The organism is Nocardia amamiensis NBRC 102102, assembly GCF_001612745.1.
In the GTDB taxonomy this organism is placed as follows: Bacteria; Actinomycetota; Actinomycetes; order Mycobacteriales; family Mycobacteriaceae; genus Nocardia; species Nocardia amamiensis.
The window spans coordinates 1-42886 of the sequence record NZ_BDBA01000113.1; the positions used below are offsets into that span (position 1 = coordinate 1).

Annotated in this window: 38 protein-coding genes and 1 pseudogene; 25 read left to right on the forward strand and 14 right to left on the reverse strand. The window is 67.7% G+C overall.

The window, feature by feature from the left end; all coding sequences use genetic code 11:
* Positions 1–93: 93 nt before the first annotated feature.
* On the reverse strand, positions 94–591 hold the full coding sequence (locus NA4_RS43700; protein WP_067472402.1) for a GNAT family N-acetyltransferase: 498 nt from the start codon (positions 589–591) through the stop codon (positions 94–96).
* A 311-nt stretch (positions 592–902) separates the two neighbouring features.
* Here NA4_RS43700 and NA4_RS20895 point away from each other — a divergent pair, with 311 nt between their 5' ends.
* On the forward strand, positions 903–1511 hold the full coding sequence (locus tag NA4_RS20895) for an FHA domain-containing protein (RefSeq protein WP_245671515.1): 609 nt from the start codon (positions 903–905) through the stop codon (positions 1509–1511).
* Positions 1512–1553: 42 nt separating this feature from the next.
* On the opposite strand, the gene NA4_RS20900 is transcribed toward NA4_RS20895, so the two are convergent.
* The 3 genes from NA4_RS20900 to NA4_RS20910 all read right to left on the reverse strand — a co-directional run bounded on the left by NA4_RS20900 (position 1554) and on the right by NA4_RS20910 (position 4380).
* A complete protein-coding gene (locus NA4_RS20900; RefSeq protein WP_067472409.1) occupies positions 1554–2216 on the reverse strand; it encodes a chymotrypsin family serine protease in 663 nt (220 codons plus the stop codon).
* Between the two features lie 217 nt (positions 2217–2433).
* Positions 2434–2682, reverse strand: a complete 249-nt coding sequence (locus tag NA4_RS20905) for a hypothetical protein (protein WP_067472412.1) — start codon at positions 2680–2682, stop codon at positions 2434–2436.
* A gap of 234 nt (positions 2683–2916) precedes the next feature.
* Positions 2917–4380, reverse strand: a complete 1464-nt coding sequence (locus tag NA4_RS20910; protein ID WP_067472415.1) for an MFS transporter — start codon at positions 4378–4380, stop codon at positions 2917–2919.
* Between the two features lie 54 nt (positions 4381–4434).
* Here NA4_RS20910 and NA4_RS20915 point away from each other — a divergent pair, with 54 nt between their 5' ends.
* The 5 genes from NA4_RS20915 to NA4_RS20940 all read left to right on the forward strand — a co-directional run bounded on the left by NA4_RS20915 (position 4435) and on the right by NA4_RS20940 (position 8591).
* Positions 4435–5148, forward strand: coding sequence for a TetR/AcrR family transcriptional regulator (locus NA4_RS20915; protein ID WP_067472418.1), 714 nt, complete (start codon positions 4435–4437; stop codon positions 5146–5148).
* A 255-nt stretch (positions 5149–5403) separates the two neighbouring features.
* On the forward strand, positions 5404–5568 hold the full coding sequence (locus tag NA4_RS40565; RefSeq protein WP_157129181.1) for a hypothetical protein: 165 nt from the start codon (positions 5404–5406) through the stop codon (positions 5566–5568).
* Between the two features lie 410 nt (positions 5569–5978).
* Complete coding sequence (locus tag NA4_RS20930) at positions 5979–6344, forward strand: YidH family protein (protein WP_067472428.1); 366 nt, start codon at positions 5979–5981, stop codon at positions 6342–6344.
* On the forward strand, positions 6341–6643 hold the full coding sequence (locus NA4_RS20935) for a DUF202 domain-containing protein (RefSeq protein WP_067472431.1): 303 nt from the start codon (positions 6341–6343) through the stop codon (positions 6641–6643). The genes NA4_RS20930 and NA4_RS20935 overlap by 4 nt, the downstream gene beginning before the upstream one ends.
* 46 nt (positions 6644–6689) lie before the next feature.
* The gene (locus NA4_RS20940) at positions 6690–8591 is read left to right on the forward strand and encodes an alkyl/aryl-sulfatase (protein WP_067472434.1); all 1902 of its coding nucleotides are present in this window, start codon (positions 6690–6692) and stop codon (positions 8589–8591) included.
* 88 nt (positions 8592–8679) lie between these two features.
* Here NA4_RS20940 and NA4_RS20945 read toward each other — a convergent pair whose 3' ends face one another.
* From NA4_RS20945 to NA4_RS40570, 3 genes and pseudogenes are all read right to left on the reverse strand, one after another.
* On the reverse strand, positions 8680–9198 hold the full coding sequence (locus tag NA4_RS20945) for a DUF1990 domain-containing protein (RefSeq protein WP_067472437.1): 519 nt from the start codon (positions 9196–9198) through the stop codon (positions 8680–8682).
* A 278-nt stretch (positions 9199–9476) separates the two neighbouring features.
* Positions 9477–9929, reverse strand: a pseudogene (locus NA4_RS39275) (M23 family metallopeptidase); the annotation flags it as partial.
* Positions 9930–10003: 74 nt separating this feature from the next.
* Entirely contained in the window at positions 10004–10315 is a 312-nt protein-coding gene (locus NA4_RS40570; RefSeq protein WP_157129182.1) for a hypothetical protein, read from the reverse strand.
* Between the two features lie 379 nt (positions 10316–10694).
* Between NA4_RS40570 and rpsB the strand changes: the two genes are divergently transcribed.
* From rpsB to NA4_RS20975, 5 genes are all read left to right on the forward strand, one after another.
* Entirely contained in the window at positions 10695–11507 is an 813-nt protein-coding gene (gene rpsB / locus NA4_RS20955) for a 30S ribosomal protein S2 (RefSeq protein ID WP_067472443.1), read from the forward strand.
* Between the two features lie 172 nt (positions 11508–11679).
* Positions 11680–12504 (forward strand): translation elongation factor Ts, encoded by an 825-nt coding sequence (tsf, locus tag NA4_RS20960; protein ID WP_067472446.1) that lies wholly within the window; start codon positions 11680–11682, stop codon positions 12502–12504.
* A 191-nt stretch (positions 12505–12695) separates the two neighbouring features.
* Positions 12696–13424 (forward strand): UMP kinase, encoded by a 729-nt coding sequence (gene pyrH, locus NA4_RS20965; protein WP_039799499.1) that lies wholly within the window; start codon positions 12696–12698, stop codon positions 13422–13424.
* A 50-nt stretch (positions 13425–13474) separates the two neighbouring features.
* Entirely contained in the window at positions 13475–14032 is a 558-nt protein-coding gene (frr, locus tag NA4_RS20970; protein ID WP_067472498.1) for a ribosome recycling factor, read from the forward strand.
* 266 nt (positions 14033–14298) lie between these two features.
* The gene (locus tag NA4_RS20975; protein WP_067472501.1) at positions 14299–15204 is read left to right on the forward strand and encodes a phosphatidate cytidylyltransferase; all 906 of its coding nucleotides are present in this window, start codon (positions 14299–14301) and stop codon (positions 15202–15204) included.
* A gap of 4 nt (positions 15205–15208) precedes the next feature.
* Here NA4_RS20975 and NA4_RS20980 read toward each other — a convergent pair whose 3' ends face one another.
* The gene (locus tag NA4_RS20980) at positions 15209–15556 is read right to left on the reverse strand and encodes a LapA family protein (RefSeq protein WP_067472504.1); all 348 of its coding nucleotides are present in this window, start codon (positions 15554–15556) and stop codon (positions 15209–15211) included.
* A 110-nt stretch (positions 15557–15666) separates the two neighbouring features.
* Here NA4_RS20980 and rlmN point away from each other — a divergent pair, with 110 nt between their 5' ends.
* The 6 genes from rlmN (at position 15667) to NA4_RS21010 (ending at position 26637) form a co-directional block, all read left to right on the forward strand.
* Complete coding sequence (gene rlmN, locus NA4_RS20985; protein ID WP_067472449.1) at positions 15667–16776, forward strand: dual-specificity RNA methyltransferase RlmN; 1110 nt, start codon at positions 15667–15669, stop codon at positions 16774–16776.
* 144 nt (positions 16777–16920) lie between these two features.
* The gene (locus NA4_RS20990; protein WP_067472508.1) at positions 16921–18492 is read left to right on the forward strand and encodes a TIGR02677 family protein; all 1572 of its coding nucleotides are present in this window, start codon (positions 16921–16923) and stop codon (positions 18490–18492) included.
* The gene (locus tag NA4_RS20995) at positions 18489–19724 is read left to right on the forward strand and encodes a TIGR02678 family protein (RefSeq protein ID WP_067472452.1); all 1236 of its coding nucleotides are present in this window, start codon (positions 18489–18491) and stop codon (positions 19722–19724) included. Before NA4_RS20990 ends, NA4_RS20995 begins: the two co-directional genes overlap by 4 nt.
* Complete coding sequence (locus NA4_RS21000) at positions 19721–23833, forward strand: TIGR02680 family protein (RefSeq protein WP_067472455.1); 4113 nt, start codon at positions 19721–19723, stop codon at positions 23831–23833. Before NA4_RS20995 ends, NA4_RS21000 begins: the two co-directional genes overlap by 4 nt.
* On the forward strand, positions 23824–25059 hold the full coding sequence (locus NA4_RS21005; protein WP_218022330.1) for a TIGR02679 family protein: 1236 nt from the start codon (positions 23824–23826) through the stop codon (positions 25057–25059). The genes NA4_RS21000 and NA4_RS21005 overlap by 10 nt, the downstream gene beginning before the upstream one ends.
* A gap of 84 nt (positions 25060–25143) precedes the next feature.
* On the forward strand, positions 25144–26637 hold the full coding sequence (locus NA4_RS21010; RefSeq protein ID WP_067472461.1) for an AAA family ATPase: 1494 nt from the start codon (positions 25144–25146) through the stop codon (positions 26635–26637).
* A gap of 45 nt (positions 26638–26682) precedes the next feature.
* On the opposite strand, the gene NA4_RS21015 is transcribed toward NA4_RS21010, so the two are convergent.
* Positions 26683–27987, reverse strand: a complete 1305-nt coding sequence (locus NA4_RS21015; protein ID WP_067472465.1) for a tetratricopeptide repeat protein — start codon at positions 27985–27987, stop codon at positions 26683–26685.
* An 81-nt stretch (positions 27988–28068) separates the two neighbouring features.
* The gene (locus NA4_RS21020) at positions 28069–29691 is read right to left on the reverse strand and encodes a DUF4331 domain-containing protein (RefSeq protein WP_067472467.1); all 1623 of its coding nucleotides are present in this window, start codon (positions 29689–29691) and stop codon (positions 28069–28071) included.
* A 136-nt stretch (positions 29692–29827) separates the two neighbouring features.
* On the opposite strand from NA4_RS21020, the gene NA4_RS21025 reads away from it, so the two are divergent.
* Positions 29828–31372, forward strand: coding sequence for an HD domain-containing phosphohydrolase (locus NA4_RS21025; protein ID WP_067472471.1), 1545 nt, complete (start codon positions 29828–29830; stop codon positions 31370–31372).
* A gap of 64 nt (positions 31373–31436) precedes the next feature.
* Positions 31437–32036: a Uma2 family endonuclease gene (locus NA4_RS21030; protein WP_067472511.1), complete on the forward strand. Its 600-nt coding sequence runs from the start codon at positions 31437–31439 to the stop codon at positions 32034–32036.
* A gap of 196 nt (positions 32037–32232) precedes the next feature.
* Here the strand turns inward: NA4_RS21030 and NA4_RS21035 are convergent, their stop codons facing one another.
* Positions 32233–32646: a DUF5997 family protein gene (locus NA4_RS21035; RefSeq protein ID WP_067472474.1), complete on the reverse strand. Its 414-nt coding sequence runs from the start codon at positions 32644–32646 to the stop codon at positions 32233–32235.
* A 120-nt stretch (positions 32647–32766) separates the two neighbouring features.
* Here NA4_RS21035 and NA4_RS21040 point away from each other — a divergent pair, with 120 nt between their 5' ends.
* Positions 32767–33687, forward strand: coding sequence for a LysR family transcriptional regulator (locus NA4_RS21040; protein WP_067472477.1), 921 nt, complete (start codon positions 32767–32769; stop codon positions 33685–33687).
* Between the two features lie 42 nt (positions 33688–33729).
* Here the strand turns inward: NA4_RS21040 and NA4_RS21045 are convergent, their stop codons facing one another.
* Entirely contained in the window at positions 33730–33999 is a 270-nt protein-coding gene (locus NA4_RS21045; RefSeq protein ID WP_067472480.1) for a DUF2631 domain-containing protein, read from the reverse strand.
* A gap of 221 nt (positions 34000–34220) precedes the next feature.
* On the opposite strand from NA4_RS21045, the gene dxr reads away from it, so the two are divergent.
* The 5 genes from dxr to NA4_RS21070 all read left to right on the forward strand — a co-directional run bounded on the left by dxr (position 34221) and on the right by NA4_RS21070 (position 40827).
* Positions 34221–35360, forward strand: coding sequence for a 1-deoxy-D-xylulose-5-phosphate reductoisomerase (gene dxr / locus NA4_RS21050; protein WP_067472483.1), 1140 nt, complete (start codon positions 34221–34223; stop codon positions 35358–35360).
* 163 nt (positions 35361–35523) lie between these two features.
* Positions 35524–36723 carry a M50 family metallopeptidase gene (locus tag NA4_RS21055; RefSeq protein ID WP_067472486.1) on the forward strand — a complete coding sequence of 400 codons (1200 nt, stop codon included), beginning with the start codon at positions 35524–35526 and terminating at the stop codon, positions 36721–36723.
* A gap of 153 nt (positions 36724–36876) precedes the next feature.
* Positions 36877–38034, forward strand: a complete 1158-nt coding sequence (ispG, locus tag NA4_RS21060) for a flavodoxin-dependent (E)-4-hydroxy-3-methylbut-2-enyl-diphosphate synthase (protein ID WP_067472489.1) — start codon at positions 36877–36879, stop codon at positions 38032–38034.
* A gap of 71 nt (positions 38035–38105) precedes the next feature.
* Entirely contained in the window at positions 38106–38969 is an 864-nt protein-coding gene (locus tag NA4_RS21065; RefSeq protein ID WP_084497295.1) for a GNAT family N-acetyltransferase, read from the forward strand.
* 70 nt (positions 38970–39039) lie between these two features.
* Positions 39040–40827 carry a penicillin-binding transpeptidase domain-containing protein gene (locus NA4_RS21070; protein WP_067472492.1) on the forward strand — a complete coding sequence of 596 codons (1788 nt, stop codon included), beginning with the start codon at positions 39040–39042 and terminating at the stop codon, positions 40825–40827.
* Positions 40828–40980: 153 nt separating this feature from the next.
* Here NA4_RS21070 and NA4_RS21075 read toward each other — a convergent pair whose 3' ends face one another.
* Both NA4_RS21075 and NA4_RS21080 read right to left on the reverse strand, forming a co-directional pair.
* Positions 40981–41958, reverse strand: coding sequence for a hypothetical protein (locus NA4_RS21075; protein WP_157129183.1), 978 nt, complete (start codon positions 41956–41958; stop codon positions 40981–40983).
* A 429-nt stretch (positions 41959–42387) separates the two neighbouring features.
* A partial coding sequence (locus NA4_RS21080) for an IPT/TIG domain-containing protein (RefSeq protein ID WP_174552974.1) occupies positions 42388–42886 on the reverse strand: 499 nt, incomplete at its 5' end.

The following is a 42886-nucleotide window of genomic DNA, read 5'->3' on the forward strand; positions in this document are numbered from 1 at the left end:
TCTGAGCGTAGGTGAGTGATAGGTGGGTGCGTTCCATCTGCGCGCTGAGATGACGCGGGGACCGGCGGTCAGAGTGTCGTGGGGCGAGGGGTCTCATGGGCTGACGTAGTAGTGCATCCATGCCGCCTGTTCCTCCCCTGTATGCCAGTCGCCAGGTGCGCTACGTACGCGTCGCCAACCGCTGCGCTCGTACAACGCGATCGCCGCCGCACCGCGGGACTCCACGGTGAGCGCAGCACACTGTCCCCGGCTTGCCGCCATTCGCACGGACGCCGCCAGCAGTTGCGAACCGACTCCCGCCCGACGCGCGGACGGTATGACATACAGCCGGATGACCCACGCCACAGCGAGCGTGCCGACAGCTCTATGCACGGCCCAGGGAGGTTCGCCGCTTGTGCCGAGACCAACGTGTCCGACGACCCTCCCTGCCTGCTCGGCGACGCGAGCCGCGATCAGCTTCGACGGAGACAACCAAGCCATCGGGTCGGTCGGCCAGGTATCCGGGTACCGGTCGACCTCGTGTACTTGCCGGAGAGCCGCGGCGCAGCCGTGCAAATCGGCGGCGGTTCGTGGTCGGATGATCACGCTCATCCGACTGTGCTGGCCCGCCGATTGCTCGTTCGGCTAGGGCAATTTCCGACTGTCAGTCTGTTTTGGGGGCGTACACGCGGGGCGCAGTATTCGTTTCCCTGGTCCTGTCACAAGATCGCGTTGAAGTAGTTGAATTCGGATGTGATCGGGGTCCAGAGGGCGCACCCTGGAAGGTGCGAATCAGTACCCGCAATCCATGACGTGCTCGGAGTGGGAAACAGGCGATGACGTCTACGTCGAGCGGACCACAGGCCCTGCGTCGCGGACTGTACTCACTGCCAGGTCAGCCCGCGCGGGCGCGGCCGGGCGCGGTGTCGACGCTGTCCCAGCCGATGGGGCCGGGAACGTGGCGTGAGATTCCCCTGAATGGTGATACGCCTACCGTGACAATCGGGCGGTCGAGCGCGGCCGACATCACCGTGACAGCCGACGCCACCGTTTCCCGGCTGCACGCCATCATCGAACGCGTCTGCGATTGCTGGGTCGTCATCGACGACGGGCTGTCGAAAAACGGGACTTTCGTCAACGGCGAGCGCGTCGGCGGTCGCCGCAAACTCAGTTCCGGCGACCGGATTCGCATGGGCCGCTCACTGCTCATTTTCCGGGACGGCACCTCCTCGGCAGAGGAAATGACGATCGCACTTTCTGCGCAGCAGCCCTCCCGGAATTCGCTGACCGACGCCCAATATCTGGTGCTCGAGGCGCTGTGCCGCCCGTACGACGCGCGGAACGCGTATTCGTACCCCGCGTCGAACAGTCAGATCGCGCACGATTTGTGCCTGACTGTCTCAACGGTCAAGACGCACATGCGGGCGCTGTTCGACAAATTCCGCGTCCCGGCCTTGCCGCCGAATCAGAAGCGCTCGTTCTTGGTCGAACGTGCGATCGAAAGCGGCGTGATAGTCGAGCACGAGCGGTGATTATTCCGGCCGGGCTGCCGCGGAGCTCTGCGCAGCGCCCGGCTAGACCGGGTCGAACCCCGCTCCGGCGCCGCCGCGCGCGTTCGCGTCATTCATGATGGCGGTGATATTCGCGCCGACCTCCGGACCGAGGCACGGCACGCTCAGGTACCCGTTGACCATGCCGACGAGGGTCGTCCCCACCACGACCGGTGCGCCCGAATCACCCGGAACGACACACATCTGAGTCCAGGTGAGAGCGCCGCCGCCGAACACGTCGCCGTAGGTCAGCCCGCAGGTCCGCCCGGTGCCCCGGCCTTCCTTGCAGGCGATGTCCGGGAACTGCGCAGGGCCCCCGACTCCTGTGATCGTCGTGCCGCCCACCTGGTTCACGGGCACGACCTTGCCCGGATCGAACACGATCACGGCGTAGTCGAGTTCGCTATTGGTGTAGTCGAAGGTGCCGACGACGCCGGCGTCGCGGTTGGTGTCGGGCACGACCGTGGATCCCGCCGCTCCGCAGTGTGCCGCGGTGAACCCGACCAGCCGGCCTCCGGCGTCGCGCCCGATCGTGGTGAGAGTGCATACGTTCTGGTCCGCGACGATGATGCCGGAACCGCCGCCCAGCACGGCCGGTCCCTGGGCCTGTGCGGTAACTGACGACGCCCCGAATAGCGCGGCGGCCGCGGCGAGTGCCGCGGCAGCGCCAACGAGTTTCCTGAACATTGTCATCCGATAATTGAACCGCATTTGTCCGCGCGTCACGGATAAATGCCCATACGCATCCCCGGCCGGGCGCGTCGGTGGGACGAGTACACATTCGGCCCGCGACGTCGAGCCCGGCTGGGGCTGCTTTGCCACCAGACGAGACCTGCGCGTTACGCCACAGCCTCAGATGCGACGCGTGGCGCTCTCGTCCTCGGTGCCGTTCTATCGAGTGCGGTTAAACGGCGCACACGAACACGGCGACCGCGTTGATGACCGGCGGAAGGAGCAGCAATGGGGCACAGAATATGCCCAGAGGCCAGAACAGGCCCAAGGTAGCGGGCTCGACCTGGGCCGGAACCGCGGAATTATCCGCTACGGGCACAGGGGCCACGTCCGGGGCCGCGGAAGCAAATCCGGAACCGAGGGCGATGACCGGTGCGACCGCTACTGCCGCCGCCGTTGCGCGCATTTTGTTCGTGATCATGATGTCTCCTGCGACTGATTGATTCACTAGCCCTCGTCTGCTGAAGGCTGGCAGAATGCGAACACACCACCAACTTTGCTCGGAGGGCGCGCATGAGACCATCAGCCCCCGGGTCGGAATCATTCATACCGGGTGAATTCAGGACGCCGATATCGCGATCTGGCGCCGATGGCCGTTGGTCGGCGGCGCCCGCGATGGGGATCATCAACGACCATCGCGGCCCGCCGACACCGATCACGCGCTCGTCACCGCTGCCGGTTCCGGCTGCTCGGCCGATTCCGCCCGTCGGGCGCGCAGTAGGGCCGCGCCGAGCGCAGCGGCGGCGATGCTGAATCCAGCACTGATCCACGCTCCGGTCGACATGGCAGCGGTGAAGGCGTCCTTGGCCGGTTCTATGTAGCCGAGCCCGAACGCGGCGCCGATGGATTCGCGCGCCGCGTCGGGGGCGTCCCCGGGCATGTTCGAGGTGAATACCCCGGCCAGCACGCTGCCCAGGATCGCGATGCTGATCGCCAAGCCGACCTGCTGCAATGTGTCGTTCATCGCGGACCCGACGCCGGCGTGTTCGAGCGGGATGGCGCTCATGATGGCCGCATAGGCGGCCGGTCCGGCCAAACCGCCGCCGATGCCCATCACCAGCATGCTGACAAGGATCCCGAGGTAGCCGCTCGCTACGGCCAGGATGCCGAATGCCCCGCCCATGACGAGCAGACCGGAGACGATGAGCGTCTTATTGCTGAGCGTCTTTCCGAGGGTGGCGCCGAGCCCGTTGCAGACGGCCGCGGCCACGGCGTAGGGCAGCAGCGCCAGACCGGCTTTCATAGGTCCGTAGCCGAGCACGAATTGCAGGTATTGGGTGAGCATCAGCATGACCGCACCCATGCCGAAGACCATCAGCAGCAGCGTGAAGCAGGTGCCGGTGAAGTCCCGGCTGCGGAACACCGCCAACGGCAGCATCGGATGCGCCGACCGGCTCTCCCACACGACGAACGCGAGCGCCGTCACGGCGGCCAGCGCGATCATGCCGATGTTCCATTCCCGCTCGATGATCACGTAGACGGTCGCGCTGAGCGCCACGATGGATAACAGCACGCCGACGAGGTCGACAGGCCGCTGCTCTCCGGTGGTCTCCGGCATGAGCACCAAGGCCGCCACGATCGCCAAGACCGCCACCGGGATATTGAGCAGGAACACCGAACCCCACCAGTAGTCCTCGAGCAAAAAGCCGCCCAGTGTCGGTCCGGCGACGATGCCGACCATCGAGACCGTCGACCACGCCGCCATCGCCGTGCGGCGTTCGTCCTCGGCGAAGGTGGTCATCAGGATCGACAGGGTCGAAGGCATGAGCAGCGAGCCGCCGACGCCCATCGCGGCGCGGGCGGCGACGACCTGCCACGGTTCGGTGGCCAGTACGGCGGCCAGTGACGCCAGTCCGAACAGGGCCAGTCCGGTGATCAGTGCACGCCGCCTGCCGAATCGGTCGGACAGGCTGCCCGCGGTGAGCAGGAGGCCGGCGAAGACCAGCACGTACGCGTCCAGAATCCACTGGACGTCCGACGGTGTGGCGTTCAGTTCCCGAATCAGCGACGGGATCGCGAGATTGAGCACGGTGCTGTCGAGCATCAGCACCAGCAGGGACAGGCACAGGACTACCAGAACCCACCAGCGACGGGGGTCTCGTACAACGTTCGATTCCACTCGCACAGCGTACGATAAACTCGAACGGTGTGCGAGTGAATATAAGATCTAGGGGTGACCAAGCAGTTCACCTCGGTATGGACCCGGGAACCGCGCCAGCCCAAGACGTCCGGGCTCAGCCGCGATCAGATCATCACCGCGGCCGTCGAGATTCTCGACGCCGAGGGGCTGGAGTCGCTGAGCATGCGCAAGCTCGGTGCGAAGCTCGGCGCAGGCGCGACCAGCCTGTACTGGCATGTCGCGAACAAGGAGGAGTTGCTCGAGCTGGTGCTCGACCAGTTCTGGGGCATGGTGCAGACCCCGGAGCCAGAGCAGGCGTCCTGGCGTGAGCTGCTGACCACCTTCGCCTACAGCTTGCGCACGACGATCCGGGAGCATCCGTGGGTGGCGTCGCTGGTCGGGCAGTTGCCCAGCATCGGTCCGAATTCGCTCGAGGTGAGCGATCGGTTGCGGCGCGCGTTCGTCCGGGCGGGTTTCCAAGGCGTGGACATCTATCTGGCCGGAGGAACGGTGATGGGTTTCGTGCTCGGCCAAGTCATTCCGGAGATCGCCTGGGTGAAGGCATCGGGCGGGGCCGAGATGGACACCGACGGCATGCTGCGCGTGATGGAGGACCTCAGCGTCGGCTACCCCGACATGCTCGCGGATATGCGGGCTACCGCGCCGACGGATCCAGAGGTCGCGCGCGCCATGGCCTTCGATTTCGGCCTGCTCTGCGTGCTCGACGGCCTGGAGGCCCGTCTGCGCAACGCGGCGGGGCAATCGTAGCCGGAGTCGTTTCGGGCGGGCTCGGTCCGTATGACCACGCGGCGCACCGGGGCTGCGCCAACGCCCAGCAAGGCGTTGACGTCGACCACGAGGGCCGGACTCGCAGCGGTGCGCTGCACCCGAACCCGGAACGGACAGTTGATCGCGGATCTCACGATCCGCCCCGGGCTCATGACACCGGGCTGCCGCGCGACCGCGTCCTGCTTCGACACGTATTCGCACATCGGCGGGACCACTCGCTGCACGCGGTGACAGATGCGGCCTTCTGGTCTGCGAGCAGGTTTCGGCGGGGCGAACTCGACCCTGGGCCACCATCCGATCGCGGAAGAATTGCGGTCGATCGGTTCGCTGCGCCCTGCGCTGATGTCGTCGGAGGTCTCGCGCCTGGCCATGGCGTTCGAGGCCGCGATCGCGAGCTGACGTAGCCCGCGCATAACCAGCGGGTCACGGGCGTGCTGGAAGCTTGGATGGCATCTGGGCCTCCGACTAGTCTGACGTAGCGGATCGTTTGCCAACGCTACGAGCGATGGAGTGATGCCCGTGATCGCCGCCGACCAGCGCAGTGCTGTCGATGGACGCTGCGAACCGGGCCGGTCGCGTGCGGCGGTGCCGCGTGCGCGCGGCGATCTGGGTGCGTCGCCGGAAGGCCGCGATCGCCGGCGGATCGACAGAGCGTTGTGCGGCGTGCCGTCCGGCCGGCCGGACGTGCGCTCACCTGGTCGTAAACCGCTCGACGCCAGGCTATGCGGTCGCATCCGGCACCAGCGGCCGGGTACGGGAAGCGGCACGTGCGCCGATGCGCGGCAACCCGCGACCAGAGCCGAGGCGGCGTGACGCTGCCGAACCCCGATGCCGAATCGGAAGAGGGCGAAGAGGAACTCGACTACCGCTTCACGCTCGCGAACGAACGCACCTTCCTGGCCTGGATGCGCACCTCCTTGGGTTTGCTGGCCGGTGGTGTCGCGGTGCACACGCTGGTGCAGTCGTTCCGGATGGCCGGGCTCCGGCGCGCGATCGCGTTGAGCTGCCTGGTGCTGGCGGCGGTGGTCGCGGTCGGCGCGTACACGCACTGGCGGCGCGTCGGTGTGGCCATGCGGCAGGGTGGGCCGTTGCCGGACACGGTGCTGGTGCCGATCCTGTCCGCCGGTATCGCGATCGTCTCCGTGTTGGCAGGCCTGGCGGTGCTGCTGCGATGAACGCACCGCATTTGGCCGCCGAACGTACCGCACTGGCGTGGCGGCGCACCGCGGTGGCGTCGATGGTGGTCGGCACGCTGTTTCTGCACTACGCCCTGGGCAGTGGATGGCGTCCGTCCGCGATCGCGCCCATCGCCGCCGCGCTCGCGATGGTAGCGCTGGCCGGGGCCTGCTATGTACGCAATCGCAGCTTGCGCAGAGGCCGGTACGCACACGGTCATCCCGTTGTCGTCGCGTCGGCGGTTGCGGTCGCCGTCGTCGCGGTCGCTGCAGCCGGTTTTCTCGATCCACCGCCGTGAAAGGCAGGCAGACAGCATGGTTGGTCGACACGTGAGGAGGACGACAATGAGCACAGCGAGTGAGCCGAGCCGCTTCATCGTCGCGGAGCACCAACGTGCCGCCGCCGCGCTGCCATCGGCCGACACCGCCGATCTGGCCGACGCGGAACGCGGGTTCATCGCCGCGCTCGAGCCCGGCGTGGTGACCGCCGAAGACGGAACCGTCGTGTGGGACAACGACTCCTACGCCTTCCTGCGCGAACCCTGCCCGGCGTCGGTGCATCCCAGCCTCTGGCGGCAGTCCGGGCTGGTGGTGAAGCAGGGCTTGTTCGAGGTCACGGAGGGCACTTACCAGATCCGCGGGCTGGACATCTCCAATATGACCCTGGTCGAAGGCAAAACCGGTGTCCTGGTGATCGATCCGCTGATCTCCGCGGAGACCGCGGCGGCCGGTCTCGCGCTCTACCGGGCACACCGCGGCGACCGTCCGGTGACCGGCCTGATCTACACCCATTCGCACGTTGACCATTTCGGCGGCGCGCTCGGTGTCACGACCGCCGACGATGCCGCCGAAGGCCGCTGTCCGGTGCTGGCGCCCGCGGGCTTCGTGGAACACGCTGTGGCCGAGAACATTTACGCGGGCACGGCGATGGCGCGTCGCGCGGGATACATGTACGGCGCTGTGCTGCCGCGCGGCCCGCTCGGCGCGGTCGGGGCGGGCCTCGGCCAGACCACCTCGGTCGGCACAGTCACATCGATAACTCCGACAGTCGTCATCACCACGACCGGACAGGAGGAGACGGTCGACGGGATACGAATAGTCTTCCAGCTCACGCCCGGCACCGAAGCGCCCGCGGAGATGAACTTCTACTTCCCCGACCGTCGCGCACTGTGCATGGCGGAGAACGCGACTCACACCATGCACAACGTGCTCACGCTGCGCGGCGCGCTGGTGCGCGACGCGCATGTCTGGGCGAAGTACCTGACCGAGGCGATCAATCTTTTCGCCCGCCGGTCCGACGTGGTCTTCGCGTCGCACAACTGGCCGACCTGGGGCACGTCGCGGCTTGTCGAGTTCCTTGCGCTGCAACGCGATCTGTACGGGTACCTGCACGACCAGACGGTGCGGCTGCTGAACCAGGGGTACGTCGGCGCGGAGATCGCCGAAATGTTGACGCTGCCACCGGCCGTCGAACAGGCGTGGCACACGCGCGGGTATTACGGATCGGTCAGTCACAACGTCAAGGCCATCTATCAGCGCTACATGGGCTGGTTCGACGGCAACCCCGCGCATCTCTGGGAGCATCCGCCGGTCGAATCCGCGCGGCGGCACGTCGAATTCATGGGCGGCGCGGACGAAGTGCTGCGCAAGGCGAGGGTCTCCTACGACGCCGGGGACTACCGATGGGTGGCGCAGGTGCTCAACTACGTCATCTTCGCCGAGCCGGACCACGACGCTGCGAAAGAATTGCAGGCCAGCACCTTCGAGCAACTCGGCTATGGCGCGGAGAACGCGACCTGGCGCAATTTCTATCTCAGTGGAGCCTACGAGCTGCGCTACGGTTCGTTCGGGACGCCGACCAAGACCGAATCGCCGACCGTGGTCGCGACACTGACCGTCGACCAGATCTTCGACGCCTTGGCGTTGCGCGTCGACGGACCCAAGGCGTGGGACCATCGGTTGGTGACGGATTGGATCCTCACCGACGAGGACCGCACCCATCGGCTCGAACTGCGCAATGGGCGCCTCACCCACTTCGATGCGGTCCCCGGTATGTCCCTTCCGGAACCTGACGCCACGTTCACCCTGACCAAGGCCACGCTGATCCGAGTGCTGCTGGCGGGCGAGGACTTCGGCGTCGCCGCGGCCGCGGGCGACATCGTCATCGAGGGAGATGTCACCAAACTCGCCGAACTGGTGAACATCTTCGACGCGCCGGACCCCGATTTCGCCATCGTGACGCCGTGATCGCCAGGGGCGATAGCGGCGTGTGCCCGATGTCGTTGCCCCGGTCGGAGCATTGCTCGGCCGCATTCGAGGCCGTTGCCGACCGCGCTCAGACCGATGTCGGCAACGCCGCGATGTATTTGCCCGCGACGAAGCGCTGGATGAGCCGCACAGCCGGTCCACCGAGTCGCGTGTACCAGGCTGCGGGACGGGAGAACGCGATGACCAGCCCGTACACGGTTTCGTCGCCCGAGTCGTATTCGACCGCGAACAGTTCCTCGCCCGCCTCCGGATGCCCCGGCAATGTGCCGTACGCGAACCCTCGCCGGTCCGGTTCATCGAGCACGTACACCACGCGGCACGGCGCGGTGATCGCCACCGGACCGGCCCCGAGCCGTACGGTGATGGCGCTGCCAGGCTCGGCCGTCGGAGTGTCGGCGTATTGGAAGATCCCGGTGCCCTTCTGCATTCGATAGGCCAGGATCTCCGCGCCGACGTGCTCGAACAATGCGCGGCCCCGGCCGATCGGACGCCGCAGCCGGAATCGGTGATACCCCTCCGGCAGCACACCCTTGGTCGCTCCCACCTCGCGATACGTGAACGGTGGCCGGCCGAGCACATCCTCCATACGTCGATCTTCACCTCCCACGGTGTGGCGCCGCCACTGCTCACCTCGCACCGGCGATTCGCGGCTTTCCCTCGGCGGCGACGCGGCCTCTCCGCGATGGTGTTCGACGCGGCGGTCGGCGCGCTCGTGCGCTCACCGGCGGGCTTGGCCCGGTGCTGCCTGAGCGCGACGCCCCGGTTTACTGCGATCACAGCGGTTGCGGTCTGCTGACCCCCTCGCGCCCGGGTTCGTCCCGAAAGCCATCGACCGCTCGTGGACGGCGACGCGACCCCGCGCGAGCCCACCGGTTTGAGCCGCATCGGAGTGAGATGGAGCAGTCCGAGCGGGTCCAGATACTCGCGCGCGCGGCGCCCACTGCCCTCGGTGCGCGCTCCCCAGTGCAGGCACGGCGTCGCGCACCCCGGGTGACCGGACTCCAACGTGCCGATTCTGGTGCCGCGCCCGACTCGCCTGCCCACGGTGACCTCGGCGCGGACCGGCTCGTAGGTCGTGCGAAGCCCGCCGGGATGATCAATCGACACGACCGGCTTGCCGGCCACCGCTCCCGCGAACATCACTATCCCTTCTCCCGCAGCGAGCACGGCCTGCCCCTCGGCTCCGGCCAGGTCGACCCCGCGATGTCCGGGCAGCCAGTTGTGCGCGGGCTTGTCGAAGCGTCGCACCACCGCGGGCCGCGGTTGCAGCGGCCAGACGAACCGGCTCTCGGGTGCCGCGGCGGCCATCGGCTCCATCGACACGACCGCGACGACGCCGAACCCCAGTACCCACGCGAGATGTCGATGTACCCGCGTGCCGCTCGACGGAGTCATCGGAGCGAGACCGTCGAGGGCACCGCTTGAGCTGTGCATGCGGATTCGGGCTGCTCACACGAGGACACCCCGGACAACGCAGAGCTGGGTCCAAGATGGTCGTCCTCGGTCCCCGCGTCGGATTGCCGGAACCGGAACGGCGCACGACGCAGCAGTTCGGAAACGGATGGGAGGCAGACGGAACCCGCACACGCCCCGAGTGCGCGTTCCGCCACGTGTGGATCGGCCGCGGCCGGTGGCGCGGAGAAGACGCCCAGACCGAACAACAGCGGAATGAGCAACGTCGTCGTCGTGGAGATCGGTTTCATGCCTCCACTCTCCTGTGGCGCAGACGCCTCGCAGCGGCTGAACCACAGAATGTGGATAACCTCCTCGACTGTGAAAAATCAGTGTTCCACCTGGTCACGGCTTCGGATCCGGCCGATTTAGGTCTGGCCGCCCCCAGGCCGTAAACTGATCGAGCGGTCTGTGCGTGCACGGACCGACTTCGCGCGCCACCCGTGCTTGTTCGTAACGGCGCTGTTCGATCGAGCTCAACAGCTTTTTGGGTTCGCGGCAGCGTGTTCGGAACAGGGAATCGCCGGCTGGTCCCAACCCTCGCGGTCGGGTCCGACGATTCGGCGGCGCCAGGGCAGCGGATCGCCGATTCGCTGCGTCAACCGGCAACGAAAGAGAGATACGAGAGCCATGGCTGTCGTAACCATGAAGCAGCTGCTCGACAGCGGCGCACACTTCGGGCACCAGACGCGGCGCTGGAACCCGAAGATGAAGCGGTTCATCTTCACCGACCGCAACGGCATCTACATCATCGACCTGCAGCAGACGCTGACCTACATCGACAAGGCCTACGAGTTCGTCAAGGAGACCGTCGCCCACGGTGGCACTGTCCTCTTCGTCGGCACCAAGAAGCAGGCCCAGGAGTCGATCGCGGCCGAGGCGACGCGCGTCGGGATGCCCTACGTCAACCAGCGCTGGCTGGGTGGCATGCTCACCAACTTCTCCACCGTGCACAAGCGTCTGCAGCGCCTCAAGGAGCTCGAGGCCATGGAGCAGACCGGTGGTTTCGAGGGTCGCACCAAGAAGGAAATCCTCATGCTGACGCGTGAGATGAACAAGCTGGAGCGCACCCTCGGCGGCATCCGCGACATGCAGAAGGTGCCCTCGGCCATCTGGGTCGTCGACACCAACAAGGAGCACATCGCCGTCGGCGAGGCGCGCAAGCTGAACATCCCGGTCATCGCGATCCTGGACACCAACTGCGACCCCGACCTGGTCGACTACCCGATCCCGGGCAACGACGACGCGATCCGCTCCGCCGCCCTGCTCACCAAGGTCGTCGCCTCCGCGGTGGCCGAGGGCGTGCAGGCGCGCGCCGGTCTGTCCACGGGCGACGAGAAGCCCGAGGCGGGCGCCGGCGAGCCGCTGGCCGAGTGGGAGCAGGAACTGCTCGCGCAGGCCGCACCCGGTGCCGAGGCCGCCGAGTCCTCGGCCGAGGCCTGAGACTCGTCACCGCCGCGGCCTGAGCGACGGTCCCGGAGGCGGTAGCCTGCGTGACCACGGAGGGGCCCGCGAAGGGCGCAATTCAGACACTGTTTCGGCGGCGATCACGAGCGAGTGCCATCGTGATCGCCGCTACCAGAAACTCACACTTCCCAAAGGAGGCTCGCCGAGAATGGCGAACTACACCGCTGCCGATGTGAAGCGGCTCCGGGAGCTGACCGGCTCCGGCATGATGGACTGCAAGAATGCGCTGGCCGAGACCGACGGTGACTTCGACAAGGCCGTCGAACTGCTGCGCATCAAGGGCGCCAAGGACGTCGGCAAGCGTGCCGAGCGGACCACCGCCGAAGGCCTCGTCGCCGCCAAAGAAGGCGTCATGGTCGAGATCAACTCCGAGACCGACTTCGTCGCGAAGAACGCGGAGTTCCAGCAGCTGGCCGAGCAGGTCGTCGCTGTGGCGGCGGCCGCCAAGCCCGCCGACCTGGAAACGCTGAAGGCGCTGGACCTGGGCGGCAAGACCGTCGACGAGGCCGTGCAGGCGCTCGCCGCGAAGATCGGCGAGAAGCTCGAGCTGCGCCGGGTGATCTCGCTGAACGGCCCGGTCGCCACCTACCTGCACAAGCGTGCCTCGGACCTGCCGCCCGCCGTCGGCGTGCTGGTCGAGTACACCGGTGAGGGCGAGGCCGCGGCCGAGGCCGCCCGCGCCGCCGCCATGCAGGTCGCCGCGCTCAAGGCCAAGTACGTGACCCGCGACGAGGTTCCGGCCGACCTGGTGGAGAACGAGCGCCGCATCGCCGAGCAGACCGCTCGCGAGGAGGGCAAGCCCGAGGCCGCGCTGCCGAAGATCACCGAGGGCCGCGTGAACGGATTCTTCAAGGACGTCGTGCTGCTGGAGCAGCCGTCGGTCACCGATTCCAAGAAGACCGTCAAGGCGCTGCTGGACGAGGCCGGTGTCACCGTCACCCGCTTCGCCCGCTTCGAGGTCGGCGCGAACTGATCGCCGCACCCCCAGCGTGCAGGCCCCCCGTCGACCGTGTGAACGCCGGTTGACGGGGGGCCTTCTGCTGCCGCTCGATCCGAATAGGGCAGGATAGGTGCGGCTCCGCTTTGTTCTATGTCACAGGCGCCTGCCGTGCGCACCACTCGCCGGAAGAACGACAATCCACCGCCGAAGGAGACTGGAGACCCATGACGGACCCGGGGACCGACCGCCCAGGATATCGCCGGGTGCTGCTCAAACTGGGCGGTGAGATGTTCGGTGGAGGCAAGGTCGGGCTGGACCCGGACGTGGTGCAGACCGTCGCCGAGCAGATCGCCGAGGTGGTCGCGACGGGGGTCCAGGTGGCCGTGGTGATCGGCGGCGGGAACTTCTTCCGCGGCGCCGAGCTCGAGGAGCGCGGCATGGAGCGCGCCCGCTCCGACTACATGGGCATGCTCGGCACGGTCATGAACAGCCTTGCGCTGCAAGACTTTCTGCAGCAGCAGGGGGTGGACACCCGGGTGCAGACCGCGATCACCATGGGACAGGTCGCCGAACCCTATCTCCCGCTGCGCGCCAAGCGGCACCTGGAGAAGGGGCGCGTGGTCATCTTCGGTGCAGGCATGGGCATGCCGTACTTCTCCACCGACACCACCGCCGCGCAGCGTGCCTTGGAGATCGGCGCGGACGTGGTCCTGATGGCCAAGGCGGTGGACGGCGTGTTCACCGCGGACCCGCGGGTCGACGAGACCGCGACCATGTATACCGAGATCACGCACAAGGAGGTCATCGAGCGCGACCTCAAGGTCGCCGACGCGACCGCCTTCAGCCTGTGCATGGACAACCAGATGCCGATTCTGGTGTTCAATTTGTTGACCAAGGGCAATATCGCCCGCGCGGTCGCCGGTGAGAAGATCGGCACATTGGTTCGGTCCTGACACCCGCGGACCGCGGATCATGACATGACGACGCTGTGGAGGAAACGGTCGTGATTGAAGAAGCGCTCTTCGACGCCGAGGAGAAGATGGAGAAGGCCGTCTCGGTAGCGAAGGACGATCTCGGAACCATTCGCACCGGTCGGGCGAATCCGGGCATGTTCTCCCGGGTCGTTGTCGACTACTACGGTGCGCCGACCCCGATCACCCAGATGTCCAGCATCACGGTGCCGGAGCCGCGCATGGTCGTGATCAAACCCTACGAGGCGAACCAGCTCGGGCCGATCGAAACGGCGATCCGCAATTCGGACCTCGGTGTCAACCCGACCAACAACGGTGACATCATCCGGATCTCGGTGCCGCAGCTGACCGAGGAACGCCGCCGCGAACTAGCCAAGCAGGCCAAGGGCAAGGGCGAGGACGCCAAGGTCGCCATCCGCAATGTGCGCCGCAAGGCCATGGACGAGTTGGCGCGTATCCAGAAAGACGGCGAGGCGGGCGAGGACGAGGTCGGCCGCGCCGAGAAGGAACTCGACAAGACCACCGCCAAGTATGTCGGACAGGTCGATGAACTGGTGAAGCACAAGGAAGCCGAACTGCTCGAGGTCTGACGCCGACCGGGGGCAGGAGCCACCGGGCTGGTCCGGTCGGGGATGCCGCCCGGAGAACCAGCGGCATGAGCGGCAGGCCCGGAGGCGGTAGCTTGCGTAACCGCGAAGGGCGCCGGAACGCTGCCGGTGCGACACAGCGGAGGGCCCGCCAGGGCGGGGGATGAACGGAACGACGAGTGAGCGACGGGACAATCGTGGCCGAGAACGCCGCCGCGACCGGTGCGGCCGAGGAGCCGCCGGTGAACGGTAGAGCCGATGCGAGGCAAGTGCACGCGAACGATGCCGGCGTGTCCGAACCTCTAGCCACGTCCGAGGGCGATGCGGTCGCCGCCCATTCCGACCCGGCATCGAGCGGTTCGCGGGCGGGCCGTAATCTGCCTGCCGCGCTGAGCGTCGGCCTCGGGCTCGGCTTGTCGCTGATCGCGATCCTGCTGTTCGTGCCGAAGGTGTTCATCGGTGTCGCGGCGGCCGGAGTGGGCGTGGCGACCTGGGAGGTCGCCAAGCGTCTGCGGGAAGCGGACGTGCTCGTTCCCCGGGTTCCGCTGATCCTGGGTGGCCAGGCGGTGTTCTGGCTCGGCTGGCCATACGGTGCGAGCGGTGTCGCGGGCGCGTTCGCCGCCACCACACTGGTCTGCATGGTGTGGCGGTTGTTCGACCATGGTCTGCGCACCGCGCCGCGAAACTTCTTACGTGACACCGCCATCACGGTCTTCACGCTGGCGTGGATCCCGCTGCTCGCCTCGTTCGCCACCCTGCTGCTGCTCGAGCCGGACGGCAACCTGCGGGTGCTGACCTTCATGATCCTGGTGGTCTGCTCCGATGTCGGCGGCTACGTGGCGGGCGTGCTGTTCGGCAAGCACCCGATGGTGCCCTCGATCAGCCCGAAGAAGTCGTGGGAAGGCTTCTGCGGCTCGCTGGTGTTCAGCGTGATCGGCGGTCTGCTGACGGTGACGCTGCTGCTGGAGGCCAACTCGATGATCGGCGTCGTGCTCGGCGTCGGCTTGGTGCTGGTGGCCACCTGCGGTGATCTCATCGAATCGCAGATCAAGCGGGAACTGGGCATCAAGGACATGGGCACCCTGCTGCCGGGCCATGGCGGCATCATGGACCGCCTCGACTCCATGCTGCCTTCGGCGTTCGTTTCCTGGCTGGTGCTGTCCACCCTGCTCTGAGCGTTCAGCGTTGCTTGGCCCGGCGGCGCAGCTGCAGAATGCGCACACCGCCGACCGACGCCATGACCAGTGCGCCGCCGATCACCGACAGCAGCACCGTGACGCCGAGCGGAAGCGTGAATTCCCAGAAGAACAGGTTCACCTGCACCTCATCGAGGTTCTGCACGATGAAGATCAGCAAGACGACCAGGATCAGGACGCCGACGACCAGCCCCGTCCAGGCGTAGCCGGCGCGGGAGGACAGCGGCTTCGCGGCCCTGGCCGGGGGTTCGGACGTGCGGCCCGGTTCCGTGGTGCGCGGGTGCGCCAAGTCCGGGTCCGGCTCGGGTATGTGGTCAGGGTGGTTGGACATGACTCGATCATTGCCGACCGCTATCACCGCCGCCGGGATTTCCTGGCAACGAACCGGGTATGTCGGGCCGACGTGGGCACGGTGCGCGTGGATGGGAGAATGGAGCAACTATGACGGTCTCCCTGCCCCTCGTTTTCGATGCACCGCGCCGCGGCATGCCGCCGCGCCATCTCGCCGACCTCGACGCCGAGGGCAGGCGCGCGGCCGTCGAGGAGCTGGGTCTGCCGAAGTTCCGCGCCGATCAGATCGCCCGGCAGTACTACGCGCGATTGCAGGCCGATCCGGCGGAGATGACCGACCTGCCCGCCGCGGTGCGGGAGAAGATCGGCGAGGCGCTGTTTCCGCCGCTGCTCACCGAGGTGCGGCACGTGGTCTGCGACGAGGGCACCACCCGCAAGTCGCTCTGGCGCGCGGGCGATGGCACGCTGCTGGAAAGCGTGCTCATGCGCTACCCGGACCGCAACACCCTGTGCATCTCCAGCCAGGCAGGCTGCGGCATGGCCTGCCCGTTCTGCGCCACCGGCCAAGGCGGCCTCGACCGCAACTTGTCCACCGCCGAGATCGTCGACCAGGTGCGCGCCGCGGCCGCCGCTCTGCGTGACGGCGAGGTTGCGGGCGGCCCCGGCCGTCTGTCGAACATCGTGTTCATGGGCATGGGTGAGCCGCTCGCCAACTACAAGCGCGTGGTCGCCGCCGTCCGCCGGATCACCTCCCCGGCTCCGGACGGCCTCGGCATCTCGCAGCGCAATGTGGTCGTCTCCACGGTCGGCCTTGCCCCTGCCATCCGCAAACTCGCCGACGAGGGGCTGTCGGTGACTCTCGCGGTCTCCCTGCACACTCCCGACGACGAGCTGCGGGACACGCTGGTGCCGGTCAACAACCGCTGGCCGGTATCCGAAGTCCTCGATGCCGCAAGGTATTACGCCGACAAGACCGGTCGTCGTATCTCGGTCGAATACGCCCTGATCCGTGACATCAACGATCACCCCTGGCGTGCCGACATGCTCGGTGAGAAGCTGCACAAGGCCCTCGGTTCCCGCGTGCACGTCAACCTCATCCCGCTCAACCCCACCCCGGGCAGCAAGTGGGATGCCAGCCCCAAACCCGTTGAGCGCGAATTCGTCCGGCGGGTGGAGGCACAGGGTGTGCCGTGCACCGTGCGGGATACGCGGGGTCAGGAGATCGCTGCGGCCTGCGGCCAGCTCGCTGCCGAAGGGTAGTTTTAGACTCGATATCCGCCGGAGCGGTCCGGCTGCGGTGCTGTCGAAGCGCATGCTGTAGCTTCGCCGGGTTACCGTGGGACGTTGCGATCCGGGCGGGAGGGGGTTCGATGGACTCGCAGCCACGTGAGCGAGGAGAACAGGGTGGCCGATGAGACGCTCTCGCGTCCCAAGCCGTTCGCGCACCTGAATGCGGTCAATGCCGGACTCTACCGCCGCATCATGGGTGCGTTCGCGACAGCCAAGCGGCGGTTCACCGTGCATCTGCGTCCGGAGGACGTGCAGCATCATCTGCGGGTCTCCGGCGGGCAGACGCCGGAATACGCGGCTGTTGTCGATGCTTTGACGCAGCTTTGTGAATGGGGGAATCTGCGTGCGGATCCGGACACCAGCCGTGTGACGACTGTCGAGGAGTTCCATCGCGCTCGTTTCCTCTATCAGCTGACGCGGGAAGGGGAGGCCGCCGAGGAGGCGCTGGCAACCTACGACGCGGCGTTGGGCCGGCGCGGTGCACTGCAATCGGTGGCGTTGGCGGATATCGTCGTGCATTTGCGGGCGCTGCTGGAATTGGCGGGCGCCGACGAGGTGGACACCGCGCGGATTCATTTGTCGCTGACGGCCCTCGCGGCCCGGTTCCAGGACCTGGCGGACAACGCGCAGGCGTTCATGGGGTCCTTGCAGCGGACGATCGAGTTGCAGGACGTGGAGGTGGAGGCGTTCCTCGCCTACAAGGATCGTCTGATCGAGTACCTGGAGCGATTCATCAAGGACCTGGTCGCCACGGGAGCCGAGATCGCGCAACTGGTGCTGGAACTCGAGGATTGCGGTGTGCCGACGCTGCTCGACGCCGCGGCCGATCGTGAATCGGCTGATGCCGCTCCCGACGGCACCGAGGACTTCCGGGAGCGTGAATTCGCCCGCTGCCGCGCGCTGTGGGCCGATCGCTGGGCCGGTTTCCATGCCTGGTTCATCAGCGTGCAGGGTCACGCCAGCCAGGCCGCCATCCTGCGCAGCCAAGCCCGGGCCGCGGTGCCGCGGATGCTGGCGGTGGTCGCCGCGCTCAACGACCGGCGCGCGGGTCGCTCGGATCGTTCGGCCGATTTCCATACCCTCGCCCGATGGTTCGCGCAGGCGCCAGACGATGCGTCGATGCACCGCTTGTGGCGGGCCGCATTCGGATTGCAATCGTCGCGGCACCTGACCGCGGATGCCGACACCCTCACCGCGCGCGAGGAACAACCGGTTGCGGCGAGCACATCGTGGGCGGACGCGCCTGCGATGGTGATCAGCCCGCGGTTGCGCAAGACCGGACGCTACGAGCGGCGTGGGCGGCCGAACCGGGTGGTCGACCGCAGTGCGCAGCGCCACTATCTGGCCGAGTTGGCGGCCAAGGAGGCCGAGCAGGCGGCCGCGGCGCGGGACGCGCTGGTGGCGGTCGCGGGAAGTCCGATCCGGTTGTCGGATGTCGGCCACCTCGACGCAGGCGCGTTCCAGCTGTTTCTCCGCCTGCTCGGCGACGCGCTGGCGAGCAAGACACCGGGACGGGCGGAGGTGGAGACGGTGACCTCCGACGGCAGTCTCTCACTCCGCTTGGTCGAGCTCCCCGGCCCCGCGATGGCCGAGATCGAGACCGGTGCCGGTGTTTTCCGCGGACCCGATCATCTGCTGCACATCGAGGACCTGACCGATGTCGTGCGCCGCGAGGCCGCGTCGTGAGCAGCCCGCTCACCGATGCCCTCGCCGCGACCCGGGCTGCCGAGCAGCGCAAGGCGGCGCGTGCGTTGTTGCGGCGCCCGTTGCTGCGTGCCGATGGTCGTGACGCCGGGCTGTTCGTCTTGATTGCCCGGCATGCGCGCGAGTTGCGGGAGTGGTTCGACCAGGAGACCGGCTGGCGGCTGTCGGTGAGCAGCGAGGTGGCGCGGCTGTGCAAGGTCGCCGCCGATCATCATGACTCGACCCATCCCGCCACCGATATCGGCCGCAACGTCGCGTTCGGACGCCGGCGTTACGTGCTTGTCTGTCTGGCGTTGGCGGTGCTGGAACGCGCGGACAGTCAGATCACGCTCGGGCGGCTGGCGGAGCAGATCGTGCTCGCGGCCACCGATCCGGAACTGGTGTCCGCGGGGATCGCGTTCACCCTCGAACGTCGCGATGAGCGTAGCGATCTGGTCGCGGTGGTGCGGCTGCTGCTCGACCTCGGCGTGCTCGAGCGCGTTGCGGGAGAGGAACAGTCCTTCGTCGACCATGGTGGTGACGTGCTCTACGATGTGCGCCGGCGGGTCATGTCGGGCCTGCTGTCGAGCGTGCGCGGACCGTCTGTGGTGCAAGCCGGGGAATTCACCGAACGGCTGGCTGAGCTGAACCGTGAGCTTCCCGCCACCACCGATGACCTTCGCAACCGCCGAATCCGCCAGTTCCTCACCAGGATTCTGCTGGACGAACCGGTGCTCTACTACAACCGGCTGAGCGATGCCGAACGGGCCTACCTGACCAGTCAGCGAGCCGCGATCTGCGCACGCATTACGGCGTTCACCGGATTGGTCGCGGAAGTGCGGGCGGAAGGCATCGCCATGATCGATCCGGACGACGAGCTGACCGATATCCGGATGCCCGAGGTCGGCACGGAGGGCCATGCCACGCTGTTGATCGCCGAACGGCTGGCCGCGGCCATCGGAACGCCGGTGCCGATCGCGGACTTGCGGACCTTCGTTCGCGATATATCGAAAGACTATGTCCGGCAACGTGTGTGGCGTGCCGGTGCGGCGGAACCGGGAGCCGAGCTGGCCTTGGTGGATACGGCTGTCGATCGGTTGGCCGCGCTGCGGCTGGTCGAGCGGTCGGCCCGCCACTCCGATCCGGAGTGGATCCTGCCGCTGCCGGCCATAGCGCGGTACGGCATCACGGCGCCCACGATCACCCAACCGCGTGCGAAGGAGTCCCCCGAGTGAAACAGGCTCTGCCCCAGTCGCGCTCCAGCCGCTGGCAGCCGTTGCGGGCCGGTCTGGTCGACCTGTTCTACTACGACGTTCAGGAATTCTGGTTCCGCGACGGCAGACTGCTGTTGCGGGGCAACAACGGCACCGGCAAGTCGAAAGTGCTGGCTCTGATGCTGCCGTTCTTGCTGGACGCCGATCTGTCCGCGCACCGCGTCGAGCCCGATGCGGACCCGAAGAAGCGCATGGAATGGAACTTGCTGCTCGGCGGCGCCCACCAGCATCCGGAGCGGATCGGGTACTCCTGGCTGGAGTTCGGGCGTGTCGACGACGATGGCGTCGAACATTTCTGCACGATCGGCTGCGGGATGAAGGCCGTGACCGGGCGTGGCATCGCGGGCCACTGGTTCTTCGTGACCTCTGCCCGGGTGGGTGCCGAGCTGTGGCTGGTCGACGGCCAGGGATTTCCGCTCACCCGAGACCGTCTCGCCGAAGCGCTGGATGAGCGTGGCGAGCGGTATGACACCGCCCGCGACTACCGGCGGGCCGTCGACGAAGCACTGTTCGGTCTCGGGGAGCAGCGATACGGCGCACTGGTCGATCTACTCATCCAACTCCGGCAGCCGCAGTTGTCCAAGCGGCCCAGTGAGAAGGTGCTGTCGCAGGCGTTGACCGAATCGCTGCCGCCACTGGATCAGGCGATTCTCGCCGACGTTGCCGAAGCCTTCCGCAGCTTGCAAGAAGATCGCGACGAGTTGAACGATATGCGGGAGGCGCTGACGGGCACGCGCGGCTTTCTCGCGCATTACCGCGCTTATGCGCGCATCGCCAGCCGACGTAAGGCCGCGGTGCTGCGGCAGGCGCACTCTCGTTACGAGCGGGTGAGCAAGGATCTCAATGAGGCGAGGACCGCGCTGGCCGCCGCCGAACAGCGCGAGGGTGAGCTGCGCTCCGAGTTGACCGAGGTCGGTGATGAGGAGATCCGGCTGCTCGAGCACCGGCAGGCCTTGCAGGACAGCGAGGCCATGGACGCCCGCCGGGACCTCGGCAACGCGCGCGAGTTCGCCGAGCGCGCGGAAAGGCTCGCCGAGCAACGGGAATCGGAGCGAGTTGACGCCGTGCAGGTAGCGGCCGACCGTGAAACCAAGTATGTGGATGCACACGACGCGGCCGAGAACGCGCGGCACGAGGTGACCGGCCGTCGCGCCGACGCGGATTCCGCCGCCGGGCGAGCCCTGGTCGGCGGCCCACATGGCCGTGAAGTAGTCGCCCGCCTCGATGAATCCGCGCCCGTCGACGTGTTGCGCCGTGCGGCGGGTTCGGTGGTCGACGCCCAGCGGGCTGCGGTGAAACATATCCGGGGACTGGTGGACAAGGTCGATGCGCTGCGAGCAGAGCTGAGCTCCGCCCGCGGCAAGATCGATGAATTCGACAGTCAGGCGGCCGAATTGGCCGGACAGCGGCATGCGGCCGAGCAGGCTGTCGCCGCCGCGGCCCAGCGATTGGTCGATGCGACCGCGCGGCATCTGCGGCAGACGACCGAGCTGCGGCTCGACGATCTCGATGGCGTTCTCGACGAGCTGTCGGAGTGGACACAGTTGCTCGGCGGCGACAATCCAGCGGCAGTGGCGGTGCGGGCATGTGCCGAGGCCCTGACCGACCGGCTGAGCAGGGCCGACGCCGCTGCCGAGGCGGATGAGAAGCGCCGGCGTGCCACGCTGACGGAGTTGACCGATGAACTGGAACGGCTGGAACAAGGCGGTATCGAGGCGCCGCCGAGCCGGTACACGCGGGACGCCGCGGCACGGGTCGATCGCGACGGAGCGCCGCTGTGGCAGGTGGTCGATTTCGCCGGCGGACTCGCGGAATCCGACCGGGCCGGGATCGAAGCGGCCGTGGAGGCGGCGGGCATCCTGGATGCCTGGGTCACGCCGGACGGTGAGCTGCATGCCCGTTCCGGTGACGTGATCGTGACCAGCACCGGGTATGCCTCGGGTGCGAGTCTGGCCGACGTCATGGTCCCGGCAATCAACGACAGCGACTCCCACGCTCGCGCCGTTACTCCGGAAGCGGTCCGAAAAGTATTGCGCAACATCGGCTTCGGGCCAGAGTCGACCCACCACACCTGGGTCGACGCCAGTGGCCGCTTCCGGATCGGAGTCCTCGACGGCGCATGGCACAAGCCCGCCGCGCAATACCTCGGTGCCGGAGCCCGCGAGCAGGCGCGCCAGCACCGGATGTCGGAGATACGCGGCGAGATCGGCATCGTCACGGCGGCACTCGAGCAGATCGCTGACGAGCGGCGGGCGCTCGCCGATCGTCGGCGGGTTGCGCGGGCAGAGCAGGCTGGTCTGCCCGGCGATGCCGAACTGCGCACGGCCCATCGGCACGTCGATGCACTTGCTGACCAGCAGCGACAGCTAACCGAACGGCGTACGGTCGCGGTGGACGCGGCCGATCGGCTCGCCGAACATCACGCCGTGGCGGAGGCCGACCGCGACCGCGACGCCGCCGACTGTGGTCTGCCCGTGGACCGGGAGTCGCTGGAGCGGATCACCGAGGCGCTCACCGACTACCGCGTGACGCTGGAGAAACTATGGTCGGCGGTAGTGGTGGTGCGCGGCGCCGAGCAGCGCGAGGAGGAGACGAAGACCGACTTCGCCGATGCGGTGCAGCGGCGGGAGCGTGCTATCGAACGCGCGGAAACCGAACGGCGGGAGGCGATCGGCGCACAATCGCGATTCGACACCCTCAACGAGAATGTCGGCGCCGCTGTCGCGGAGTTGGATGCCAAGCTCGCTCAGGTCGCAGCAGGTTTGCGCGACAACAAGCGTCGCGGTGCGGAACTCGGCAGAGACTTGGAGCAGACACTGCTGGAATCCGGCCGGGCAGAAGGCAAGCGCGATGAGCTGACCGCCCAGCTGGAACAGGAACGGCAGCAACGAGACACCGCCGCTGCTGCTCTGCAACGGTTCGCAACGACCCGGTTGCTCGACATTGCTCTCGAGCACACCGCAATCCCCGACGCCGGCGAACCGTGGGCGCCGAATCCTGCGGTGGTCTTCGCTCGCGCCGTCGATGCCGAACTCGCCGATGTCGTCGACGACGACAAGTCGCTGGAGCGTGCCCAGCGGCGCGTCACCGATGAACACAAGAACCTCGGCGATCTGTTGAGCCGCCAAGGCAACTCGACCACCGCCTCCCTGCTCGAGGACGGGATCGTGGTCGAGGTGGTATTCTGCGGCAAGCTCACTACGGTCGCCGCCTTGGCCGCCACGCTGGACGCCGAGGTCGCCGACCGCGGCCGCCTGCTCACCGAACGCGAACGCGAAATCCTGGAGAACCATCTCGTCAGCGAGGTCGCCTGTGCGCTGCAGGAATTGATCCTCGCCGCCGAACGCCAGGTGGCGCAGATGAACGCCGAACTGGATGCGCGGCCGACCAGCACCGGAATGAAATTGCGCCTGGCCTGGGTACCCGGCGATGACGCCCCGGCCGGCGCGGCTTCGGCGCTGCGGCAGCTGCGCCGCACCGCCGATGTATGGAACGACGCCGACCGGGCGGCCGTCGGAGAGTTCTTGCAGCGTGAGATCGAACGGGTCCGTTCGGCCGATGTGGCCGGAACCTGGCTGGACCATCTCACCAGGGCACTGGACTACCGGCAGTGGAACAAGTTCGTCATCGAACTGCAGCAGCGCGGCCAGTGGCGGTCGGCGACCGGCCCGGCTTCCGGCGGTGAGCGGGTTCTGGCCGCCAGCGTTCCACTGTTCGCCGCCGCGTCGGCGCACTACGCGTCGGCGGGCAATCCGCATGCCCCGCGGCTGGTGATGCTGGATGAGGCGTTCGCCGGAGTCGACGACAACGCGCGCGCGAAGTATCTCGGCCTGCTCGCGGCCTTCGATCTGGATGTCGTGATGACCAGCGAGCGCGAATGGGGCTGCTATCCGGAGGTGCCAGGGCTGGCGATCGCGCAATTGGCCCGCACCGACGACGTGGCCGCGGTACTGGTCACGAACTGGGAGTGGGACGGCCGCGAGCGCAGACGCGTGGAGCAGCCTGCGCCGACCCTGGTTCCGGTACGGGATGAGCAGCCGGTGGCAGGCAAGGATGGTCTGTGGGAGTGAGCTACGACCGGGAACGTCTGGCGCGGCTGCTCGGCGGCGCGGACACAGCGTGGCTGGTGGACCGGGTCCGGGAGCGTCTGGCCCGCGGGCTGCCGCTCACCGAGACGGTAAGCCTGCGCAATCCGACCTCCGCGCAGCGTGCGGCCGTGGACCGGCTGCTCGGCCGACGGGCGAGCACGGGCGCCAGCGTGACCGTGCCGCTGGCGAAACTCGATGCGGTATTGCGCAATTCAGGTATTCACTCCGACGGCCTCGAAGGCGCTGTGCGGGAATTGATCGGACCGGTGGTAGTCCGCGCCGACGCGGATGCCGAACTCGAACGCGCATGGGCGGCCGCGCTCGACCCGATGTCGTCGTATGTCCGCGACCGCACCGAACTACTGGACTGGTGGACCGATGTCGTACGCACCGGGCTGGTGCGGCGGCTGTGTGGCGACCCCGCAACAGCCGCCGAGCTGATGCCACGCCTTCGGGCCGTCGTGGCAGCCCTCCCGGTCGAACGTGAGTTGCTGGGTGGTTTCGCCGGTCGGCTGCTGGGCAGAGCCCACGCCTTGGACGCCGGCGCACCGTTGGCGACGCTCGCACTGGGCGCGGCGCGGCGGCTCGGCCGTGTCCCCGACGGCGCCGACCGCCGCACGGCGTGGGCCTCGACCGGGGTTGTCCTCGACGAACTGAGCAGCACCGTGCTCACGATGGGTCTGCCCGGGGATACGCACACCGCCATCGGGCGGGCGTTGCGGATCTGGCGAGAAGCCGGTCAGCCCGTGGTGCTGACCCTGCGCCAATTGGTCGGCTCCGCACCGGAATTCAGCCCTGGCCAGGTGATCTCCATCTGCGAGAACCCTTCGGTGGTGGCCGCCGCGGCAGACCTGCACGGCTCGGACTGCGGCCCGCTGATCTGCACCGGCGGGCAGCCGGGTGCTGCGGTCCTACGCATCCTGGAACTCGCCACCGCGGCCGGTGCGCACTTGCGCTATCACGGCGACTTCGATTGGTACGGCATTGCGATCGCCAACTTCCTGCGCCGCCGCTTCGAGTGGACACCATGGCGTTTCACCACCCGCGAGTATGGCGCCGTGGCTGCTACCGGTACGCCCGAGTTGACCGGACGACCAGTCATCGCATCGTGGGACAGCGAACTTGCTGTCCAGATGCTGCACTATGGGCGTCAGGTAGAAGAAGAACTGGTCCTCGACGATTTGCTCGAAGATCTCGGCCCCGTGTGACGCGATCGTGTTGTCGAACTGCAGAGGCATCGTTTGTTAGGAGTATGCTCCTAAGGAGTTAACTCCTAATAGTTGAGGAGCGAGGTGTCGCAGCGGATCGGAGCCACGAAGCCGGATCACCTATTCGACCGGGCAGTGGAGTGGGACGGCCTGGTGTCGTTCGCATCACGGCGGGGGCAAACCGCGCTCCTGGGTATTGTCAGTGGTCGGCGGCGGATGGGGAAGACATATCTGTTGCGTGCGTTGGTCGAGCGAATCGGCGGGTTCTATTTCGGTGCGACGACGGCTACGGGCGGGGAGTCGTTGCGGCAATTCGGTGCTGCGCTGGCAGAGTTCACCGGCGCGGAGGTGCCGATCTCGTTCGACAACTGGGATCACGCGGTGGCCTATCTGTTCGGGCTGGCTGCTCGTGAACGGGCGGACAACGCGCTGTTGGTGGTCATCGATGAGTTTCCGTACCTAGTGAAGGCGGTGCCCGAACTGCCGTCGCTGATACAACGGGAGATCGACCGCTATCAGACCGAGCCGAGCGGGATTCGGATGCTCTTGTGCGGGTCGGCGATGTCGGTCATGGGTGGGTTGCTGGCGAGTAACGCGCCCTTGCGTGGGCGCGCTCAGCTCGAGCTCGTGGTGCGTCCGTTCGGGTATCGCGACGCTGCGGCGTTCTGGGAGGTGGCGACCGATCCGGCGCTGGCGGCGCGACTGCATGCGGTGTTGGGTGGGACCCCGGCGTATCGTCGGCAGTTCTTGGCCGATGATGTTCCGATGTCGCTGGATGACTTCGATCCGTGGCTGTGTCGCACGGTGCTGTCGCCGCTGAGTCCGTTGTTCCGGGAGGCGCGCTATCTGCTGGCCGAGGAGGCAGAGATCCGCGACACCGCGCTGTATCACTCGGTGCTGGCCGCGGTCGCGCAAGGAAACAACACCCGTGGCGGAATCGCTGGCTACATCGGCCGTAAGGCCGTCGATATCTCTCATCCGCTCACGGTGTTGGAGGACTGTCACCTGCTGGTTCGTGAGCAGGATGTCTTCCGGGCGGGCAAGTCCGTTTACCGCATAACTGAGCCTCTCATCACCTTTTACGAGGCCGTGATGCGTCCGGCATGGGCCCGGCTGGAGAGCGGTCAGGCGCAGCAGGTGTGGGCGCGGTCGAAGGAGCGTTTCGCGGCCCAGGTCGCCGGGCCGCACTTCGAGGCGATATGCCGAGAGTTCATGCTCGGTGACGGCATCGACATGCTCAGTCCGGATGCGGGATTCGGCGAAGTCGGCAGTGGCGTCGTCACTGATCCCGTCGCGCGCAGGCAGATTCAGATCGATGTGGCGGTAACGCAACTAGGGGACGGTGGGCATAAGGCGGCAGTGTCGCTGATCGGCGAGGCGAAGCGTGGCGTGACGATGGGTGTCAACCACCTGGATCGGCTCGCCCGGGCGCGCGAGTTGCTGGCGAGGGCTGGTTGGGAGGTCAGTCGCTGTCGACTGGCGTGTTTCAGCGGTGCCGGATTCAGCGATGCCCTACGGCAGCGGGCCGATGAGGACTCGGATGTAGTGCTCATAGGGCTGGCGGCGCTGTACGACTGATCGCCGCCGAAGCCTGACGCGGCACCGGCGGCGAGAGCCGCTGTTTCATCGAGCGATGAGCGAGTCGAGGGCTCGTTGGGCGCGGGGGGCGTGCAGGGGTGAGAAGTAGGGGTTGATTCGCAGCGCATCGGTCAGCGCGGTGGCGGCGTCATCGGTGCGGCCGAGCGCCGCGAGGATCATGCCGCGATGGTAGGCGAGGGCGGCGCTGCGCCAACCCAGGGCAGCCGCGCGGTCGGCGTAGATGATCGCCTCGTCGTTGCGCCCTGCCTTGTGCAGCGCCCAGGCGAGCGCGTCGGCGGTGAGGATGCTCTGGCGGCGGTCGAATTCCAGCTGCGCCAGTCGCGCCGCCTCCACGGGATCGCCGTGGTCCGCGGCCAGCAGAGCGGCGTCCAGGTATTCCGTGGCTCCCTGCTCCTCGAGTCGCCGGAATTGGTCGGCGACCTCGCGATACTTGGCGGCCGCCGCGTCGGGTCGACCCGCCGAGTCGAGCAGCTCGCCGAACTCGATCAGGTACTCCGGCAGCGGCGCCTGGGTGGTCAACGCCGTGTATTGCGCGATCGCCTCGTCGACATCGCCGCGAGCGGCGAGCACTTTGGCGGTGCCTTGCAGCAGTGCCGCGTTGTCCGGGCTCGCCAGAAGGCCTGCGCGATACTGGTTTTCGGCTTCGTCCAGATTGCCGGTGTTGAACGCGAGTTCGCCGAGGTGGTAGCGGCAGAAGGCGATCTGGTCGGCGGTGGTGGCGGCGGCGAGCGCCATCTGCAGCGCCTGCCGGGCGTCGTCGGTGCGACCGTGCAGTTCGAGGTCGTAGGCGGCGCGAGTGAACGACGGGACACCGGGACGCAGGTCGAGCATCCGTTGGACCGCCGCGGTGGCGGCGTCGGCGTCGCCGAGCTGGGTCAGTGCGTCGATCAAGATGCCGTAGACGTCGGCGCTGTTCGGCCGCAGTGCGAGGGCCTGTTCGCCGTAGCCGCGCGCGGCGGTGAAGTCGTGCAGGGCGTTGGCGAGCGCGCCCAGCCCGATCAGCGCTTCGGCATTCTCCTCGGGCTGCAGTTCCAGCGATCGATCCAGCGCCCGCTGCGCCTGGCCGTAGTTCTCCGGATCCCCGGTAATACGGGCCAATTCGACGTAGGCGGCGCCCAGCGCGGCCCAGCCGGTCGCATTGCCAGGCAGCCGGTCCTGCTGTTCTCGCATCTGGGCGATCTGCGCAGCCAACGGGTCGGCGGGGATCGGTTCGGTGGTCGGTGATCTGTCGGGCATCAGCGCGGTTGCGCTCACAATGGCGGCGATCAGCCCGATCAGGAGGAGCGCGAGCACGGGCTTGCGGCGCACGCGGGAAAGGATTGCGGACATGTCGGGACCTCGAGTGGTACGGAAACGAATTCGGTGATTGCCCGGGTGGCGGGATCGGATCCCGCCACCCGGGCCGGGATATCAGGCGCTCGGTGGCGGGTTGAGCGTTGTCGACCGGTTCGCCCGGCGCCGCATCAGCAACCAGCCTCCGCCTGCGACCACCGCGGCGGCACTGGCACCTCCGGCTACGATCGGCATCCACGGCATACCGTCGTCGCCCTGCGGCGCCGCTGCGGGTCCGGTCGCGCCCGTCGACTGGCCAGGCGCGGTCGTACCCGTCGCAGGCAACGCGACATAGGGGAAGCTGCTGGAGAACGACGCGTCGTTGGCATCGACCTTGTCCCCGGTGGCGAGCGCGTCGACCAGCTTGCCGGTCTGCGCCGCGCCCTCCACGGCCTGCAGCGCGATATCGACCACGTCGTCGGTCAGTCGTCGGCCGTTGGGGAATCCCTGCAGGTCACCGGCGAGAACGCCGAGCCGGTTGGGCTGAGCCGTCAGCGGTACCGACATGTTCAGCCGCAGCATCTCCGACGGCCGGAACGCCGCGGCATGGGCATCGGCGTTGAGGATCTGCGAGTTCAGGTCGGCCTGGATGGGCGGCGCGCTGCCGTCCAGGGTCGGCGCCTTCTTCGCGATGCCGGTCAGGAAGATCTCCACCAGGTCGTTGCGCGGGGTGGCGGGTGCGGGCACCTGGTAGATCGACTCGATCAGCTGCGGCAACTCGGGTTTGGTGACCCGCTCGACCACCTGGGGAACCCCGGCGTCGCCGACCGGCTCGAGTCCGTTGAACGCGTCTTTCAGCCCGACCGGGACGACCACCTCGTTCACCAGCGGGTTGCCGAGCCGCGACACCTGCACCGACGCACCGACCGGCGTGGCGGCCCCAGGGCTGAGCTGAAGCGTGCGGCGCTCGGTGTCGCTCCACACCCCGATCACCGGGTTGCGCGCCGGGTCGTTCTTCAGCGCGAGATCGCGCATCGGCACCTGCAGCACAATCGTGTTGACGTTCTTCCCGGCGAGTGTGTCGGTGCCGACTTCGGACAGGTCGCCGCCGTAGAGCAGGTCGAACACCCGCAGGTCGAGAAAGAACGGGTCCTCCGCGGCGCCGGCGTACACGGTGCCACCGCCCGGCAGATTCTCGGTTGCCTGCTTGCGCAGCTCGCCATAGTCGGGCATCGAGGCCGGACCGGTGTAGGACGGAGCAGCCTGGCCGTGTGCGATCGGGCGCCAATCGTTCGCGCCGTGGCTGACCGACACGGTGTAGTTCTGGCGGAACAGCAGATTCTCGTCGTTCAGGCCGGTGACCGGCCCGTTGTTGTAGAGGAACGTCCGTGCGCCGCGCCGGTCGTCGGTCGTGAAGGTGACGCGGTAGCTGAGGTCCGGCTTTGCGTTGCCGTCGTTGTCGATGTTGATGTCGTAATTGGCCTCGGTGGCCCACGGGTAGAAGTTCGGGCCGCCGTTGGGCTCCTGCAGGCCGAACCAGTTGGCGACGATGGTCACTGTGTCGGGTTTGTCCGGGCTGACGAACGCGTAGACGTCGGTGTTGTCCACCGCCGGATCACCGGCGATCAGCGGGGCTTCGCGATGACTGGAAGCGCCTGCGGTCGGCAGGGCGAGGCCGCCCACCGTGCCGCTGAGCACAGTGACGCCGACAGCCAGGAGTGCACCGGCGACGCGGCGTCCACGCCGAGGTGGTCGGGACATGAGATTTCCCTTCGTAGGTGCGAATGACGTTGCTGCCAATGGTCGGCGCGCGACCTGTCCGGCACATCGGTCGATCGACCTATCCATTCGGCGAGTTCCGAATGACGCGCTGCCTGAGGCGAACTACCGTGGGAGGGTGTCGATCCCGCCCGCCTCCATCCGGGTCACCGAGGTTCTCGCCGCGCTGTCGCTGACGACCGACCTCGCGACCGGGGCGCCGTTCGAGAAGGGCTTGGCGACCTGCCTGGTGGCCACCAGCCTCGCGGAACGGATCGGTCTGGACGAGGCCGACCGGCGGACCGTCTTTCACGCAGCCCTGCTCGGCGCGGTCGGCTGCACCAGCCGCGCCTCGGAGAACGCGGCGTCGTTCGCCGATGACGTCGCCTTCCAGCGGGCCTACCATGTGCTGGATCCGGGTGATACGCCGGTCTTCGCGGCGCAGCTGGCGCAGTTCGGCTCGTGGGCGCCCGATAGCCAGGCACTGCTGCGGGACCGGTTCGTCACGACCACCCCGACGCACGCGGCGGCAGCGGTCCGGTCGGTGTGCGAAGTCAGCCGTGCCCTCGGTCCCCGGCTCGGGCTTCCCGAGGCGGCGGTGGTGGCGCTCACCGAGGTGAAGGAGCGTTGGGATGGCCTGGGCGCCCCGCAGCGGCTCCAGGGTGAGGCGATTTCGCTGACCGGGCGGATCGTGCACGTCGCCGAGCAGGCGGTGCTCGCCGCGGCCGAGCGGGGCCGCCGCGGTGCGGCGGAGGAGTTGCGGCGACGGGCCGGCGGGCATCTCGACCCCGAACTGGTGGCCCTGTTCGCCGCCGACGCGGACGCCGTGTGGGACTGCCTCGATGTACCGGACGTGCTCACTGCCGTGGTCCACGGGGAACCCGGGGTGCCGTTGCGCATCAGGCCCGGCGAGCGGCTCCAGCTGTGCCTCGCCCTTGCGATCGTGGTGGATCTGAAAGGCCGCTGGCTGCTGGGGCATTCGGGACATGTCGCCGATCTGGCGGGCGGGGCCGCGGAACTGTGCGGAATGGACCCCGGCGATCGCGACGCGCTGCGCGCGGCGGCACTCCTGCACGATATCGGGCGCGTCGGGGTGTCCAGCGCGATCTGGGACCGGCCCGGCCCGCTCGGGCCCGGCGATTGGGAACGCGTCCGGCTGCACACCTACTGGACCGAGCGAGTGCTGCGCCGCTGCCCCGGACTGGCCGACCTGGCGGACATCGCCGCGGGTCATCACGAACGCCTCGACGGCAGCGGCTATCACCGGGGCATCCGGGGGCGAGACCTCTCCAAGCCGGCCCGGATCCTCGCCGCGGCCGATGTTTTCGCCGCGCTCACCGAGCCGCGGCCGTATCGTCCCGCCTTCTCCCCGGACGACGCTGCTCGCGAACTCCTGGACGCCGCCTCGGCGGGCAACCTCGACCGGGAGGCGTGCGCCGCGGTGGTGGAGGCGACCGGATTGCGCAAGCCGCGCACCGACCTGCCCTGCGGACTCACCGAACGCGAGCTCGACGTGCTCCGGCTGGCCGCGCGCGGTCTGTCGAACCGGCAAATCGCCACGCAATTGGTGCTGTCCGAGCGCACGGTGGGCCACCATCTCGCGCACATTTACGACAAGACCGGTCGTCGCACCCGCGCCGGGGCCGCGGTCTTCGCGATGGAACACGGGCTGCTGCCGGAGTAGGGCCTCCCGTCCGCGGCTGACCGCGCAGTGGTCCGGTGCGGTTGGGCCTGCAATGATGTCCGGCATGAGCGCTCCCGACGAGCAAACCGAACTGCGTCTGACGGCCGAGGAGTTCGCCGATGGCGCGGCGGCTGGGCTCGGTGACATCGAGATCGTTGACGGGCGCGTTGTGCGGCTGATGGCCCAGAGCCCCCTGCACAGCCGGGTGGTCCGGCGTTTGGCTGGGTTGCTGGAGGCAGCGCGACGTGATGGTGGGCCGTGCTTGGTGGTGGATTCCGACATCGCCGCACGATTCGCTGACGCGGAGTGTTCTGGGGCCGATCGGCGGTTGAACATCCGCTATCCCGACATCTGGATTCGGGACTGTGAGCCGTACGACGTCAACATGGTACGGGAGCACATTCTGCTCGTCGTGGAGGTGACGTCCGAATCGACCATCGACGTCGATATCACCGATAAGCGAATTCAGTACGCGGCTGCGGGCATTCCCCGGTACTTGATCGTCCGTCTGGACCAGAAGGAGGAGCGAATCGAGGATATCGAGGAATACCGCCTCGACTGGTCCGGCCGCCGCTACCTGGTGCACACGGTCCATCGGCGTGTGCTCTTGCTCGATGACCCGGTCGAGGCGACGATTCCGTTCGACATACTGGAACAGGCCTAGATATCGGCCGAGCGCGCGTCCGCGCCTGGTCAACCGGGCAATCCCCAGGGAGAAGTGAATCCTTTCGGGATTTCGAGCCTCTGATGTTCGTGTCAGCACGTCGGCTGGCACGGGACCGGAGGTTGTCGTGATCATTGGCCGGGAGCCGGGCCGCGTCAGGGCTCTCGCCCGGCGCCCATCCGGGGTCGGGGACGGGTTAGCCGCGGTTCTTCGCCGGGCGGTTGGTCGTGGCGCGGCGCTCGGCTTCCTTCGCTTTGATGCGTGCGTTCTCCGCGCGGACCGCGGCGTAGCTCTCACGTTCGCGAAGCAGCCATTCCGGCGGGTCGGCCAGCAAAGTGCCGATTTCTTCGGCGGTGAGTGCGTCGGACACCTCGGCGCGGGCCAGGCCTGCGTTGGAGACGCCGAGCTTGCGGGACACCACGTCACGGGGGAAGGGGCCGTTGCGGCGCAGCTCGATGAGCCATTCCGGCGGGTCGTTGCGCAGCGCGTCGAGCTGGGCACGAGAGATCGGCGCGTTGCGGAACTCCTCTGGCGCGGCCGGAAGATAGATACCGAGTTTGTTCGCCGCCGTCAGTGGCTTCATCATCTGCGGTTTTTTGTCCGGGCTCACCGATACAGCCTAACGGGCGCGGGCAGCCGGAATTTCCACGCCGGATCGAGCGAAGGCGAGGCAGCCCTTTGATCCGGCTGCCCGGAGGTCCGGACGGTGCGGTGGCATACGCTTCCACGAGTGAGCCGGTTGGAGTCGATTGATGTGCTGCGCCTGCGCTGGTTCGTCGCGGTCGCCGAGGAGTTGCATTTCGCGCGTGCGGCGAAGGCGCTGCGTATCTCGCGTCAGAAGCTGAGCCAAACCGTCATCGACTTGGAGAATGAGCTCGGGACGAAGCTTTTCGTGCCGGGTGCGCAGCCGACACAGCTGACCGGCGACGGGCGGGAGTTGCTGGAGCGGGCGCGTGCGATCATCGCGCGCGCGGAGGTGACGGTTGCCGAGCAGCCACAGGCTTCCGCGGTTCTTCGGGTGGGTTTCGTGCCCGGTGTCACCGTGTCGAAGTGGACGAGGATCTGGGCCGAGCGGTTCCCCGAGACCCCGCTCGAGGTCATCGCGCTCGCGCAAGCCGACCAAGAAGTGGCGCTGCGTGCGGGACGCGTCGACATGTGCTTTGTCCGGCTGCCGATCGACCGCGACGGCATGAGCGTCATCCCGCTCTACCGGGAGGTCCCGGTCGCGGTGGTGCAGAAGGACCATCCGATCTCGGTATTCGACGAGGTGCGCAAAGCTGACCTGGCCGACGAACATCTCCAGGACACCTCGGATGTCGATACGGTCGGCGGTGCGCTGGAACTCGTCGCCGCGGCGGGTGGGGCGGCCATCGTGCCGCATTCGCTCGCTCGTCTGCACCACCGCCGCGACCTCGTCTACCGCACCCTGGTCGATGTCCCGGAGACCGAGATCGCCCTGGCCTGGCCCGCCGACGGCACCATGGACGTGGTCGAGGACTTCATCGGCGTGGTGCGCGGCCGATCCGAACGCAGCTCGCGCGCTCCGGCCCGGGCGAAGAACCCGGAACCGCAGCGGAAGTCGCCCGCCGAACGCACAGGCGGCCGTTCGAGCGCGGCGAAGAAGAAGCCCACCCGGCGCCGCGGGCGGTAATCGCAGCTGAGTGCGTCGGGCTCCTGGCGAAGTCCTGCGGAACTAGCGCGGCTTGCGCTGCAACCACGAGTCGCGGATCAGAACGCCCACGATCGCGGCGGCGAAGCCGATGAGGAAGATGTTCTCGACCTGGCCGCTGTGGTTGCCCACCAGCATGGCCACCAGGATCAGCGCGACGATCCAGCCCGCGATCCGGAAGGTGCGACGCGACTCGCCGCTCCAACCCCAGGCGGCGGAGGGAACTTCGGCGGGATCCACGCGAGTGACGATGCCGCGCTCGGTGTCGGCGTGTTCGAGTTCCGTGGCGGCCACGATCGCTCCTTTAGCTGTTTCCTGTACCAGGTTCCGGTACGCACTCGATGAGCTACTGCCGCATATCGTGACATACGACGGTGCGTCGTTGTAAGCCGGTATGAGCGGTCAGGCTCGGAGGAGGTAGCGAAGCGTGACCACAGAGAGCTCCGCTCATGCCGACAGCGTGCACAGCCCCGCGTCCGTCGAACGGGTTCTCGGCGGTAGGACACAATGAGGTCGTGTCCGACATAGTCAGAGTCCTGCTGCTGGGCAGCACCGGATCCATCGGTACCCAAGCGCTCGAGGTGATCGCCGCCAATCCCGACCGCTTCGAGGTGGTCGGACTCGCCGCGCGCGGCGGCAACACCGAGCTGCTCGCCGCCCAGATGGCCGCCACCGGCACGCGCAACGTCGCCGTCGCCGATCCGTCCGCGGCGCGGCAACTGGACCTGACCCTGGGCGGTCCGGGGGCGGTGACCGAGCTGGTGCGTCGCACCGAGGCGGACGTCGTGCTCAACGCCTTGGTCGGCTCGCTCGGACTCGAGCCCACCCTCGCCACCCTCCAATCGGGCACCCGCCTGGCCCTGGCGAACAAGGAATCCCTGGTCGCGGGTGGTTCCCTGGTGACACGCGCCGCCGCGCCCGGCCAGATCGTCCCGGTCGACTCCGAGCATTCCGCGCTGGCGCAGTGCCTGCGCAGCGGTCGCGCCGAAGAGGTCGACCGGCTGGTGCTCACCGCGTCCGGTGGCCCGTTCCGGGGCTGGACGGCGGAAATGCTCGAATCGGTCGATCCCGCCGAGGCCAAGGCGCATCCCACCTGGTCGATGGGCCTGATGAACACGCTCAACTCGGCTTCGCTGGTGAACAAAGGACTCGAGCTGATCGAGACGCACCTGCTGTTCGGGATTCCCTACGACCGCATCGACGTCACGGTGCACCCGCAATCGATCGTGCACTCGATGGTCACCTTCACCGACGGCTCCACGCTTGCCCAGGCCAGTCCGCCGGACATGAAACTCCCCATCGCGCTGGCTCTCGGTTGGCCGGACCGAGTGCCCGGCGCTGCCTCGGCCTGCGATTTCAGCACCGCCTCCACCTGGACATTCGAGCCGGTGGACAACGAGGTCTTCCCGGCCGTCGAGCTGGCCCGCGCGGCCGGGCAGGCGGGCGGCAGCGTCACCGCGGTCTACAACGCCGCGAACGAGGTGGCGGTGCAGGCTTTCCTGGACGGCGCCATCCGCTTCCCGGATATCGTGCGGACGGTGGCCGCCGCGGTCGAGGCGGCCGGGCAGTGGCGCACCGAGCCGGATTCGCTCGCCGAGGTCCTCGCCGCCGACTCCTGGGCCAGGGAATTCGCCACCGCCCGGGTCCGCGGCTGACCGGGTGAGGCGGATCGGACTCGCGGAGCGACCGCGTCCTGGCACACTGAAGACACCGGGTCGGGCGGTGTCCGGTTAGGGTGATCAGAGTGCTCGCGGCCAGGAGCGGACGCGTGCGTGCGGGATATTCGAGCTGCGCAAACGCAGGAGGGCTGTAGAGCAAATGGTGTTCGCGTTGGGATTCGTGCTGTTCGCCCTCGGCATCACGCTGTCGATCGCGCTGCACGAATGTGGGCACATGTGGACCGCCCAGGCGACCGGAATGAAGGTGCGGCGGTATTTCATCGGCTTCGGCCCGCGCATCTTCTCGTTCCGCCGCGGTGAAACCGAATACGGCCTCAAGGCGCTCCCGCTCGGCGGCTTCTGCGACATCGCGGGCATGACGGCGCTGGACGAGCTGCGCCCGGAGGAGCTCGACCGCGCCATGTACCGCCAGGCCACCTGGAAACGGCTGCTGGTCATGTCCGGCGGCATCGCGATGAACTTCGTGCTCGGCTTCATCCTGATCGTGGTGCTCGCCGTCGGCTGGGGGTTGCCGAACCTGACCGAGCCGCCCGCCACCGCGCTGGGCGAGGTGAGCTGCGTGTCGCAGCAGCGTCCGGATGGTTCCTACGAGCCGTGCACCGGCGCCGGCCCGGCGGAGCGCGCTGGATTGCGGCGTGGTGACATCGTCAAGGAGGTGAACGGCGTCAAGGTGGACACCTGGAAGCAGTTCCAGAGCGAAACCCAGAAGCAGACGGGCCCGTTCACCTACCTCATCGAGCGTGATGGCCGAACCCTCACCATCCCTGTTACCCCAGAGCGGGTGATGCGCTACTCGGGGGATGGCGGGGCGGGCCGCGAGATCGGGGCCGTCGGAGTGGGACCAGATCGTTACGAACCCGTGCAGTACAACACGTTGGCCGCGATTCCCGCCGCGGGCGCGTTCACCGGAGACATGTTCGTGCGCACGGTGGACTCGCTGACCCAGATGCCCGCCAAGGTGTCCTCGCTGTGGATCGCGGTCACCGGCGGCGAGCGTGATCCGGAGACTCCGGTCAGCGTCTACGGCGCGAGCAAGATCGGCGGTGAGACCGCCGAACGCGGCTATTGGAACATGTTCATCCTGGTGCTGGCCAGCCTGAACTTCTTCCTCGGCGTCTTCAACCTGCTCCCGCTGCTCCCGCTGGACGGTGGCCACATCGCGGTGGTGATCTACGAGAAGATCCGCAACACCATTCGCGGCTGGAAGGGCCTGGCACCCGGTGCGCCGGTGAACTACTTGAAGCTACTGCCGGTGACCTACGTGTTCGTCGTGATCGGCGGCGCGTACATGCTGCTCACCCTGGCCGCCGACATCGTCAATCCGATCAGGCTGTTCTGACCGGGGGCGATAGCCGGGAGATGCGGTTCGCGACGTAGTCTGTCGCGGTCGGCCGGGGAAGCGTTGTCGCTGCTGTCACAGGGTGGCCGTGCTGCGCCAAGGCTAGACTCGGCACCGAATGTGCCCGGACACGACGAAAGTAGGCAGCCGAAGGTGACCAGCACAATCGGATTGGGGATGCCGACCGCTCCCGCGGCCGTGCTCGCTCCCCGGCGCAAGACCCGCCAGTTCATGGTGGGCAATGTCGGGGTTGGCAGTGATCACCCGATCTCGGTGCAGTCCATGACCACGACCAAGACGCACGATGTGAACGCCACCTTGCAGCAGATCGCGGAGCTGACCGCGTCGGGCTGCGACATCGTGCGGGTGGCCTGCCCGCGTCAGGAGGACGCGGACGCGCTGGCCACGATCGCGCGGAAATCCCAGATTCCGGTGATCGCCGACATCCATTTCCAGCCGCGCTACATCTTCGCCGCGATCGACGCCGGGTGCGCCGCGGTGCGGGTCAACCCGGGCAACATCAAGGAGTTCGACGGCCGGGTCAAGGAGGTCGCCAAGGCCGCGGGCGCCGCCGGGATCCCGATCCGCATCGGCGTGAACGCCGGTTCGCTGGACAAGCGGATGATGGAGAAGTACGGCAAGGCCACGCCGGAGGCACTGGTCGAGTCGGCGCTGTGGGAGGCGGGCCTGTTCGAGGAACACGGGTTCGGCGACATCAAGATCTCGGTCAAGCACAACGACCCGGTGATCATGGTGGAGGCCTACCGCCAGCTGGCCGCGCAGTGCGACTACCCGCTGCACCTTGGTGTCACCGAGGCGGGTCCGGCGTTCCAGGGCACGATCAAGTCGGCGGTGGCGTTCGGTGCGCTGCTGTCGGAGGGTATCGGCGACACCATCAGGGTGTCGCTGTCGGCGCCGCCCGCCGAGGAGGTCAAGGTCGGCGGGCAGATCCTGCAGTCGCTGAACCTGCGGCCGCGCAAGCTGGAGATCGTGTCGTGCCCGTCCTGCGGACGCGCGCAGGTCGATGTGTACACCCTGGCCAACGAGGTGACCGCCGGTCTGGAGGGCATGGAGGTGCCGCTGCGGGTGGCCGTCATGGGCTGCGTCGTGAACGGGCCCGGCGAGGCACGCGAAGCCGATCTGGGTGTGGCCTCCGGCAACGGCAAGGGCCAGATCTTCGTCAAGGGCGAGGTCATCAAGACCGTCCCGGAGGCGCAGATCGTCGAAACGCTCATCGAAGAGGCGATGCGGATCGCCGAGGAGATGGGCGAGGGCGCGGGCACCGGCGAACCGGTCGTCACGGTCGGCTGAGCCGAAACGCGCCGACCTGGGCTTTCGGCATAGCCATACCGTATGGCGCCGGTTCGTGGCAGGCTGTCACCGTGCGGAGTCTGCTGGAGCCGGCGCGACGGGCCAAACACGCCCCTGCGCGGCAGCTCGCGAATCGGGACCTGGCGCAAGTACTGCGGGTGCTGGACGCCGATCCGGTGGCCTCCTGCATGGTCGCCGCCCGACTACAGGAGTTCGGTCTGGATACCCGGTGTGGTCAGGGCGAGCTGTGGAGCAGGGGCGGTCCGGCGGAGTCGCTGTGCTTCTCGGGTGCGAACCTGGTGCCGTTGCTGGGTGACCGAGACGCGCTGCGCGCGTTCGCCGAGCGGGCGGTTCGCTGGCCGCGCATCTGTTCCTCGGTGGTGGGCCGCAGGGAGCTGGCGTTGCCGCTGTGGGAGATGCTGGCCGTGCACTGGGGCCCGGAACGGGAACTGCGCGGCGAACAACCGCTGCTCGCACTCTCCCAGCCACCGCTGGCCACGCCCGACCCGGCGGTGCGCCGGGTGCGTCCGGCCGAGCTCGAGCGCTACCTGTCGGCCGCGATCGCGATGTTCATCGAGGAGGTCGGTGTCGATCCCCGCGCCGGCGACGGCGGGCGCGGCTACCGCCGCCGCATCCAGAGCCTGATCGAATCCGGCCGCGCCTGGGCCAGTTTCGAGGACGGGGAAGTCGTCTTCAAGGCCGAGGTGGGCTCGCTGTCCCGGCGCACCGGCCAGATCCAAGGGGTCTGGGTGCATCCGGCCCATCGCGGAAAGGGCCGCGGCACCGCGGGCACCGCGGCGGTCGCGAGCGCGGTGGTCGCCTCCGGCCGCACCGCTAGCCTGTATGTGAACGACTACAACCGGATCGCCCGCCGCGCCTACAGCCGGGTCGGGTTCCGTCAGATCGCCACCTTCGCCACCGTCCTCGTCGATTGACCGCGCATCCGTGGTGAATTCCGGAGTGCCGCAGGCTTTTGCCTGCCGGTGGCCATTACCATCGGTGCCGATGCGGACTCGGATGCTCCTCTCGCTGGCCGTCGCGGTGACCGCGGTGGCCGCCGCGGGTTGCGCGGGCCAGGCACAGGGCCCGGTGCCCGCGGCGGACGCGTTCGTCAAGGCATTCGCCGAGCATCGCGTGGCCGCCGCCGCCGAACTCACCAATCTGCCCGAGAAGGCAAGCGACGCATTGCGTTCCGCCTGGAACCAGTTGCAGGCCGAGCAGTTCACCGCACGCACCGGCGCGGCACGGGTGACCGGCGACACCGCGACCGTCGACTACACCTACGAATGGCGGTTGCCCAAGAACCGGACGTGGAGCTACTCGGGTCAGTTGCAGATGGGCCGCAGCAATGGGCGCTGGATGGTCCGCTGGACCTCCGCCAACATCCATCCCAGGCTCGGCGACACCCAGACCATGGCGTTGCGCTCCAATCCGCCGCCGCGCGCGCGGGTCAACGAGCAGTCCGGCAGTGACGTGCTGGTGCCAGGCAAGGTGTCCCGGGTCGCTTTCGCCGCGGCGCAGGCACCCGATGCCGCGGCGGTGGCCACGACTCTGGCCGCGGCGCTGAACCGCTTCGACAAATCACTGACTCCGCAGTCGATCCTCGCCGCGGCGAAGGCGACTACCGGCGCCCACACCGTCGCCCTGCTCAACGAGAACGAATCCGGTCAAGTGACCACCGATCTCATCGGCCTGCCCGGCGTCACGCTGACCCAGCAGTGGGATCTGGTCGCCACCGATCGCGATTTCGCGCCGGATCTGCTCGCCCAGGTGCGTAAGACGGTGATCGCGGAGGTGGACGGCAGGGCGGGCTGGAGCGTGGTCACCATGAACGCCAACGGCGCCGACACCGACGTGCTCATCGACGTGCCGTCCCAACCCGCGCCGTCGTTCTCGCTCAGCGTCGACCGCAATGTGCAGAACGCCGCGCAGCGCGCCGTGGACGCGCGCACCGAGCAGACCATGATGGTGGTGCTGCGCCCGTCCACCGGCGCGATCCTGGCGGTGGCGCAGAACAAGGCGGCCGACCGGGACGGTCCGATCGCGACGATCGGCCAATACCCGCCCGGTTCGATATTCAAGACGGTCACGGCGGCCGCGGCCATGTCGACCGGTCTGGCGACTCCCGACACGATGCTGCCGTGCCCGAGCCACATCATCATCGGCGAGCGGACCATCCCCAACTACAACCTGTTCACGGTCGGCAGCGTGCCGCTGGTCACCGCGTACGAGCGGTCCTGCAACACGTCGTTCGCCAAACTCGCCAGTGAACTGCCCGGGCCCGCGCTGCATGACGCCGCCGCGAAACTAGGTGTCGGCCCGGCCTATTCGGTGGTCGGACTGCCAACGGCCTCCGGCTCGGTGCCGCCCGCCGACGATCTGGTCCAGCGCACCGAGGACGGCATCGGCCAGGGCAGAGTCGTGGTCAGCCCATTCGGTATGGCGCTCATGGCGGCGACCATCGCGCACGGCTCGGCGCCCGTGCCCTATCTGATCGCGGGACGGCCGACCCGGGTCGACGGCGACCGCCCCGCGCTTGCCCCGGACGTGATCGCAGGGTTGCGCATGATGATGCGCAAAGTGGTCATCGGCGGCACCGCCGAGCGGATCGCCGATCAGGGCGAGGTGTACGGCAAGACGGGCGAGGCCGAAGTCGACGCCGGCTCGCACTCCTGGTTCGTCGGGTTCCGCGGCGACATGGCGTTCGCCACGATGCTGGTCAAAGGCGGTAGTTCCGACAATGCCGTCGCCGTGACACGAGATATGTTCGCCGCGTTGCCCGCCGGGTATTGACGCGCTCGCGTTCGCACACCGGAACAACCCAGAACAGCAGCTCACGGTGCCGTGGGCGGTCCAGCGGGAACCGCGCCACGGCAACCATAGTCGACCGATACTTCACGAGTGCGCCCTTCTTCGTCGTGCCTGGTCCGCCGAAGTGCCGCAGCTCTACTCCCGCGATGCGATCAGCAGATGCTCCAAACTGGTCGTCCGGTCGGAGTACTCGTCGACGCCGATGACCGCGACGAACTCGCGATCACCGGCACGCTGCTGAAGCGGACTCCATGAGGTGGCCAGATACCAACCCGCTCCGGCGGTGCCGTGCGGGCCCAGACCCCCGCAATAGATCCAATATCGGTCCGGGTGGATGTCCGGACTGGGCCGCACCCGCGCGATGACGCCGATATTGCGGTCGTCGTTCGAGTCGTATTCGCTGCCGTCGCTCAACCGCAGGCGCATCGAACGAGAGCCGTCCGAGGCCGTGCTGTCACGGATCGTGAACAACGGACGCGCGACGGTCTCGAGATACAGATGGGTGCAGCCGTTGCCGCTCAGCCCGAAGCTGATATACGGCCGGTCGGAGCGGGCGACCATGTCGCGGTCGCTGCGTACGTCGGCCCGAATGCTGGTGTGGCGTTGCAGCAAGGAGAACACATACAGCAGTCCGCGAACTTCGCTCTCCGTCACGACGGAGGGCAGGTCGACGCCGGTCTGCGTCCCGAAGGGAAGGGAGATCCCCGCCACTCCCAGGGCGTCCACGGACGGTCTGGACAGCTCGAGTCGCGGGTACACCAGAGTGGTTCCCCTGGTGGTCATCTCGGTCCCGAGAAACGCCTCGAGCTGGATGTCGGTTCCGGACGGACCTACCTCGTGTGATCTGGGGTGCGCCGGTGTGGAATTGGCCATCTGAAACAATCCTTCAACAGTCCAGCCCGGGAACATTCTCTCCAGCACCCGGCAGTGATAGTCGCGCGGAAGCCCGACCATGCGACCCGACAACCACTGGTAGTACTGCGCCTTCGCCGGCCCATGCCCCGGCGGAATGGGCGGGTCGAGCTGCGCCGCGCACCTGTCGTACGCGGTCAGGAAATCCGGATGACTTTTGAGATGCCGCTCCGCCAGCAGCATCTTGAGTACGGTCGCCAACGAAAACCCCCTTACCCCTGCAGCCTCCGTCCACGGTGACGAAGGCTCTGTTGGATTCGCTCAACCGCAACGAATCTGGGCCGTCGGCAACAGCCTGCCGACGGCCCAGCCGCATCAACCGTTGAACACAGGTAAAGCTGACTGCATTACTTGTTCCTCCAAAGGTTGTGGCGGTGATTTGCACGGTGCCTGTCCCGGCGGGGAAGCCGGCCGCGATCTGTGGTGTCGGAGCCGACGGTGATCGAGGCTGTCGGTGCGGCACCGAAGGTCACTGCAGTGGCTCCGGTCAGTCCTGTACGGAGCCAACCGAAATACCCCTCACCCCTGCAATGCCGCCTGTGTGCCGGAGATTTCACCGCAATCCCCTCAACCGCGACGCGGCTGGGCCGCCGGCGATAGCGCACCGACGGCCCAGCCAAACTATAGCCGTCAGACATAGGTGTAGCTGACGCCGTTACTGGTGCCGCTCGCGGTCGTGGCGGTGACCTGAACGGTGCCTGTTCCCGCTGGGGATGTGGCCGTGACCTGCGTATCGGAGACGACGGTAACCCCGGTTGCCGGTGTGGCACCGAAAGTGACCGCGGTGGTTCCGGTCAGACCCAAACCGGTGAGGGTAACCGAGGTCCCGCCTGCGGTGGTCCCGGAGGTCGGGCTGATCGAGGCCAGGAACGGGGTATAGGTCCAGGTGACACCGTTGCTGGTCCCGGTTGGGGTAACGACGGTTACTTGGACGGTGCCCGTTTCCGCTGGGGATGTGGCCGTGATCTGCGTGTCGGAGACGACGGTGAAAGAGGTCGCCGGATCGGTGCCGAAGTTGACGGCCGTGGCTCCGGTGAAGCCTATCCCGGTGAGGGTGACCGAGGTCCCGCCCGAGACCGGGCCCGTAGTCGGGCTGATCGAGGTCAGGGATGGGGTGTAGTCGAAGGCC

What these genes read in the sequence shown, in the direction of transcription:
- NA4_RS43700 (WP_067472402.1), bottom strand. Translation starts at nt 591, where the DNA reads ATGAGCGTGATCATCCGACCACGAACCGCCGCCGATTTGCACGGCTGC.
- NA4_RS20900 (WP_067472409.1), bottom strand. Translation starts at nt 2,216, where the DNA reads ATGTTCAGGAAACTCGTTGGCGCTGCCGCGGCACTCGCCGCGGCCGCC.
- NA4_RS20905 (WP_067472412.1), bottom strand. Translation starts at nt 2,682, where the DNA reads ATGATCACGAACAAAATGCGCGCAACGGCGGCGGCAGTAGCGGTCGCA.
- NA4_RS40565 (WP_157129181.1), top strand. Translation starts at nt 5,404, where the DNA reads ATGCGGCCTTCTGGTCTGCGAGCAGGTTTCGGCGGGGCGAACTCGACC.
- NA4_RS20935 (WP_067472431.1), top strand. Translation starts at nt 6,341, where the DNA reads ATGAACGCACCGCATTTGGCCGCCGAACGTACCGCACTGGCGTGGCGG.
- NA4_RS20940 (WP_067472434.1), top strand. Translation starts at nt 6,690, where the DNA reads ATGAGCACAGCGAGTGAGCCGAGCCGCTTCATCGTCGCGGAGCACCAA.
- NA4_RS20945 (WP_067472437.1), bottom strand. Translation starts at nt 9,198, where the DNA reads ATGGAGGATGTGCTCGGCCGGCCACCGTTCACGTATCGCGAGGTGGGA.
- NA4_RS40570 (WP_157129182.1), bottom strand. Translation starts at nt 10,315, where the DNA reads ATGAAACCGATCTCCACGACGACGACGTTGCTCATTCCGCTGTTGTTC.
- rpsB (WP_067472443.1), top strand. Translation starts at nt 10,695, where the DNA reads ATGGCTGTCGTAACCATGAAGCAGCTGCTCGACAGCGGCGCACACTTC.
- tsf (WP_067472446.1), top strand. Translation starts at nt 11,680, where the DNA reads ATGGCGAACTACACCGCTGCCGATGTGAAGCGGCTCCGGGAGCTGACC.
- pyrH (WP_039799499.1), top strand. Translation starts at nt 12,696, where the DNA reads ATGACGGACCCGGGGACCGACCGCCCAGGATATCGCCGGGTGCTGCTC.
- NA4_RS20980 (WP_067472504.1), bottom strand. Translation starts at nt 15,556, where the DNA reads ATGTCCAACCACCCTGACCACATACCCGAGCCGGACCCGGACTTGGCG.
- rlmN (WP_067472449.1), top strand. Translation starts at nt 15,667, where the DNA reads ATGACGGTCTCCCTGCCCCTCGTTTTCGATGCACCGCGCCGCGGCATG.
- NA4_RS21015 (WP_067472465.1), bottom strand. Translation starts at nt 27,987, where the DNA reads ATGTCCGCAATCCTTTCCCGCGTGCGCCGCAAGCCCGTGCTCGCGCTC.
- NA4_RS21020 (WP_067472467.1), bottom strand. Translation starts at nt 29,691, where the DNA reads ATGTCCCGACCACCTCGGCGTGGACGCCGCGTCGCCGGTGCACTCCTG.
- NA4_RS21030 (WP_067472511.1), top strand. Translation starts at nt 31,437, where the DNA reads ATGAGCGCTCCCGACGAGCAAACCGAACTGCGTCTGACGGCCGAGGAG.
- NA4_RS21055 (WP_067472486.1), top strand. Translation starts at nt 35,524, where the DNA reads ATGGTGTTCGCGTTGGGATTCGTGCTGTTCGCCCTCGGCATCACGCTG.
- NA4_RS21070 (WP_067472492.1), top strand. Translation starts at nt 39,040, where the DNA reads ATGCGGACTCGGATGCTCCTCTCGCTGGCCGTCGCGGTGACCGCGGTG.